Consider the following 57,671-nt stretch of genomic DNA (forward strand, 5'->3'; position numbering starts at 1 on the left):
TCTGCATTGCGGTGGCGACGGCGATGGTGGGACCGATTTCCTTTCTGGGACTGATCATTGCCAATCTGTCCCGGCAGCTTCTGCACACATACCGGCATTCGCAGCTGATTCTCGGCTCGGCGCTTTTTGGCATGATTGTGCTGATCGGCGGGCAGTGCATCGTGGAGCGGGTGTATGTGTATTCCGTTCCCATCAGCGTGTTTATTTCCGTGGGCGGCGGCATTTATTTCCTTTATCTGCTGCTGAAGAACAGGAGGTTCTGAAGAATGATTATTGATAAACTGACAAAGAAATACGACGGAAAGGAAGTCGTGCAGGGGGTAAGCTTCGAGATTCCCAAAGGGAAGGTGCTGTCCCTGATTGGTCCGAACGGCGCCGGAAAATCGACGGTGATGGGCGTGATTTCGCGTCTGATTGCGCGGGACGGCGGCGAGGTGGAATTTGAGGGCGCCGACATTTCTAAATGGAAGAGTAAGGAGCTGGCAAAGCGGCTGGCGATTCTTACGCAGAGCAACAATATCCAGATGAAGCTTACAGTGGAGGAGCTGGTGGCGTTCGGGCGCTTCCCCTACTGCGGAGGGCGGCTTACGCCGGAGGATGAGCGTATTGTCGACCAGGCGATCCGCTATATGGAGCTGGATAGCTTCCGCGACCGGTTTATCGACGAGCTCTCCGGCGGGCAGAGACAGCGCGCTTACATTGCGATGGTCATTGCCCAGGATACGGAGTATGTGCTTCTGGACGAGCCGACGAATAATCTGGACATTTACCACGCCACCAATATGATGAAAATTGTCCGTCGCCTTTGCGATGAGCTGGGCAAGACGGTGATTTTAGTGCTGCATGAAATTAATTACGCGGCATTTTATTCAGACTACATCTGTGCATTTAAAGATGGAAAAATCGCAAAATTCGGGACGGTGCAGGAGGTGATGACGAAAGAGACCTTATCCCGTATCTACGATGTAGACTTTGAAATCATGGAGATTGAGGGAAAGCCTCTTTCCATTTACTATTAAAATTTAAGGAGGAGCAAAACGATATGAAAAAAGCAGTTTCGATTCTTATGACAGCAATGATGGCATTTGGTGCGGCGGCGTGCTGCCAGGCGGCGGACGCTTCGGCGGAGACCGTGGAGATTACCTGCCTTAACGGAGCAGGTGAAAAAACAGAGATGGCGGTTCCCTATGACCCGGAGCGCATCGCGATTCTGGATATGGCGGCGCTGGATATCCTGGATAACCTGGACCTGGGAGACCGCGTGGTCGGCTCTGCCTCCACCTCTCTGGATTATCTGCAGAGCTATATGGAAAACGAAGAAATCGTAAATCTCGGCACGATTAAAGAGGCGGACCTGGAAGCGGTCATGGCGTGCGAGCCGGATATCATTTTCATCGGCGGACGTCTGTCGGCAAGCTACGATGCACTCAGTGAGATTGCCCCGGTCGTTTATCTGTCTACCGACACAGAAATTGGACTTCTGGAGAGCACCCGTCAGAATGCGCAGACCATCGCCTCCATCTTCGGAAAGGAAGCTGAGATAGAAGAAAAATTTGCCGGATTTGACGAGCGCATTGCTACGCTGCATGAATTTGCGGAAGGAAAGACCGCGGTAATCGGTATGTGCACCAGCGGCAGCTTTAATGTAATCGGCAACGGCGGACGCTGCTCTCTTATCGGCGTGGAGGTCGGCTTTGAGAACCTTTGCGCTGACGTTGCGGAATCCAGCGGCGGCGGACGCGGCGGCAACGGCGGACAGGGCGGCGGCAGAGAAAATGCCGGTGCGCAGGAAGGTGCAGCGGAAGCAGCAGGCGAGGCACAGGAAGGTACAACGGAAGCAGCGACAGAGGTGCAGGAGAATGCAACCGAAGCGGAAACAGAGGCACAGGAAGGCACAACCGAAGCGGTTACAGAGGCGGCTGCCCAGGGAAATGGCGGCGCAGCGGAATCCGCGCACGGAAATGAGGCGTCCTTCGAGCTGATCGTATCGCTGAATCCGGATTACATCTTCGTAATGGACCGCGATGCGGCTATCGGCACAAACGGCGCGCAGCTCGCACAGGAAATCATGGAAAATGAGCTGGTAATGGGCACAGACGCATACAAAAACGGCAATCTTGTCATTCTGGAGCACCCGGCAGTGTGGTACACCGCAGAGGGCGGCGTGACAGCATTCGATGTTATGCTTTCTGACCTGGAGAGCGCGCTGCTGAACTAAGGCGCGGACAGCAGAAGGCAGATGCACCCGGTGATGATACCAGAACATCTGCAGCATGGGGCAGATACCCTGACTATCCTGTCAGAACGCTTACAGCACAGGGCAGATGCCCGGTTATAATATGAGAACAGACACAGCCAACCCGGATGATTCACGTCGTCCGGGCTGGCTCTTTTGTTGCCATGCATTTGAAAGAGGCTGCCAGTGACAGCTCCTGTCTGTGACCTCTGTCTAAACGCCATATGTTAAATATCAGAAATATCTGCTTACATGCTTTAAAGGACTGGCTTCCCGTCGAAGGCATGACACATTTGTTTCTGATATTTGTTGCATGACCGAGAATATTATAAATAGTAAGAGATATTATAAAAATATTTTTAAATATTGACATGTAAAAAATGATATGCTATAATGATTTCACATTTCAGAAAATCTGGCGTCTCGCCAAAATTTCAGTAATGAATACAACAGGAAATGCGGCGGGTACCAGGAATGTCTGGTTGTGATGCATCCGGACCCTCCGCGCACCGGAATGGAGGATTATGAAAAACGAGCTGGCAAGAACATTGTTTCTTGCGGGATCCAAAGTGCAGTATGATGCACAGTGCAAGAAGGTATTGAGCCATAAAATAATTCTGGCATGGATTTTAAAGTATACGATGGAAGAATTCCGGGAATATTCCGTAGAGAAAATTGTCGGTTGTATTGAAGCGGAGCCGGAGATTTCTTCGGTGCGGGTAAATCCGGGAGGCAGTGCGGCGGAGCGGATTTCGGGAAGCAAAAATGAGAGTAAAGAACCGGAAGAGGGTGAGGTTTATTATGATATCCGTTTCTTTGTGTATGTACCGGAGAAACGAAAAAGGCTACGCATGCTTATCAATGTAGAGGCGCAGAGGTCATTTTACTGCGGCTATGAAATTGTAACACGGGGGATTTTTTATGCGTCGCGTATGATTTCTGAACAGCTTGGTACGGAATTTTCCATACCGAATTATAATGGGATAAAAAAAGTCTGCTCTATCTGGCTCTGTATGAACGCGCCCCGCTATATTGGAAATGCGCTGACGGAGTATTCTATTGCGAAGCGGGATGTGGCGGGCTGGCAGCCGGATAAGCCGGGCGCCTATTCCAAAATAACGTTCTGTACTGTGACACTGAATGAAAAACTGAAGACAGACAGTGTATTTCTGGAAATGCTGAATGTCCTGCTGTCCGGGAAGAAATCCTATAAAGAAAAAGAGCGTCTGCTGCGAGAAAAATTTCATATAAAAATGGACGCAGATATGAGAAGGGAGATAAATCTGATGTGTAATCTTTCGGAAGCTGTATATGAAAATGGCAGAAAAAGCGGAATGAAGCGCGGGATACGGCGTGGCAGACAGGAGGAGAAAAGAAGAATGGCGCGGGCCATGCTGGAGGGAAGATATCCGGAGGAGGAGATTCTCAGACTTGTTGAAATGACGTCCGGGGAGCTGGAAAGTGTGAAACGGGAGATGAAAACGACCTGAGGGAGATATGTCTGCGTGACTGATTTTTACACTTTTAAAAGGTCGGTTGCATAGGGTACACGTTTAGTACCGACCGGAGATAAGCGGAGAGAAAATTCCCGCAGTTCTGCTGCGGTACAGGTCTGATATCACGCAGCTTATTGCGGGGAATAGTATTTGATTACAGTTTTGCCAGTGCCCGCTCTCCGTAGCGGAAAGCGAAGGCGCGCAGTCCGAAGGCAAGTATGCCAAGGACTATGATTCCTGCGGCGAGGATTCCGTAGACGGGAATCCGCAGCAGATAAAGCCCGATGCAGCCAAGTCCGAGCAGCAGGCAGACCAAAAATGAGCCGAGCATGGTGAGCATGGCGATGAAATTCTGTTTGACGGCGGCCTGCTCGCTGGTCCAGGAGAGCTTTGGCTTCCAGAGATCGCCGAGCAACTGGAAATAGCTGACGGTAAATACCGTAAAAACATTGATGGCAAGCGCCGGGAGGAGCAGCCACACCGGGGTCTTTAAGATTGCCGCCCCTGCAAATACAAGCAAAAACGTGTAGGGCAGCGTAGCCGCGAAGCTGAGGCTGACGGCGCAGAGCATTTTTCCCTGGAGCTGCTTTTTATAGGGAACCGGGATGTATTTCATTTCGATAAAATTGCTTCCCTCGCGGGAAATGCAGGTGGCAGCCGACAGATTCATTGTGCAGAACAGCGTCGTGAGGGCGAAAACAGTTAGCATAAGCACACCGGAGAGCTGGTCTGTGCCGAACATCTGAAAAAGCTGCGACACCTGAGGCAGGAACTTCTGCAGCTCTTCCATGTTCCCAAGCAGGGGAACGATGAGCGCTACCAGAAGGATGACCGGCACAAGAAAGGCGGAAAGCACACAGTTCAGAAAATACACGGGCGTGCGCACCAGCAGCTTCCACTCCCGGAGCGCGCAGCTCTTTACAATGCCCGAAGTCTTCAGCGCGCGCATCTCCTCTGCAGCGGAGAGCTTTTCGCGTTTCTGGGAAACTTCGTTCATGCCGGATACCGCTTTCAGATAAAACCGGTTTCCTGCCAGCAGGAAAACAAGGATTGCCGCCGCGGCAGTCAGCACGTAGAGAAGCAGCATTGCCGGGTCTGTGCTTTTCAGTGCCCTTCCGGCAAGCAGCAGATTCGGGAAGATGTATTCCGCCTGGATGAGCAGTTGCTTATTTCCGGTGATAATGGCGGCGATATCCAGACTGCCCAGCGTCTCGCCAAAGTAACTGAAGAGAAGTCCTGCGCCGCTGGCGAGCAGGATAATCAGGATGGAAAAAAGCGTTGTGACTGCCTCTTTGCGGCGCAGCTTTGTGGTGAGCGGCAGAATCAGAACGCCGAGGAGGCATCCGTAAATCACCGGCAGTATGGGGAGTGCGAGCAGCACGAGCGCAGCAAAAAGAAAATATGCAATGCCGTGATGCGCCGCCGTTCCGATTCCGGCAAGCATGGGGATTCCGACAGCCGCGGTGGTGATATATTCGTACAGCAGCACCGTACAGAGCTTTGCCCCCGCAATCTGCCACGGGGAAAGCGGCATCGGCAGAAGATATTCAATATCCTTTGCCAGAAATAAAACGGACATCGCAAAGGGCAGCGACAAGATCAGCGTGGTAAGGGAGAGCAGCAGGAGCGTGATGTCATAGGCAAGGTACTCCAGGCGCAGCGGAGACAGCGTCTGATACATGGCTCTGCCAAACTGGTAAAGCAGAACCAGCAGCGGCACGATGCAGACGGCAATCAGCAGATAGAGCGCCCACTGTCCGATTATCTGCCGCTTCTTTTTTCCTGCGGGCAGCATACTGCCCATTCCGCATTTTAACAGGATTTTTGTGAGTAATAATTCTTTACGCATGACTGGTCATCTCCAGGAAAATATTTTCCAGCGACATTTCGCCGGAATAACGGGCGCGGAGCTGTTCCAGCGTGCCCCGGAACACGATGCGTCCGTGATTGATAATCGCCACATAATCGCAGAGCCGTTCGGCGATTTCCAGAATATGCGTGGAGAAAAGCACAGAATTTCCGGCAGCAGCGTGCTCGCGCATCATTTCCTTCAGCGCGAAGGAAGAGCCTGGGTCAAGTCCTGTCAGCGGCTCATCCAGAATCCAGACGGACGGGTTGTGCAGAAGCGCGCCGATGACCATCAGCTTCTGGCGCATACCGTGCGAGTAGCTCATAATCCGGCTGGAGAGGGCGTCCGTGAGACCGAAGCGGCTGGCGAACATATCAATCCGCTCTCTGCGCTGCGCCTCCGGAACCTCATAGACATCCGCGCAGAAGCGCAGATACTCGATGCCCTTCAGCCGGAGAAACTTATCCGGCGAATCCGAGACGAAGCCGAACTGTTTTTTTGCCGCGATCGGATCCTTCACGATATCGTGTCCGTTAATTTCAATGCTTCCATCATCCGGCGTCACAATGCCGGTGATCATTTTCAATGTGGTCGATTTTCCGGCGCCGTTCGGTCCGATAAAGCCGGTAATCTTGCCGTCCGGGACCTCCCATGTCTGGGAGTCCACGGCTTTTATGTTGCTGTTTCCGTAGGTCTTGGAAACGTTTGTAAGAGTAATCATGATGAATCTCCTTGTGAGTAAGTATGATCAGCTGCGCAGTGCCTCACTTCCGCGGGCAATGAGCCGGGTTCCATGCGATGCGATGCGCTGTGCTGTGAAGTGCTGCGCTCTGTGTAGGTTTCTGTAAAGCAGCGTCAGTCCTTTACGCGCACCGCGGTTCCGTAGGCGGTCACCTCGGCGGCGCCCTGCATAACGGAGGAGGAAGCGTAGCGGATGTTGATGACGGCGTCGGCTCCCATGCCCTCCGCGTCCTCCACCATCCGTTTCATGGCGATTTTCCGCGCTCCGTCCAGCATTTCTGTGTAGCTTTCAATTTCGCCGCCGACGATGGTTTTCATGCCCGCCATAAAATCCTTCCCAAGGTGTTTGGACATGACGACGCTTCCTTTTGCAATGCCGAGCGCCTCGGCGATTTCCTTTCCGGGAATATAATCAATATTTAGAAGCAGCATCCTCTTCTCCTCCTTTAATCTGTTTGATGCGCTGCCAGAGCGCCAGCAGTATGCCGATGACAATGGCGAGCAGCAATGCCGTCACTGCCGCGATCAGCAAAAATTCGCCTGTGGACAAATGTTCCCTCATGGATTCTGCGATCATGGCAAACAGAATGATTCCGATAAAGAGAACAACAATAACGGAAGCAGCCACGGGCGCGATGTAAGCTTTACGGTGATCATGCTTTTTGACATCCATAAAGACAGCCCCCTCCTTTTCCATATGTTTCATTTTTTCCAGATACAGATCGGCGTCCAGCGTATCAAGCGTCTCGCCGTGCTCCTGCATTTCCCGGCAGAGACACTGCGCTTTTTCCAGGGACGCCTGCTCGCGCTCCAGCACGATGATCTGACGGCGCGCACCGTCCTCCATGGTGAGCGCGCCTGCCTGCAGCCGCCGTATTTCCTCGATAGGAAACGACAGGCTCCTTAGCAGCCTGATCTTTTTCAGTGTTTCCACATCCTTCTGTGTATAATCGCGGTAGCCGTTTTCGCTGCGCTTCGGGGACAGCAGCCCTTCATGCTCATAAAAACGGATGTTCTTTTTGGTGATTCCCACCAGTTCCTCTACCTGCTGAATCTTCAAATCCCCACCTCCTGTTCAAATCCTACACCTTCCACAAGGGGGAAAGTCAATACAAAGTATATATTATTTTTAAAAAAAAGGAAAGATGCTTTTCAGAAGGGCAGCGTCTATGGTAGAATATTTGTAACTATTCAGTAATACGGTAAATGCCGGAAGCGGATGCGTCATGCTTGCATGTAAGCAGACGTTTCTGGTACTTGCCGCATGGCTGAGTAGTCACAAATATTTAAAGGGCTCGTCCCATGGTTTTGAAATGAAGGAGAAGGAAAATGATTTTCGATACACATGCACATTATGATGACGAGGCGTTTGATATTGACCGGGAGACGCTGCTGGAAGGTTTGCCGGGGCAGGGCATCGGGGCGGTGGTGAACGTGGGCGCGAGTATGCGCGGAGCGGAGGAATCCTGGCGTCTGATGCAGAAATACGATTTTGTATACGGGGCGATCGGTATTCATCCGGATCACGCGGGCGAGATGGATGAGGAAAAAATGCAGCGCCTGCGTGAGATGCTGGCGCATCCGAAGGCGGTGGCGGTCGGCGAGATCGGACTTGATTATTACTGGGATAAGGAATCACACGAGATACAGAAAAAATGGTTCGCCGCGCAGATGGAGCTTGCGCTGGAAATGGAGAAGCCGATCATCGTACACAGCCGCGATGCGGCAAAGGATACCTTCGACTGCATGAAAGAGGTGCACGCCGCAAAGCCCGGTTTTGCGGGAGGCGTGATCCACTGCTATTCCGGTTCGGTGGAGATGGCGCGCGAGTATGTAAAGCTGGGATATTACATCGGTATCGGCGGCGTCGTGACCTTTAAAAACGCCAGGGTGCTCAAAGAGGTGGCGGCGGACATTCCGCTGGAGCGGATCGTGACGGAGACAGACTGCCCGTATCTGGCGCCGGTTCCGTACCGCGGCAAGCGCAACTGCTCGCTGTACATCCCTTATGTAATAGAAGAAATTGCCCAAATAAAGGGCGTGACGCCAGCGGAGGTCGAGCAGGCGACCTGGGAAAATGCGCAAAAATTATACCGGCTGTAAAGGAGCATTATGGAAAAACTTTCAAATCCTCAGAAAACGATTGAGGTCATTCAGAAATATGAATTTGCCTTTCAGAAAAAATTCGGACAGAATTTTCTGATCGACGGGCATGTATTAAATAAAATCATTGCGGCTGCCGATATCACGAAGGAGGATTTCGTGCTGGAAATCGGACCGGGCATCGGCACGATGACGCAGTATCTCTCCGAGGCAGCGGGAAAGGTACTTGCCGTGGAGATCGACAAAATGCTGATCCCAATCCTGCAGGACACGCTTGCCGGGTACGGGAATGTGGAAATTTTAAACGAGGATATTCTGAAGGTGGATATTGCGGCGCTTGTGGAGGAAAAGAACGGCGGGAAGCCGATCAAGGTGGTGGCAAACCTTCCTTATTATATTACGACGCCGATCATCATGGGGCTTTTGGAGCAGCACGTGCCGGTGAAGAGCATCACGGTGATGGTGCAGAAGGAGGTGGCGCAGCGGATGCAGGCGCAGCCGGGCAGCAAGGACTACGGGGCGCTGTCGCTGGCGGTGCAGTATTACTGCGATCCGTACATTGCGGCGAATGTGCCGCCGAACTGCTTTATTCCGCGCCCGAAGGTGGGAAGCGCGGTCATCCGGCTGACGACGCATGAAGAGCCGCCGGTAAAAACGGCGCACGAGAAGCTGATGTTCCGGATCATCCGGGCGTCGTTCAACCAGAGAAGAAAGACGCTGGCGAACGGGCTTAGTAACGCGCCGGAGCTGGATTTTACCAAAGAAGAGATTGCGGCGGCGATCGCGGCGCTTGGCGTGCCGGCGGGGGTGCGCGGCGAGACGCTGACGCTGGGGCAGTTTGCGCGGCTCGCGGATATTCTGGGCGGAGTATAAATGCATCCTGAAATGCCAGGAAAGCTCACGACCATGTGAGGATTTTGGACAGCATGAAGAGGCAGAAAGGAATTGTAGAATATGCGGCTGGATGACCGGCGTCGGGGACGGAGAGAGGAAAGAGAAGATGATACGGATTGCGATTGTGGAGGACAATAAAACATGCAGGCAGGAGCTGACAGCTTATATCCGGAAATTTGAACAGGAGAGCGGTGAGGCGATCCAGCTCACCTGCTTTGAGGACGGGGAGGATATCGTGACGAACTACCAGGCAGTTTACGATATTATCCTGATGGATATTGAGATGCGATTTATGGACGGTATGACGGCTTCGGAGCGGATCCGCGAGCTTGACGAGGAGGTTGCGATTATATTTATCACAAATATGCCGCAGTATGCGATCCGCGGGTATGCGGTGAACGCGCTGGACTATGTTTTAAAGCCGGTTTCTTATTTTGCCTTTTCACAGCGCCTGGATCGGGCGGTGAGCCGTCTGCGGAAAAAGGAGAAGCATTATCTGGTGATCCGCTTAAAGGGCGGCTCCAAGCGGATCGCAACGGAGGATATCTACTATATAGAAAGCCAGGGGCATTCGCTGATCGTCCACGCGAAGGATGGCACGCATGAGACGTCCGGCACCATGAAGGAGATGGGCGAAAAGCTGGAGCCGTTCCACTTCTGCCAGTGCAATAAGGGGTATCTTGTGAACCTGGAGCATGTGGACAGCATTCAGAACGGATGCGTAATGGTAGGGGGCGATGCGCTTGCAGTCAGCCGTCCGCGCAAGAAAATTTTCCAGGAGACGCTTGCCGCCTATATGAATGAGGTGCTGCTATGATATTCGAACCGGTAATCCCGAATGTTCCGCGCTATTATACCGCAATTGCAGAGTGGATAGCGTGTCTTGTCTATGTTCTGATCCTGAAAAAGCGTTATTCCGCGGCAGGCACAGCAGGAATCCTTGTCGGAGGGCTGGCGGTTCAGATGCTGATACAGCTTGCTGACGGGATGCTGCCGGAAATCCTCTGGGTACCGGGGATGCTTGTGGCGGTGGCATCGATGGGCGGTCTGATCATGCTCTGCTGTGAAATGTCGCTGAAAAATGCGATGTACAATTCGGTGCGCGCTTTCCTGCTCGCGGAGCTTGCGGCATCCCTGGAGTGGCAGCTTTATTTTTATATGGTACACGGCAGACCGAACGACGTATTTTATGTGCGCCTGCTCTATGTCACTGTGATCTATGGAATTGTTTTCTACATTGCCTACAGGCTGGAGCGGCGGGCGCTTGTGGACGGCGATATGCTGCAGGTTTCCACGCGCGAGCTGCTATCAGCCGCGATGATCGGCGCGCTTGCGTTTTTTATGAGTAACCTAAGCTTTTTGTACGAAAACACCCCGTTCAGCAGCAGTATCGAGACGGAGATTTTTAATATCCGCACCTGGGTGGATCTGGCGGGCTTTTTTATTTTGTACGCCTACCATGCGCTTCTGAACGAATTTCATCTGCGCTATGAGCGCGACACCATGGAGGATATGCTGCAGAACCAGCTCATGCAGTACAAGATGTCCAGAGAGAGCATTGACCTTGTAAACCGCAAATATCACGATCTGAAGCATCAGATCGCCGTGCTGCGCGCGGAGAGCAATGCGGACAGGCGCAACGCCTACCTGGACGAGATGGAGAGCGAGATCCGGGTGTACGAGGCGCAGAACAAAACCGGGAACGATATCCTGGATACTGTGCTCACCTCAAAAAGCCTTTATTGTGACAAGCATAAGATCGGTATCACCTGCGTGGCGGACGGGCATCTTCTGGATTTTATGGACGTGATGGATATCTGCACTATTTTCGGAAACGCACTTGACAATGCGATTGAGTGTGAATTAAAGATTCCGGATAAGGAAAAGCGCCTGATCCACCTTTCGGTGGCGGCGAAGAAGCAGTTCCTCACAATCAGCATTGAAAATTACTGTGAGGAGGAAGCGGTGTTTAAGGACGGGCTGCCGCTGACATCAAAAAAGGATCATGCGTATCACGGCTTCGGCGTGAAGAGCATCCAGCACAGCGCGCAGAAATATGGCGGTTCCCTGACGGTGAGCCAGGAAAAAAACTGGTTCCGGCTGATGATCCTGATTCCGCTCCCCTAAAACGAAAAACCGGCACAATGTATAAAAATGAAAAATAGAAATTGTACAATTCGTACAAAGTAAAACCTGCAGCACAGAATAAGGCTGACAATTTGCGCAAGAAAAAGAACAGTTTGTGAAAAGAGTGTGTCCTAAAATAAAATCTGTGGTATATTTTTCACATATTCGGCAGCGTGCGGGAGAAGGTGCAAGGGTTTCCGCAATGCCGGACCGGAAGGGAGAGGAGTAGCTCACCGCTCCGTTCCGAGGAAGAGAAAAAGGAGGATAAAGGTTTTGAAGAGAAAGAAAGTGTTATCATTGCTGCTGGCTTCGACCATGGCTCTGAGTCTTACCGCTTGCGGAGATTCCAGTTCCAAGAAGACGGAGACAACTGCGACAACCGAGGCGGCAGAGGAAACAGAGGCTGCTGCGGCAGAGGAGACTGAGGCAGCGGAAGAAACCGAGGCGGCTGAGACCGAGGCGGAAGAAACAGAAGCTGCTGAGACCGAGGCGGAAGAAACAGAAGCTGCTGAGACCGAGGCAGTAGAAGAAACCGAGGCAGAGACTGCGGCGGCAGACCCGTACAAGACAGCGGATGCAGCGGCAGACCCGTACAAGACAGCAGATGCAGCGGCAGACCCGTACAAGAATGCGGACGCAGCGGCAGCAGACCCGTATAAGAATGCGGACGCAGCGGCAGCAGACCCATACAAGAACGCAGATGCAGCGGCAGCAGACCCGTATAAGAATGCGGACGCAGCAGCGGCAGACCCGTATAAGAACGCGGATGCAGCAGCAGACCCGTATAAGAATGCAGACGCAGCAGCAGACCCGTACAAGAATGCGGACGCAGCAGCAGATCCGTACAAGAACGCGGACGCAGCAGCGGACCCGTACAAGAACGCAGACGCAGCAGCAGACCCGTACAAGAATGCAGATGCAGCAGCAGACCCGTATAAGAATGCAGATGCAGCAGCAGATCCGTATAAGAATGCCGGTGCAGCGGCTGAGGAAACAGAAGCTGAGACGGAGGCTGTAACTGAGGCGGAAGCAGAAACAGAAGCTGAGACGGAAGCAGAAACAGAAGCGGTTACGGAAGCAGCGACCGAGGCTGAAACGGAAGCGGAAGCTTACGTGCCGGTTCCGGGTGACGATGCAAAATATACCGTTACCGTAACGGATGATAACTGGATCAAGATCGAGAATGAAGATGGCGAGACTCTGGGACTTTCCTCTAATTCCGGCGTTAAGATCATCGAAGAAGACGGCTACGCATTCAAGGACCTCGACCAGGACGGCGAGCTGGACGTATATGAGGACTGGAGAAAGACCAGCGAAGAGCGTTCGGAAGATCTGGTAAGCCAGATGGAAGGCTCCGAGATGGCGGCAATGCTCACACACGGCGGCTGGGGCGATTTCACCACTGAACCGCTTACCGATGAAGACGGCTCCGCAACCTATTTAAGACAGGGCGGACGCGGCGGCGTTACCAGAAACATTTCCCAGGGCGGCGGCGCACATGCAAAATGGACCAACGAAATCCAGGCAGTTGCTGAGAGCTGCTTATACGGTATCCCGGCTATGATCTCTATCGACCCGGCAAATATTTCCGGTCTGATCGAGACGGTTTCCCTGGCATCTACCATGGATCCGGAGCTGGCGGCTGAGATCGGTGAGGAAACCTCGAAGCAGTACCGTGCGGCAGGTGTTACCGCGCTCCTTGGACCGCAGGTAGATATCGCATCTCCGGTTATGGATCGCGCAGGCGGAACCTACGGTGAGGATCCGCAGCTTACACTGGATATCGCAACCGCTTATGTAAATGCGATGCAGTCCACTTATGATGAAAACGGCGAAGACCTTGGATGGGGCGACGAGTCCGTATATTGCTTCACGAAGCACTACGGCGGCGCAGGCTCTACCGAGGGCGGACGCAACGACCACAGCAATGCAGGACGTTATGCTACGTTCCCGGGCAACAACCTGCAGGCACACCTGATCACCTACTTTGACGGCGTATTCAACCTGCCGGGACTGACAGGCGCATCGGGTATCATGACAGAATATGCGATCAACGTAGATGCAGACGGCAACCCGTATGGCGGCGAGTGGGCAGGCGCTTACAATCCGTTTATGTACGGCCTTCTGGAGGAGGCTGGCTACGACAGCCTGAAGATCACTGACTGGGGCGTATATCAGTTCGCAGGCGTATGGGGTGCAGAATCCCTGGAAGAGCCGGATCGCATCGCTACAAGCTGGGAGAGAGGTGCAAACCTGCTCGGCGGTTACAGCAATGTTGAGAATGCTGTAGCAGCTTACAACATCCTGGTAGAGCGCGACGGACAGGAAAAGGCAGATGAGATCGTTGGACATGCGGCTTACAACTACATTATCGTAATGATGAACCTTGGCATGTTCGACCAGCCGTACAGCGATTCCGCATACGCAGATTCTATCGTTTACAGTGATTCCGCAAACGAGTACGGTCTGGAAACACAGAGACAGTCTGTAGTTATGATCAAGAACGACGGCGTGATCAGCGAGAAGGAAGCTTCCGAAGAAAAACCGACCGTATACGTACCGTATGTATACAACACAGGCTTCAGCGCAACCTGGATGACAGGTATCAGCCAGGGTACACCGTCCTGGACACCGGGTATGGACCTTGAAGTTCTCGGCAAGTATTTCAACATCGTAACCGATACACTGGGCGATCCGACCGGCGAGGCGGATGCAAACGGCAACGCGACCTACACGAAGGATGACCTTACACGTGCAACTGAGGAAGAAATTGCAGCGTGCGACTATATCCTGGTTGGCATGAGCAATGCATACAGCGTTTCCTACAATGCGCTTATGACAGGTGCATTCGGCGGCGCACCGGCTCCGGAAGGAACGGAAGATGAATGGTATCCGGCATCCCTGCAGTACGCAGAGTACACGGCTGACACCGCACGCGAGGTTTCCATCTCCGGTAAGATCCTGGAAGACGGCACGAAGGAAAACCGTTCCTACAAGGGCAATACCGCTCCGGCAGCAGCAAACTACGGCGATCTGGAAGCACTCCAGTATGCGGATTCTGTTGCAGGCGACATTCCGGTGATCGTTTCCATGAAGATGGAACGCGGCATGGTTTGGGATGAGGTAGAGCCGCTGGCAGACGCTATCCTGGTATGCTACAACAAGCAGTACAATGACGTTGTTGCTGAGATCATCCTTGGCCAGACAGAGCCGAACGGTCTTCTGGTATTCCAGCAGCCGGCTTCCATGGAAGTAGTAGAGGCACAGCTTGAGGACGTTCCGCGCGACATGGAATGCTACGTAGACGCAGCAGGCAACACCTATGATTTCGCATTTGGTATGAACTGGGCAGGCGTGATCAGCGACGAGCGCACAGAGAAATACTCTGCAGAACCGCTGACAACCATCCAGAGCCTTGATTTTGCGGCATATGAGGCAGCTTATGCAGGTGAGGGCGCAGTGGAAGCAGATGCGGAAGAGGCAACAGAAGCAGAAACTGACACGGTAACAGAAGAAGAAACAGAAGCGGAAACGGAAGCAGTAACAGATGCGGAAACAGAAACAGAAGCAGTAACAGACGCGGAAGAAGAAACGGAAGCGGAAACAGACGCAGAAACAGAAACCGAGACAGAAACAGAAGCGGAGACTGACGCGGAAACAGAAACGGAAACCGAGACAGAAGCATAGTTTATAGCTCAGGTTTTATCAGACTGCGGGGCTGGATGAGCTCAGCCCTGCAGTGCTCTTCCTTTAGAGTCCGGCAGGGGATTATCCTCTGCCGGATTTTCTTGCCATGCATACGACAAAAACGTCCGGTGGACGTTTTTAGTCTGGCGGGACCGCACGGTATTTCCCCATGCGGTATCTGCCGATACTCAGTCTTTACATTTCTGCCCTACAAACAGACAGCGGTCAGTGAATTACCTCATAGCGTAATCTGAGATAGGAATTTTTCAGAACGACACATTCCTGCAATTTCAGCACGCATAATTTTGATAATTCGTTTTCCGACAGTAAGGATTTCCCGTCGATTAAAGTGGCGGTATCTTTCCCGCCGACTAATACAGGCGCTACAACAATATCAACAAGATCTATCAGCTTTTCACGAAGAAACAGTCCGTTTAGTGTACCACCGGTCTGTATCGTTATCCTTTCACAGCCATAGTCTGCTTTGAGCCTGGCAAGAGCGTCCTCTGGCGATAATTCATTTTGGTATATGATATGAAGATTATCCTCTTCCATTTCAAATGCCGGATGATTTTTGTTGGATGTAATCAGAACGAACTGCTTTGATAAAGCACAAAAATAGCGGATACCGTGTTCCGTTAAATGTTTATTATCAATGACAGCAAAGGAGACAGGCGTTTTATCTGGCATATCCGCTGCGTTGACACCGATTTTCGCCTGCACTCTTCCAGAATTAAGTGACCATAAATCTGTTGTCTGCTCTATTTCATAATATTGATGTAACCCTTCTTTCACTCCTGTAATTTTAGGAAAGTCCTTATCCACATCTAAATTATCTGACGCACCAGTGCTGATTTTACCATCAACAGACATTAGCATAAACAATGTTGTAATTGGTCTGTCCATTTTATTCCTCCATCTTTCGATTAATTCATATGCACATTATATCATGGTATGTGTCATCTGCCAATGATACTTAGTTGCTGTAAGCAGCAAATCTCTGGAGCTGTCTGCAAAGTTGCTATCTATGCATCGTGCACAAAACCGACCTGGTAAATTTGTGCAAAATAGACATATGAGGACAGGAAATAAAAAAAGCATAGGACAATTTATGAAGGAAAATCTGCAATTTGTGCAAATAACGCACCATAAATCAAGATGTATGCTATAATTTTTTTACCAAAATCACCAAGGCGCTGCCGGGGCGCCTGCGTGAAAACCAAAAGGAGGAGAAAAGATGGTAAACTTATTGGCAAATCTCCTGGGTCCGATTTTCGGCAGCCTGGGAGTCAGTGAGGCAGACCTGCTCGCCTACCTCACACAGTTACAGGGGTACGTGTACTTTATCCTTGCCGCTCTGGTTGTACTGATTGTAGTATTAATCCTTGCATCCAAAGCAAAAAAGGGCTTCAAACACGTAATCCGCTGGGAAGCGGTGATGGCATTTTTCGCCGCACTGCTCATTACGGTCAATGTAATTTGTTACGGACCGATGTACACAAACGTTTCCGGTTTTCTGAATGCATCAAAGGCAGATCTCACGGAAGAAACGATTGCTCAGAGTAAAGACATGATCAAGAGGATCGGCGAAGAGGGCACCGTTCTCTTAAAGAACAACGGGCTGCTTCCGTTATCTTCCGATGTCAACAGCCTGAACGTATTTGGATGGGATTCCACCAACCCGCTGTTTGGCGGAACAGGCTCCGGTTCCTCGGATGCATCCACCGCAGTCGGTATTCTGCAGTCTCTGCAGGACGCAGGCTATGCGACAAACGAAACGCTTACAAAGCTCTACACGGATTATCGCGACACCCGTCCGACAATTGCGATGTCCTCTCAGGACTGGACGCTGCCGGAACCGACGGTGGACGCTTATACAGATGATATCATGACAGAGGCAAAGGAATTCTCCGATACGGCCGTAATCGTTATCGGACGTTCCGGCGGTGAGGGCGCAGACCTTCCGATGGACATGAACGCTATCATCCACAGCACCTACAACCCGGGTCTTGAGGTTTCTGTTGCTCCGGCAAACTGGTGCTACATGAACGCTTACTACACAAACAACGGCTCCTACGACGACTTCGAGCCGGGCGAATCCTACCTGGAGCTTTCCGTAACCGAGGAACAGCTTGTTGAAAAGGTTTGCTCCGAGTTTGACAACGTTATCGTGATCATCAATGCAAACAACACCATGGAGCTTGGCTGGGTAGACGAGTATGAGCAGATCGGCGCCGTTCTTCTGGCTCCGGGCGCAGGCAACACCGGCTTCGCAGCGCTTGGCGAGATCATCAACGGTTCCGTAAACCCGTCCGGTAAGACGGCGGATACCTTTGTAAAGGATCTGATGCAGGCGCCGTATATCAACAATATCGGCAACATGAGCTACAGCAACGTGGAGGATCTGAAGCAGCAGATCGCTGCGGCGGACGCTTCCTACGAAGGAAATATCGCATTTGCAAACTATGTAGAGGGTATCTATGTCGGATACAAGTTCTACGAGACGGCAGCAGAAGAAGGCTTCTTAAAATATGAGGACTATGTGCAGTATCCGTTCGGCTATGGCTTAAGCTTCACCACCTTTGAGAAGACCATCGAAAACTTTGCGGACAATGGCGACAGCATCTCCTTTGATGTAGTTGTAACCAACACCGGCGACGTTGCAGGCAAAGATGTTGCAGAAATCTACTTCACACCGCCTTACACGAACGGCGGTATTGAAAAGGCTTCCGTAAACCTTGTTCAGTTTGAAAAGACCGGCGTGCTTGAACCGGGCGCATCCGAGACGCTCTCCTTTGAGATCGCGAAGGAAGATCTTGCTTCCTACGATTCCGAAGGCATCAAGATCCAGGGCGGCGGCTACATCCTGGAAGAGGGCGATTATGTGATTTCTGTTCGCTCTGATTCACACACCGTAGATGCAGAGGAGACCTTCACGGTTGACGCTGACATCGACTACAGCACAGAAGGACGCGCAAGCGATGCTGTTGCAGCAACCAATCAGTTTGAGGATTACTCCCGCGGCGATTTCGTACAGCTCTCCCGTGCAGACAAATTTGCAAACTACGACGAGGCTTGCGGGCCGCTTAAGGAAGAACAGTTTGTGATGTCCGATGAGACTCGTGCGGCTGTAGAAGAAAGCGCATTCGGCACCTATGATCCGACAAAGTATGACAACGCAGACGATGCGATGCCGACACTTGGCGCAGACAACGGTCTGACACTGTTCGACCTCAAGGGCGCTCCGTATGACGACGCAAAATGGGATCAGCTTCTCGACCAGCTCACCTTCGAGGATATGGCGACGATGATCAACGTAGGTGGATGGCAGACAGTTGCAATTGATTCCGTTGGCAAGGTGGCAACCTCCGACTGTGACGGTCCGGCAGGTCTTAGCAACTTTATTACCGGTTCCTATGGTACCGCTTATCCGTCCGAGGTTCTGCTTGCGCAGACCTGGAACAAGCAGCTTGCTTATGAAGTGGGACAGGCTATGGGACAGGAATATGCAGACGCAAACAACTATGGCTGGTATGGTCCGGCTATGAACACACACCGCTCCGCATTTGCAGGACGTAACTTCGAATATTATTCCGAGGATGGCGTGCTTGCAGGATATCTGGCGGCGAACCAGGTAAACGGTGCGGCGGAAAAGGGCGTATACGCTTACATCAAGCACTTTGCAGTAAATGATCAGGAAACGAACCGCTGCTCCTTCCTGCTGACCTATGCATCCGAGCAGGCGATCCGTGAAATCTATCTGAAACCGTTTGAGCTTTGCGTGAAGGGCTTCACTGGCACAACGCAGGCGTGCATGTCCTCCTTCAACTGGATCGGAACGATTCCGAGCTGTGCGAATGGCTATCTGCTCAACAACGTTCTTCGCGGTGAGTGGGGCTTTGAGGGCATGGTGATCACAGACTACGACGGTTCCTACGGCTACATGATTTCTGACCACTGTGTACGCAACGGCAACGATCTGATGCTTGGCTTTGCAAGCGCAGCGTCCAACCAGTTCACAGACGAGAGCGCAACGGCAACCCTTGCAATGCGCGAGTCCTGTAAGAACATCATGTACACGATCGTAAACAGCGGCTACTATGCAGGCGACACCAACCCGGTAGGCGGCATGACAAATATGGACAAGCTGTTTATGACGGTTGATATTGCAGGCGGCGTGATCATCGTCGGCATCGCAGTACTTGTACTGGTTCGTTATCTGTTAAAGAAAAAGAAAAAAGCGTCTGTTGAGTAAAACAGATGCGGACAGCAAAAAATAAGGCATGAAACCAGGGAAAGGGATCGCAGTCCCGGCTGCATCCCTTTCCAAAAAAAGAAAAGAAGGTGAAGAGTTGGATATCAAAAAAATGGTCCAGGATATGACTCTGGAGGAAAAATGCTATCTGCTTTCCGGTAAGGATTTCTGGCAGACCAGGAGTGTGAACCGCGTGGGACTTCCGTCGATCTTTCTTGCGGACGGACCTCACGGCGTGCGTAAGCAGGCGGGAGCTGCAGACCAGCTTGGCTTAAATGCCAGCGTTCCGGCAACCTGTTACCCGACGGCGGCGACGATGGCAAACAGCTGGGACGAGAATCTCGCGGAGGAGATGGCGCGCTCACTTGGAGAGGAAGCGCTTTCCCAGGAAGTAAACGTACTGCTCGGACCGGGCCTCAACATTAAGAGAAGCCCTCTGTGCGGACGTAACTTTGAATATTTTTCGGAAGACCCGTATCTGGCAGGGAAGATGGCGGCGGCATATGTGAGAGGCATTCAGTCTCACGGCAGTTCTGCGTGTCCGAAGCACTTTGCGGCAAACAGCCAGGAGCTTCGCCGTATGGCAAGCGATTCGATCGTGGATGAACGGACCCTGCGCGAAATTTATCTGACCGGTTTTGAAATTGCGGTGAAGGAAGCGCACCCGAAGGCGATCATGTCGTCTTACAATCGGATCAACGGGGAATATGCAAACGAAAATAAACACCTCCTGCGCGATATTCTTGTCGATGAGTGGGGATTTGACGGATTTGTAGTGTCTGACTGGGGCGGCTCAAACGACCATGTAAAGGGCGTGGCGAACGGTTCGCATCTGGAAATGCCGACCACCGGCGGCGATAGCGATGAAGAGCTGATCGCGGCGGTAAAGAGCGGCAAGATATCGGAAGCCGCGGTAAACGAGCGGGTAGAAGAGATCGTTAAGGTGATCATGCAGCTTGCACCCGCGACGCAGGCGGCAAAGGGAAAGATATTTGATGTGGAAGCACATCACATGATGGCGCAGAAAGCGGCGGAGGGCAGCATTGTCCTTCTGAAAAATAAAAACAATACGCTGCCGCTCGCAAAAGGCGCGAAGGTAGCGGTGATCGGAGATTTCGCGCAGAAGCCGCGCTACCAGGGCGCAGGCTCCTCGGTAGTAAACCCGACGAAGCTTGACAGCACCCTGGATGTGATAAAGGACTTTGATCTGAACATGACAGGCTTTGCTGCAGGTTACGTGCGCACCGGAGAGGCAAACGATGTGATGAAGCAGGAGGCGGTGCGCCTGGCGAAGGAGTCGGAAAACGTACTGCTCTACATCGGCCTGGACGAGGTGAGCGAGGCGGAGGGACTCGACCGCGCGCATATGCGTCTGCCGAAGAACCAGGAGGAGCTTTTAAAAGCGCTCCTGAAGGTAAATAAGAACATTATCGTTGTGCTCAGCGGCGGTTCTCCGATCGAGATACCGTGGGCGGACGAGGTTCCGGCGATCATTCACGGATATCTTTCCGGACAGGCGGGGGCGGCGGCGATGCTCAAAGCAATCACCGGACAGATCAATCCGAGCGGAAAGCTGGCGGAGACATATCCGTTTAAATACGAGGATACTCCGGCGTATAACTACTTCCCGAGCAAGGAAAGAAGCAGCGAGTACCGCGAGGGGCTGTATGTCGGCTACCGCTATTATGCAACGACCGGCGTGAAGGTGCGCTATCCGTTTGGCTTCGGTCTTTCCTACACCACGTTTGCATACTCGGGCATCACGGCAACGGATAAGGGCGTTACCTTTACGGTGAAGAACACCGGCGGAAGAGACGGCGCGGAGGTCGCACAGGTTTACGTGGCAGCGAAGGGCGGCAGAGTGTTCCGTCCGGCGCTGGAGCTGAAGGGCTTTGCGAAGGTATTCTTAAAAGCGGGCGAGAGCAAGACCGTGACCGTGCCGCTGGATGACAAGGCATTCCGCTACTTCAATGTAGAGACCAATAAATGGGAGATAGAGGGCGGTGAGTACGAGATCCTTGTCGGAGCCTCCAGCGAGGACATCCGCCTGCGCGAAACGGTTTCCGTGCAGGGCACAAAGGCGCAGAGTCCGTATGACAAGGCAAAGCTTGCCGATTACTACAGCGGAAATGTGCTGAATGTATCGGATGAAGAATACGAAGCGCTGCTTGGCTATCCGATCCCGGACGGCAAATGGAGAACGGATGGTCTGCTGGATGTGAACGACGCGATCTGCCAGATGTACTACGCAAAGAGCGCTCCGGCAAGACTTGTCTGGAAGATCATGACCAACATGAAAAATAAGAGCGAGGCGAAGGGCAAACCGGATCTCAATATCCTGTTCATCTACAACATGCCGTTCCGCGGTATCGGCAAGATGGCAGGCGGAATGGTCAGCCAGGAGATGGTCGGCGGCATCATGCAGATCGTCAACGGACATTTCTTCAAGGGGCTTGGCAAGGTGATCGGGGGATTCTTCCGCCAGCGCAAGGTAATGAAAAAAGCGAACAAGATGGAATAGAGTGATGTCAGCAGCGGAGTGATCCGCTGGCAGCACAAAAACAATATATAAGGAGAGGGTAAACATATGAATGCTTTAAAATCATGGTGGGGAAATTTTGCCGACAGGCATCCGTCAGCAGCAAAGTGGGTGCGCGAGGGCGGTCTCTTCCTCATCTTCAGTAACCTGGTAACTGTTGTCCAGTATATCATCTACGCCTTCCTGCCGAATCTGCTCGGTCTGGAACTTGCGGGTACAGCATGGAGCTGGCCGGCAATCCCGGTGAGCCTGTTTGGAATCGACTTCACCTGGAACGCGCTCGGCTACGACGTTTTGTACAATGAAGCAGGACAGGTCATCATTGGCGGCGGTCTCGGCTACTTTATCGCCATGCTGGTTGGTTCCTTCCTCGCGCAGTGCATCAACTTCCCGCTGCAGAGAAATATCACCTTCCGCAGCCATGGCAACATTCCCTGGCAGATCATGTGGTACGTGATCGCGTGGGTGGTGATCACGATCGTGGTAAACTCCATCAACTGCGTGTGGGTAGCGGTTGCAAGCCAGCTCCTTCCGGGATGGTTGTACAACATCGGCACCACGGTACTGATGGGCGGTATATCCATGGTGATATTCTTCTTCGTATTCAAAATCATATTCCCGGAGGGGGAAGCAAAGAAATAATGCTGTCCGGTCCGGAATGCCATAGCGGCATCCGGTGCCTCCATATGACCGGGGCGTTACAAAAACAGATATTATAAAAGACAGATGCTATAAAAGGGAAACACTTCATAAAGAAGCTGTTTCCTTTTTTCGAAAGCGACTTTTGATTGATACGGCAGCCTTTTTCTGCTATACTTTGTAGCAGGGAAAGGCTGCCACTTTTTCCTTACAATCGGGATTTATAGGAATGGAGGACATATATAACCATGGATAATTGGATAGAACTATTGTTTAATGGTGGTGGAATTGCAACCGGTGTAATTGCAGGTTTTGTTGCTGCATTGGTTCAATTTTTGATTTCTCATTTGGATCATTCCTTTATAATTAAAACTAAAAAAGCGGAGCAAACTCATGAGTTTATTGAATGGCAGAGGGATGAAATTGGAAAATTGATAAGAGAAGTTAGTGTGATAAGAGTTCCTGCAATCACAGAAGCAAATGAAGATATTATTGAAAATGCATATCATCTAATAATTGCGGATTTCGAAAGGGCAAAGCCGTTATTGTACAAAAAAATGATCCTATTATAATCAAACATTATTTTAACACCCTTATTAAACGTTACAATCAGATGCAAGATATTAAATTAGGACATGAAAAAGAATTAAAACTCGAGGATTCAAAGAGGGTTCTTATAGGCGAAATCAAAGAATGTAAACAAAGACTATTAAACGTGTTACAGGATAAAGAAAAAGAGATTATGTCAAAAATGATATAGTGTGCAGAGATTCAAATTTGTAGAATTAAGAAAATCGGAATTGATCAAGCGAGGGATGCTTTTTGTCCAGCAGAAAAGAAGATGGGTAAATGAAGAATCAGGATTGGAGGAATCGAGCGCATGAAGAAGATTTTAGGAATTATATTAACAGTGATAGGGATTGTGATGGCAGTAGTATCCCTAATTTTTAAAATAAAAGGGAAAATGTCAGTGTCTATCATTGGTGGATCAGATGGTCCGACTTCAGTATTTGTTGCTGGTATAGTCGGAAGTCCTCTGGTAATTATAGGAATTGTTGCGGGTATTGCAGTGCTTGCAGTCGGCATTTTTATGGTTGCGAGAAAAAAATAAATTCCGGTTTGAAAAGAGCAAGAATATGCGGCTGATTGCGCTTCTTCGGGCTGTTTCATCTGCATTGGATTTTGGGATTATGACAGGGTGAATGTAAAGGTTGATTCGCAGTGGCGTGACCTGTGGAGGAATATTTATTCATCCGTGCTGCAGGGGGATCAACAGAATAAGGAACATTGAAATTCTGTTACTTTGGATGGGACTATTTCGGATGAGAAATCAAAAGGACGATTGCAGAAAGCTATGATGTGATTGTCGGGAAAACAGAATAAAGGCTTAAGTTTTATGGAGGCAGCCAATGAACAGGAATATAAATATCATAACAGATTTGAATGGAAATAAAATTGCCTTGATTAATGATATTATTTTTAAAGGAAAGAAAGCAATCAACTGGGATGATGTAAAGGCTTACCTGGAATCCTATGTAGGAGAGTTTTATGAGATCGCTGATACGAAGGACATTGTTTATATTGGGCAGGACCTGCCGGATGAGTATACAGGTTCCAGATATACTTATTCGTTAAAGGGGGCGAATGCAAAAGCAAAGGTGAATGCTTCACAGGGGATACCGGAAATGCTGGAAATAGCAGTTGGTAAGCACTTTCGGGAAAACTCCGGGGAAAAGCATTTAAGAAATGCAGCAAATGGATGGTACAGGTATGACTCCCGTTTTGCGCTTCCTGTTTATGATGAATCGGGAGAGGTGGAGCGGTATAATATTTTTCATGCGTCTATGCTGATACGCCACGCGAATGATGGAAAAATGTATTTATATGATGTTTTAGACATAAAAAAAGAAACGAGCAACCCGTTCAAATCATAAAATTCTACTTGGCAAAAACCCATTTCTTAAAATCAGTATAGAATATGCCTGGGCATTTGTCAAGAAAATTTTTCTTGCAAAATACGGGCTTTAAACACTTTTAAATCTTAAAAAAATTTTGTAAATAAATATTAAGAAGGAGGCTGGACAATGAAGAAAGAGCATTTTACGTATCATTCTAACGACCATGTGACAGAGATTCACGCCATCCGCTGGATTCCGGAGGGAAAGGTGCGCGCGGTGCTGCAGATCTCGCACGGCATGGTGGAGTTTATTGACCGCTACGATGAGTTCGCGGGATATCTGGCGGAGCGCGGCATTCTGGTGACGGGCAACGACCATCTTGGACACGGAAAATCCGTGCAGTCGGAGGAGCATTACGGATATTTCGCCAAAGAAGACGGCAACAAAACGCTTCTGAAGGATATTCACAGGCTGCGCAGGATCACGCAGCAGAAATACCCGGAGGTTCCGTATTTTCTGCTGGGACACAGTATGGGTTCTTTTCTGGTAAGGCAGTACCTCTGCATTTACGGAGAAGGGCTTGCGGGCGCGGTGATTATGGGTACGGGTTATCAGCCGCGCATTGCCACGCAGTTCGGAATGGTGCTCACCACGGCGATGGCAAAGGTTCTCGGCTGGAATTACCGCAGTTTTCTGGTGGATGCAATGGCGTTCGGCGGCTACAACCGGAAATTTGGAAAGTTAAGCGGCAAGGCATGGCTGAGCCGGAACGAGGAAAACGTGAATACATATATGAAGGAAAAGCTCTGCAACTTCCGCTTCACCTTAAACGGATATTACAATTTGTTTTACAGCATTTATACACTGAGCTTTGAAAATTTCCTCAACGGGATGCCGCGCGATCTTCCGGTGCTGTTTGTCTCCGGCGACGATGATCCGGTCGGTCAGTTCGGCAAGGGCGTGACAAAAGTATACAGGCAGTTCCTGCGCATGGGCATGACAAAGGTGAAGTGCAGGCTTTACCCGCAGGACCGCCATGAAATTTTAAACGAAGTGGACAGAGAGGATGTCTACGGGGACATCTATTACTGGATGACGGAAATCTTTGTATCCGGGGAATAGCAGAGATATGTGATGGCAGCAAAAAAAGAGCAGCAGGACAATTTGCAAACTTGTCCCGCTGCTCTTTTTTGTGCATTATGAACAAAAGAGAAAAAAGAGTAAAAGAAAATAGCATGAATTTGCTAGGAATATCAAAAATTTCCTGTACCAAATAGTATATTTTTTCGATATACTTAAATTATCAAATAGAACGGTTCTATAAAAAATGAAGAGGGAAGGAAAAAAGATGAAAAAGAAATTATTATCTGTAGTTTTAGGAGCAGCTATGGTTCTTTCTATGGGAACGCTTGCAGCAGCAGAGGATGCACCGGTTACACTGGTATACGCAGAGGTTAACCCGCTGGATACGATCGTAGGTCAGACGGCAACTGCATTCAAAGAGAAGGTAGAAGAGCTTTCCGGTGGTTCCATCACCATTGACATTCAGGCAAGCGGCGTGCTTGGTTCTGAGAACGATGTACTTGACACCATGCTTGGCGGCGGCGGAACAATTGATATGTCCCGTATCTCCGCATTTGCTCTGACAAGCTACGGCGGACAGAAATCCATGCTTCTGTCTCTCCCGTATACCTTCGTAAGCCGCGAACATTTCTGGAACTTTGCGACTTCTGATCTTGCACAGGAATTCCTCATGGAGCCGCAGGAGAACGGCAGCGGCGTGAGAGGTCTGTTCTACGGCGAGGAAGGCTTCCGTCATTTCTTCACGACGAAGGAAATCTCCGGCATCGAAGATCTGGCAGGCATGAAGCTGCGTGTGTCCAACGACCCGGTTATGAACGGTCTGGTAGAAGGTCTTGGCGCTTCTCCGACAGTTGTATCCTTCGGCGAGCTGTACTCCGCACTGCAGACAGGCGTTGTTGACGGCGCTGAGCAGCCGATCGCAAACTATAAGTCCAATGCATTCCCGGAGGTTGCTCCGAACCTGATCCTTGACGGACATACGCTGGGCGCTATCCAGGTTATCATTACTGACGCTGCATGGGACAAACTGAGCGAGAATCAGCAGAACATTATCATGGAAGCCGGCGAATATGCCTCCAACTTCAACCGTGAGCTTTCCGCAGGCGAGGAAGAGAAGGTTCTTGAGCAGCTCAAGGCAGACGGCGTAAACGTAATCGAAGTGGAAGATCTGACTCCGTGGCAGGCAGCGGTTGCTGACGTTATTTCCGAAAATACCAAGGGTATGGAAGACCTGTATCAGCAGATCGTAGATATGCAGTAAGCTCTGAACGGCAAGAGATATCACGTAAAATATCCGCCTGGCGTGTTGCCTCGCGGAATGGAGGGCGCGGCGGAAATGTCCGCTGCGCCTTTCTTGATGGAAAGAAAAGAGAGATAAGGATAAGAGGGAGGTTATTATGACCGGCTTTTTTGAAAAAATTGATAAGTTCAAACCGGTATATGACGTCATTTATAAAGTAGACTTATTCATCTGTAAGCTTCTTCTGATCGCCGACATTCTGATTACCAGTATGGCGGTATTGGGACGTTATATACCATTTATCCCGGACCCGGCATGGAGCGAGGAAGTCGTGCTTACGCTGATGTCGTATATGGCGGTTCTTTCGGCGGCGCTGGCGATCCGCAAGGGAAGCCACATCCGCATGACGGCGTTCGACCGTTATCTTCCGAAGAAGCTGCTCGTGCTTCTGGATCTGCTGGCGGATGCGCTGGTATTTGTGCTGGCGATCGTTATGCTCACGGTGGGCTGGCAGTATGCGTCCACGCTTGGCGCCAAGGGTACCTATGTAAGTATGCCGTGGCTGTCGCGTTTCTGGATGTATGCACCGATTCCGCTTGCGGGGTTGTTTATGATTATCTTTGAGATCGAGGCAATTTACAATCACATTAAGCGCCTTGTTCTGGGAGAGGAGGCGCAGGTATGACCGTTAATTCAGCGGCAATCGCAGTATTGCTGATAAGCTTTCTTGTTATGATTTTGTTAAGATTCCCGATTGCGTATGCAGTTGCGTTATCTTCGATGTTCTGTCTGCTTTTCCAGGGGCTTCCGCTCACCACGATCTGTCAGCAGATGGTAAAAGGTATCAGTTCCTTCAGTCTGATGGCGGTGCCGTTCTTTATCACAATGGGCTGCCTGATGGGCAGCGGCGGTATCTCGCAAAAACTGATCGACCTGGCGAACGCCTGCGTTGGCTGGATGACGGGCGGCATGGCGATGGTAAACATCGTTGCTTCCTATTTCTTCGGAGGTATTTCCGGTTCTGCATCCGCAGACACTGCTTCTCTGGGAAGTATCCTGATCCCGATGATGGTTGACCAGGGATACGACGGAGATTTTTCGACGGCTGTTACCATTACCTCATCCTGTGAGGGACTTCTGGTTCCGCCGAGCCACAACATGGTCATTTATGCGATGTCGGCGGGCGGCATCTCCGTAGGAAGTCTCTTCCTTGCCGGATACATACCGGGAGCGCTCCTGGCGCTTTCGCTGATGGTAGGCTCCTACATTATCTCGAAAAAGAGACATTACCCGAAGGGGGAAAAATTCAGCATCAGGAATCTGCTGAAGCAGTTGTCCGTATCCTTCTGGGCGCTGGCAGCTGTTGTCATCGTGGTGGTCGGCGTTGTATTTGGATGGTTTACCGCGACAGAGTCTGCGGCGATCGCAGTTATTTACAGCCTGATCGTCAGCGTGTATGTTTATAAGGGACTGACCTGGAAGGGCGTGTGGCACGTTCTGGAGCAGTGTGTGGATACGCTGTCCATCGTGCTGATCCTGATCGCAACCTCCAGTATTTTCGGATACTGCCTGACCACGCTGCATGTGCCGGATATTGCGGCAACAGCGATCACCGGCATTACGGATAATCCGATCATTCTGGCGCTGCTGCTGAATCTGATCCTGCTGTTCCTCGGATGCATTATGGACATGGCGCCGATCATTCTGATCGCGACACCGATCCTGCTTCCGATCGCAACCTCGATCGGCATCAACCCGATCCAGTTTGGTATCATGATGATCTTAAACTGTGGCATCGGTCTGCTGACGCCGCCGGTAGGAGCTGTGCTGTTCATTGGTTCCGCTGTGGCAAAGCTGAAAATGGAGCAGGTGGTAAAGGCGACGCTTCCGTTCTACCTTTGCATGATCGTTGTACTGCTGCTGATCACCTTTATTCCGCAGATCAGTATGTTCCTTCCGAACCTGCTTATGTAGTAAGGAGAGCTTATGAGATACAAATTCAAATGTGACATTACGGCGATGGACTGCTTCCGGCTTTCCATGTACCGCATTTATCACTCCATGGTCGGAGTGTGCAGCATAATATTTGCAGTCTCTTTTCTGGCGATGACGATTCATTTCTGGGGAGAGAATGTACTGGTAAATGCGGCGATGGCACTTGGATGCCTGCTTGTTCCGGTGATACAGCCTGCAGGTACGTATCTGCGCGCGAGAAAACAGGCGGCGCAGCTTCCAAAGAATATGGAGCTGTGGTTTGGAGATGCGGGCATCTACGTGCAGGCGGATGGAAAGACGGCAAACGTTGACTGGAAAAAAATCAGTCGGGCGGTGAAAGAGCCGAATATGATAATTATTCTGGAGAGCAGCGGCAGAGGATATATGATTTCAGACCGCGTGCTCGGGGCGGAAAAAGAAGAATTTTTTACATATTTGAAATCCCGTATCTCATGATACGAAAAAAGCATGTTGCCGGAAGCCGGGAGGCACGCCGGAGCATGCAATAGATGAGCGATGCGTTTTTTGCGCACCGCTCATTTGTGCAAAAATCCGGTGGCGGCTGCCGCCCTGGAATACGTACTGCAGGAAAACGGGCGTGCAGCTACAAAAATGGAAAGGACGGGAAGCATGTGCGGAAAAAAATAGAGCAGGCATGGAACTCGCAGACGATCCGGCACAAGATTCTCCTTTTTACAGGCGGAGTGCTCCTGATCATTGTGCTTTCCTGTATTCTGGATGCCTGGATCGTGCGCTTTTCCATGGTCGATTTTCACCGGATCCTGGAAATGAACGCGCAGAACGGTGAGCTGGTGAGGGTAATTGAGCGGGAAAATGCTGCTTTTGAGGCTTACGTCAAAAATGCGGATGAGGAAAAGCAGGAAACGCTTAAGCAGGCAATGGAAGCAACAAGGGAAACGGTGGAACAGTATTCCGTCGAGGATCGTATGCTCGGAGTCAGGATCTATGCGCAGATCTGGTCGATCCGAAATATTTATGAGGTGTACCAGGAAAGCAGAGATGCGGTGCTTGCGATGGACAGCGATGATCCCCGGTATATTGAAAGCCTATATGAGGTATATGATATGCAGTCGTATCTGTTTGACTATGCGCAGACGCTGCTGATCGAGAGCGCGGAAGCGGGAAATGCCGTATACCGCGAGACTTATCCGCTGGTACTGTGGGTGACAGCGCTGGTAATTTTGCTGATTCTGTTGTCTTTCTTTGCTGTACTCTGGCTTTCCCAAACCATGTACCGCTCGATCGTTTATCCGGTAATTGCGCTGGCGGAGGCGTCGCGCAAAATTGCCGCAAATGAATTTTTTATCGAGGACGTGCAGGTGGAAAACCAGGATGAACTCGGAGAGCTGGTTGCGGCGTTCAACAAAATGAAGTATGCCACGGCGCGTTATATCCAGACGCAGGAGGAAAACCGCATTGCCCTTGGAAAGCTTCACGAAAAGGAGCTTGAGCAGATGGAACTGGAACGCCGTCTGGAGAATGCCAGGATGGAGGTGCTGATCAACCAGATTAATCCACATTTCCTGTTTAACACATTAAATGTGATCGGCGGGATGGCGAATCTGGAGGAGGCGGAGATTACTGAGAAGATGATCAAGGCACTCAGCGACATTTTCCGTTACAATCTGAAAAATGACGAGCAGAGGGTTTCGCTTGCCAGAGAGATCAAGGTTACGCAGGATTATATGTATCTGCAGCATATGCGGTTTGGCGCGCGGATTTCCTATCGGATCGACTGCCGGGTGGACACGCAGAAATATCAGATTCCGACTTTTACTTTTCAGCCGCTCGTGGAGAATGCGATCATTCACGGCCTGGCCCCGAAAGTGGAGGGCGGAAAGATAAAGATCAGCGTATGGGAGAAGGGCGGCAGTCTGCTGATCATTGTGGCGGATAACGGTGTTGGAATGCCGGAGGAGACGCGGGACCGTCTGCGTGCGGAAATTCTGCAGAACAGCAAAAAAGAGATGGGGATAGGCTTTACCAACGTATCCCGGCGCATTCTGGCGATGTATTCGGAGGCAAGGGTGGGGCTTTTCAGTAGAGAAAAAAGAGGGACGATCGTAAAGATAGAAATTCCAATAGGAGGTGAGTGAGGATGCTTCGGGTACTGGTTGCGGACGACGAACCGATTGAGCGAATGGTAGTGACCAAGAAGATCCAGAAAAATTTTGACGGGCAGCTTGAGGCAGTGCAGGCGGAGAACGGGGAGGAGGCTGTGCGGCGCTTTTTTTCGGAAGGGTGCAGCATCGCGATCCTTGACATTAATATGCCCGGCATGAGCGGTCTGGAAGCGGCGGCGAAGATCAGGGAAAAGGATAACGTGAGCAGCATTATTTTTCTGACAGCTTATGATGAATTCAGCTATGCGAAAAAGGCATTTTCGGTGCGTGCGCTTGATTATCTGTTGAAGCCCGGTTCTGATGAGGAGCTGATCGCTGTTCTGGAGGAGGCGATCCGGCTGGAGGAAAAGGCACAGAAGAAGACGCTTGTGCGGAAGGAAAATCGTCATATGGAGAGCGCGGAGGAGGAGAAAAACACTGACAATGCACGGATGCGCGCGGTGGCGGTAGCGATTGGCGATTATCTGAAGCAGCATTATATGGAGGATATCGCCCTGCAGGATATCGCGGGCGCTATGGGATATTCCGATGCGTATTTTTCCAAAATCTTCAAGCAGTGTTTTGATAAGAATTTTACAGTATACCTCACGGAGCTTCGTGTGGAGCTTGCAAAGAAGATGCTGCCGGACCTTGCGGTAAATATAAAAGAAATCGGCACGCGGGTGGGTTTCCACGATTCTAATTACTTTACCAGAGTCTTTAAGCGAACGACGGGGATGACGCCGAGCGAGTACCGCAATTATGCGATAGAAGAGAGTGAAAAGGTATGAGCAGAAGAAAAGGGTGGCTGATCGGCGGAGCAGTGTTTTTGTGTGTTCTGATGGGGACGGTTCTGTGGCAGATCGGCAGGACGGGCGAAACGGTTCCGGAATATGTGCTGAATTATGCAGAAAACCAGACGGCGGACTATCCGACGACACTGGGAGCTTACCGGTTCGCGGAGCTGGTGGAGAGGCAGACAAACGGCAGGATCAAGGTCATCGTGCAGCCGGAGGCGGAGCTTGGCGCGGAGAAAGAGGTCCTGCGGCAGATGAAGTATGGTGGGATTGATTTTGCCAGGATCTCGCTCTCGCAGCTTGCAGAGCTTATCCCGGAGATGAATGCGCTGCAGATGCCGTACCTCTATCGGGATTCCACACATATGTGGGAGGTGCTCAGCGGTGAGATCGGCGACTATTTCCTGGAGAAGGCGGGTGAGGTCGGTCTGGTAGGGCTTAGCTGGTACGATGCGGGCGTGCGCAATTTCTATACGTCGCAAAAACAGATCACATGCCTGGAGGATCTGCAGGGAATGACGATCCGCGTGCAGGAATCGGATATGATGGCGGATATGGTGGAGGCACTCGGTGCCACCGCTGTTCAGATTGCCTACAGCGAGGTGTATTCGAGCATTCAGCTGGGCGAGGTCGACGGAGCGGAAAACAACTGGCCGTCCTACAAGGCGATGAACCACGACGAGGTGGCAAAGTATTATACTGTGGATGAGCACACGCGCGTGCCGGAGATGCAGCTTGTGTCTGCACACACGTGGGAGAAGCTTTCAGAGGAGGATCAGGAGATTATTCTGGAGTGCGCCAAGGAATCCGCCCGTCTGGAACGCAGGCTGTGGAAGCTGCAGGAAAAGCAGTCGCAGGAAAAGGCAGTGAAAAACGGCACGGTTGTGATCGAGATCTCGGATGAAGAAAAAGAGCGCTTCCGCGCGGCGGTGGAACCGGTTTATCAGAAATACTGCGGGGAGTATATGGATATTATTGAGAGGATACGGGAGCTGTAAACGGACTTTGCGATTAAAGCTCCCGTTAATCTTTGGCAGCAAGAAAGGTTTTCGGGAAATTACTGGTCGTCATCAGAAACACCATCGTTATCGTTATCCGTCGGTGTTTCCGAAAGCTCTTCCGCGGCATTGTCCGCCGCACGGAATTCCGCAATTTTTTCTTCCATAGTCGGCACCGTGAATTCTTCGTCCGGGGCAGGCGTCTCTTCCTCTTCATCCTTCGGAATATACTTATCAAAAATGCGCACCAGGAACCAGGAGTTTGCCAGGGCGATGGTGGCGAATCCCAATAAAATCCAGAACAGAAGTCCATAGGAGATCGTCCAGTTGTTGAAGAATGTAATAAGCACGGCTGCGACCGTGATCACCAGCATGATGACCGTCTGCGGCAGATGGCGGATGGACATCAGAAGTGCATTTTTGGTGGTATTTTTGATAGTATTGTAAAACTTCGACTGCAGCGGGAACAGGTATGTCAATATCATTGCCAGAAACAGCGCCACGACTGTCAGACCGATCAGCATTGCCTGTCTGATGGTTCCGTCCATCACATTTACAATGCGGTAATCAAAGAAAAGCAGGACAAGCAGCACGAGGGCGATCAGCCACATGATAGTGGACTGCTTGAAATTTTCTTTGAACGACTTAAAGTAACTGCGCACAATGTAAGATTCTTCATTGCGGATCATCTTCAGCGTTACGTAATAGAGAGCTGTCCAGGCGGCACCGATCGTAACGATGGGGATGCAGGTTATCAGAAAAATAATATTTAAAATCATCAAATCTGCAATCCGGGATAAAACCTGGAAAAATCCATTGTCCATGTTAAAAAAACGACTCATGTTATCACCTCGGGATATTATTTTAGATATAAATAATAGTATATCGAATTTTGACAAAAAGTGCAATCCCAAAGAAAATTCAATTTACAGATTCACATATAATTTGATGCGTGACAAATAATATAATTGAATAATAAACGGAAATGTGATATGATAAAAAAGACAACTGTGTTGCGGGGTGGGTTGACCTTCATTCTACATAGGATGGAGGTGATGCGGATGAACAATCGTAATTTTGATTTCCAGGATCTCATGGCGTTTGGAATGTTCATTTTGGCGTTGCTGACATTTATTTTTTTAAATTTAAAGTAATGTACCTGGGCAGAAAAAACCACCCCTAAACTTTGACCGAGCGGATGGAGTGGGATTTTCTGCTTTTATTTATTCTGCTAAAGGTCAACCCACCCTGTGGGCGGTTGTTCTTTTCTATTTGACTATAACATATTTTTTTATCAGATACAAGTTTTTGTGACACTTTTCCCACGATTTTACGAATATTATTATAGAAGCACGAAAGGAGGACGGTATGGAGGATATTGAGATTATTGATCTTTTCTTTTGCAGGGATGAAAATGCGATTAAGGAGCTGAGTGCGAAGTATCACGCCTATTGCCACAGGATCGCCCTGAATTTTGTGGGCAGTATCGAGGATGCGGAGGAGTGTGTAAATGACACCTGGCTGGCGGCGTGGTCGTATATGCCGCCGAAGCGCCCGGCGAACCTGCCTGCGTTTGTGGGCAGGATCACGCGGGGCTTTGCGATCGACTGTCTGCGGAAGAAATACGCAGCAAAGAGGGCGGATCTGCATCTGGTACATATTGAGCAGGAAACCGGTGTACTGAACAGCCTGCTCTCGGATCCGCTGGAGGAGGAGATTACCGCAAGAGAGCTGACGCATGTGATCAACAATTTTCTGCGCAGTCTGCCGGAGGCGGACCGGGATATTTTCCTGAGGCGATATTGGTATCTGGATCGGGAAAAGGAGATCGCGGCGCGCCACGGCAGGACAGTGAACGGGATCAAGGCGAGCCTGTATCGGAGCAGAAAGAAGCTGTACAAGCGCCTGCAGGCGGAGAAATGGATTTCAGGGAAGAAAGGAGAACACTATGAGTCAGAAGCATTTTGAATTACTGGAAGCGCTGCAGTGCGCGGACGATGTTTTTGTTGACGCAGCGGGAAAGGATTGGGAACAGAAAAAAAGACCGTATTTCCGGCGGGCAGGGATACGCGCGGCATGTATGCTGCTGATAGCGGCGGCAGGACTTGGCGGTGTTTTTCACAAACAAGTGGCGGAGGCGATCAGCAGCTTTACCACCCGGCTTGCAGAATGGATGGGAAATGACAACGATCTGCGGCAGTACACGGAAGTGGTTGATGAAACGCAGACGAAGGACGGCGTCAGCATGACCCTGAAGGAGGTATTGATCGATGCCAGCAATATCAGGGCGGCCGTGGAGGTCTCGTGGGAGGATGGAATCGTGACGGGACATCCGTGGCTGTACTACGGTGCGATTTACATAAATGGAGAATATGTCGATACACTGATGCTGAAAAATTATGAGACGGGGGAAGAGGGGCAGTATGTATTGCTTGCGCCTTACGAGGAGGGGGCGATCCCCCAGGAAATCAATGATGTCACTCTGATGATTCGTTTTGTGCAGTCTCAGGAGGACGGAACGGTTGACGGGCTTGCTGATTTTACATTTGCATTTGAGACGACTAAGGAAAGCATTATGGAGCAGACTGCGACGCTTTCGATCAACCGGACGCTCAAAACGGAGGATCTTATATTCCATGTGCAGGATATGACCTACACGGATGCCTCGGCGCGTATCCGTGTGCAGATGGAGGGTGATCCGCGGACCTTCTGCGGTGAGGGCGATGATCAGTACACGGAAATCAACTATTTTCTCTGCCTGACAGACGAACAGGAAAACTGGCTGGAATTTGATGCGGTCGATTATGATGAGGAAACCGGGATGCTGGTGCTCGATATGGATTGCGGCACACCGGCAGTGGATACAGCGTCTTATTTTGATATAGAGCTGTGCAGACGTTACCCGATAGAGGTTTCTGAAGTCGGGGAGGAACCGTCGGCAGAGGCGCTTCAGGAGCAATATCCGGGCGGGTTGCCAGGATACCTGGATAAGGTGCGTCTGGAATTGAAATAGATATTTTTTGCCGGACACATAAAAACACCTTTCAAAAAAAAGAATTGCATTTTAAAAAAAAATGATTATAATAGCGGAAGAGAGGTGTGTTTATGAAAAGTCTGGTAGTAAGAAAATGGGTGTGCCGTCTGCTTGTGCTGATCCTGACGTTATCCGGCATGTACATGGAAGGAGTAAACGCTGATTTTTCAAATACATGCATGGAGGAGGAGATATGCCGTCAGCATATCCGCCGGGAAGAGCGTATGCTGGTTGACTGGGGAATCTGCACAGAGGAGCAGATGGGAAACGAGATGCCCGATGCCTGTGTACAGCGGGCGGCACGCAGTCGAAAGCTCATAGAGAGCAGGGATATCCTGGATCTGGTACAGGAATATCCGGGCTGTGCGCTGACGCTGTTTGAGCGGCACTGTGCCGAGCATATGCAGAAAAATTCCGGAAGGAGCATTGCTGTCTGCTATGCGCACCGGCAGGACGGAAAAAAGAATAACCTCAGTGTTTTCGGAAAGGAGAACGGGAACGTTTTCATAAAAGAAATCAACTGAGGAGGAAAAATTTATGGTAGCACAGATTGTAGCTGTTGTAATTTTTATTGCAATGTTTGCGCTGATCGTATCCGAAAAGATTGAACGTCATCTGGCGTCCCTGGGATGCGGGCTGCTGATGCTGATCCTGGTATTCGGCTTCTGCATGCACAGCGGTTCGGCGGTGATCGATACGCTGAATGTTGGCAGTATTTTCACGCCGGGCTTCTGGTACTCGGCGGGCGAGGCTTCCGAGAGCTCGGCAGGCATCAACTGGGAGACGATCTTCTTCATCGCCGGTATGATGGTGATGGTGGAGGGAATGGGAAGAGCGGGCTTTTTCCGCTGGCTCTGCCTGTGCATTGCAAGACTTGTAAAATATAAAGCGGTGCGCATCTTCGTCACCTTTATGATGATGTCGTTTGTGCTGGCAATGTTTATCGACAGCATCACGGTAATTCTGTTCCTTGCGGCGGTTACGGTGGAGCTTGCGCGGCTTCTGGAGTTTAATCCGGTTCCGGTGATCTTAGCGGAGGTGTTCTGCGCGAACCTGGGTGGATCGGCAACCATGTGCGGAGATCCGCCTAACATCATTATCGGTACGTCTCTTGGATATACCTTTGGTGATTTTGTGACAAACACCGGTCTGATCGCACTGATCTGCCTGGTATTTGTTATCATTTATTTTTACATATGCTTCCACAAGGAGCTGAGCGGCGGGCAGGCAGCGGTGCAGGCGGCTTCTCTGAATCCGAAGGATGCGATTGAAAACAAAAAGGATTTTACCATTAGCTGCATTATTTTCGCGGTTACGGTGGTTCTGCTGGTAACGCATGCGCAGACGGGGCTGACCGTTTCTACTATCGGCACGGTGATCGGCATCGTCACGCTGATCGCGGCGGGAAGAGATGCGATCGTGCTGATCAAAAAGGTGGATTATAAAACGCTGTTGTTCTTCATCGGACTGTTCGTGGTAGTTGGCGGTCTGGAGCAGACGGGCATTCTGGAAGTAATCGCCGGATTTATTGCCGATATCAGCGAGGGCAACGCGATGCTGATGATCGCGATCGTACTGTGGATCTCCGCGATTGCCAGCGCGTTTGTGGATAATATCCCGTTTGCGGCGACCATGATCCCGATCATCAAGAGTCTGGCGGCGTCGCAGGGCGTGGCTCTTCCGGTGCTGGCGTGGACGCTGGCGATCGGAACCGATATCGGAGGCAGTGCGACACCGATCGGAGCTTCCGCAAATGTAGTCGGCATCTCTGTGGCAGCGAAAAACGGTCACATGATCGGATGGGGCAAATATTGCCGGTATATGGCGCCCGCCACGATCCTTGTGGTGCTGATTTCGATGGCATGCATTTATCTGCGTTATTTTTAGGAGGTGAAGAGCATGGATAAACAATTGATCATTTCCGTTGGACGTGAATTTGGCAGCGGCGGTCATGTGATCGCCGAGGATCTGGCGCGCAGGTTTGCGCTGCCGCTTTATGACTACAATCTTCTGGAGCACATTGCGGAGGAAAAGGACATTGCGCACGAGGAACTGAAGAAATACGACGAAAAGCCGAAATCGCGGCTGTTTTCGCGGACCGTGCGCGGTCATTCCAACTCCATCCAGGAGCACGTGGCGCAGATGCAGTTTGATTATCTGCGGCAGATGGCGCAGGAGGGAAGATCCTTTGTGGTTGTCGGGCGCTGCGCGGAGGAAATTTTAAAAGGAAATCCCGGTCTGGTGACGATCTTCGTTCTGGGCGATAAGCAGTGCAAGGTAAAGCGCGTCATGGAAAAATACGGGCTTTCCGAGAAGGAAGCGCTGCAGATGTGTAAAAAAGAGGACTGGGAGCGGAAGTATTATCACAATTATTTCTGCACGGGACAGTGGGGCGATTCCAGAAATTATGACCTGTCTGTCAACAGCAGCCGTCTTGGTCTGGAAAAAACAGCCGATATGCTGGAAAAATTTATTCGAACAAAGCTGCAATTATAGAAGAAATGTGATATAATACAAAAGAACGAGCCGTAGCGGGAGAGCCGCGACGGACAAGCCAGGAAACGGCGCCTCGCGGCGCCGTTTTTGTTTCCGGAATCCAGAGATTTTCGGGACAAAGACGTCCGCGGGGAGAGTTAAGACAACAGGGGGAAGAAGCTTATGGGTGAACAATTAATTATTTCTGTGGGGCGTGAGTTTGGCAGCGGCGGACATGTGATCGCCGAGGCGCTCGCAGAGCGCTTCGGGCTGCCGCTTTACGACCACAATCTTCTGGATGAGATCGCAGAGGGCAAAAATGTAGACGGGCAAAGCCTGAAAATGTACGATGAGAAGCACAAAATCAAACTGTTTTCCAGAAAGGTGCGCGGACATTCTACCTCTATGGAGGACCATGTGGCGGACATGCAGTTCGAATATTTACAGAAGCTTGCCGGGGAGGGAAAATCTTTTGTGGTTGTCGGGCGCTGCGCGGAGACGAAGCTGAAATCGTTTCCGGGACTGGTCTCCATTTTCGTCCTGGGAGACGAGGAGTGCAAGACGAAGCGCGTCATGGAGCGGTATCATCTGGGAAGAGATGCTGCGCGGCAGAAGATGAAAAAGGCGGACTGGTATCGCAAGCGCTATCATAATTATCACTGTGCGGGCAAGTGGGGCGATTCCAGAAACTACGATTTTTCCATCAACAGCAGCAGGCTTGGCATCGAAAAGACGATCGATTTTCTGGAAGAATACATAAAAGAGCGACAGACCTCTTGACTTTAAAGGATTCTTACGGTATTATAGTTGCGAATATTTTACATGCTACGACGAAGACAGTACATCTGCCGCGAACGCCACAGCGAGCCGGGGAGGGTGTAAGCCCGGCGCAAGTAACACAGATGGAAGATCGCTTCTGAGCAGCGGGGTCGAAAGCGCCGGCGGCGCAAGTAGATTCCGACGGTTTTCCGCCGTTAAAGGGAACACATATAGTAGTATGTTGTAACAGGTGGTATAGCGAGACCCTCGTCCTTTTACGGACGGGGGTTTTATTTTCTCGCGAGCGACCGAAGAAACGTAGACCTGCCGCGCAGATGGATGCGCTCGTTTTGCAGATGTATGACGGGAAAGGAAGGAGAGCAATTATGTACGACAAAGTCTCAACAAACTTAAATTTTGTGGAGCGCGAGAAGGATGTGGAAAAATTCTGGAAAGAGAACCACATCTTCGAAAAAAGTATGGAAAACCGCAAGGAAGGGCCGACGTATACCTTTTACGACGGACCGCCCACGGCGAACGGAAAGCCGCACATTGGTCATGTGCTGACGCGTGTTATCAAGGATATGATCCCGCGTTACCGTACCATGAAGGGTTACATGGTTCCGCGAAAAGCAGGCTGGGATACGCACGGTCTGCCGGTCGAGCTGGAGGTGGAAAGGCAGCTCGGTCTTGACGGAAAGGAGCAGATCGAGGAGTACGGTCTGGTGCCGTTTATCGACAAATGTAAGGAAAGCGTCTGGAAATATAAGGGTATGTGGGAGGATTTCTCCGGCACCGTTGGTTTCTGGGCGGATATGGAGCATCCGTATGTCACATATCACGACGACTACATCGAATCCGAATGGTGGGCGCTGAAGCAGATCTGGGATAAGGGACTTCTGTACAAGGGCTTTAAGATCGTGCCGTACTGCCCGCGCTGCGGCACCCCGCTGTCTGCGCAGGAGGTGGCGCAGGGCTATAAGACCGTTAAGGAACGCTCCGCGGTTGTCCGCTTTAAGGTGAAGGACGAGGACGCCTACATTCTGGCATGGACCACGACGCCGTGGACGCTGCCGTCCAATGTGGCACTCTGTGTAAACCCGAATGAATCCTACGTAAAAGTAAAGGCAGCTGACGACCGCGTATACTATATGGCGGAGGCACTGCTGGATACTGTGCTTGGAAAGCTTGGCAGCGAAGAGACGACGGCTTATGAAGTACTGGAAACTTATACCGGAAAAGATCTGGAATACAAGGAATATGAGCCGCTCTATGAATGCGCGGATATTCTGGCGAAAAAACAGCATAAAAAGGCACATTTTGTAACCTGTGATACGTATGTTACACTGACGGACGGTACCGGCGTGGTTCATATCGCTCCGGCTTTCGGTGAGGACGACTCCAGGGTGGGACGTCTGTACGATCTGCCGTTTGTACAGATGGTAAACGGCAAGGGTGAAATGACCGAGGAAACACCGTTTGCAGGTCTGTTTGTAAAAAAAGCGGACCCGGAGGTATTAAAAGACCTCGACGCAAGAGGACTTCTTTTTGACGCGCCGAAATTTGAGCATGAATATCCGCACTGCTGGCGATGCGACACGCCGCTGATCTACTACGCGCGTGAATCCTGGTTCATCAAAATGACTGCGGTAAAAGACGATCTGATCCGCAACAACAAGACGATCAACTGGATCCCGGAGGGGATCGGCAGCGGACGCTTTGGCGCATGGCTGGAGAACGTGCAGGACTGGGGCATTTCCAGAAACCGTTACTGGGGCACGCCGCTGAATATCTGGGAGTGCGAGTGCGGATGCCAGCATTCTATCGGCAGCCGTCAGGAGCTGTTTGAGATGAGCGGCAATGAGGCGGCAAAGACCGTCGAGCTGCACCGCCCGTATATCGACGAGATCACGATCACCTGCCCGGAGTGCGGCGGGACGATGCACCGCGTGCCGGAGGTAATCGACTGCTGGTTCGATTCCGGTGCGATGCCGTTTGCGCAGCATCACTATCCGTTTGAAAATAAAGAAGTGTTTGAACAGCAGTTCCCGGCGCAGTTTATCTCCGAGGCAGTCGACCAGACACGTGGATGGTTCTACTCCCTGCTGGCGGAGTCGACGCTGCTCTTCAACAAGGCGGCGTATGAGAACGTCATCGTGCTCGGACATGTGCAGGATGAGAACGGACAGAAGATGAGCAAATCCAAGGGAAATGCCGTCGACCCGTTTGAGGCGCTGGAAACCTACGGCGCAGATGCGATCCGCTGGTATTTCTATATTAACAGCGCGCCGTGGCTGCCGAACCGTTTCCATGGAAAAGCCGTGCAGGAGGGACAGCGCAAGTTTATGGGAACCCTCTGGAACACCTATGCGTTCTTCGTGCTGTATGCGAACATTGACAATTTTGACGCGACGCAATATACGCTGGAATACGATAAGCTGCCGGTTATGGATAAATGGCTACTGTCGAAGATGAACACCATGATCAAAACGGTGGACGATAATCTTGCGAATTACCGCATCCCGGAGACGGCGAGAGCGCTGCAGGAGTTTGTGGACGACATGAGCAACTGGTACGTGCGCCGCAGCCGCGAGCGCTTCTGGGCGAAGGGCATGGAGCAGGACAAGATCAACGCTTACATGACGCTGTACACCGCGCTGGTGAACGTGGCGAAGGCGGCGGCTCCGATGATCCCGTTTATGACCGAGGATATCTACCGTAATCTGGTATGCAGCATCGACAAGAGCGCTCCGGAGAGCGTGCATCTGTGCGATTTCCCGACCGTGGACGAGGCGCATATCGACAAAGAGCTGGAAGCAAATATGGACGAGGTCCTGAAGATCGTCGTGATGGGACGCGCGGCAAGAAACGCGGCAAACATCAAGAACCGTCAGCCGATCGCAAATATGATGGTGAAGGCGCCGAAGGAGCTGGATTCCTACTTTACGGAAATCATCCGCGACGAGCTGAATACCAAGAACGTCACTTTTACAGAGGATGCGGGAAGCTATGTTTCTTACAATTTCAAGCCGCAGCTCAAGACCGTTGGACCGAAATACGGCAAGCTGCTCGGCGGCATCCGCCAGGCGCTGGGTGGTCTGGACGGACGTGCGGCGATGGCGGAATTAAAGCAGGAGGGCGCACTTCATCTTGACATTAACGGGCAGTCTGTTGTATTATTAGAGGACGACTTGCTTATCGAGACAGCTCAGACAGAGGGCTATGAGACGGAGCAGGACGGCGATATCACGGTTGTTCTGGATACGACGCTCACGCCGGAGCTGATTGAGGAGGGCTTCGTCAGAGAGCTTGTCAGCAAGATCCAGACCATGCGAAAGGAAGCCGGTTTTGAGGTCACGGACAGAATCGTCATTTACGCGATGGGCAATGAAAAGATCGAGAGTATCCTGAAAGCCCACACAGAAGAGATCCGCTCGGAAGTACTGGCAGACGACATTGTATACAACACCACGAAGGGTTACGAAAAAGAGTGGAGCATCAACGGCGAAAAAGTAACCATGGCAGTTGAAAAACAGTAACGGTTAGCAGACGGAAGGAGAAACAATGAGCAAAAAGTTTAATAAGAAAGAGTTCATTAACGATGTGAAGGCAAATGTAAGAACGCTTTACCGCAAAAATCTGGATGAGGCTACCCAGCAGCAGATTTTCCAGGCAGTGTCCTACACGGTAAAGGATACCATTATCGACAACTGGCTCGCGACACAGGAGCAGTATGAGAAGGACGATCCGAAGTACGTATACTACATGTCCATGGAATTCCTTATGGGACGTGCGCTCGGAAACAACCTCATCAATCTGACAGAGTATGAGGATGTAAAAGAGGCGCTGGCGGAGATCGGCTTCGACCTCAACGTGATCGAGGACCAGGAGCCGGATGCGGCGCTTGGAAACGGCGGTCTTGGACGTCTGGCGGCATGCTTCCTGGATTCCCTGGCAACCCTTGGCTACCCGGCATACGGCTGCGGCATCCGCTACCGTTATGGTATGTTCAAACAGAAAATCGAGGACGGCTATCAGGTAGAGGTGCCGGATAACTGGTTAAAGGACGGCAACCCGTTTGAGCTGCGCCGCCCGGAATATGCAAAGGAAGTAAAATTCGGCGGCTATGTGCGCGTTGTATACGATGAGAAAACCGGACGCAACCACTTCGTGCAGGAGGGCTATCAGTCTGTGCGCGCGGTGCCGTATGATTTCCCGATCGTCGGCTACAATAACCGCGTTGTAAATACCCTGCGCATCTGGGATGCGGAGGCGGTCAGCGAGTTCCAGCTCGATTCCTTCGACAAGGGCGATTACCGCAAGGCGGTAGAGCAGGAAAACCTTGCCCGCAACATCGTAGAGGTTCTTTATCCGAATGATAACCACTATGCAGGAAAAGAGCTGCGTCTGAAACAGCAGTATTTCTTCATTTCCGCGAGTGTGCAGGCGGCAATCAGCAAATATAAGAAGAAACACAGCGACATCCGCAAATTCTACGAGAAGGCGACCTTCCAGCTCAACGATACGCACCCGACGGTGGCAGTCGCAGAGCTGATGCGTATCCTGCTCGATGAAGAGGGACTTACCTGGGAAGAGGCGTGGGACGTTACCACAAAGACCTGCGCTTACACGAACCACACGATTATGGCTGAGGCTCTGGAAAAATGGCCGATCGAGCTGTTCTCCCGTCTGCTTCCGCGTATCTACCAGATCATCGAGGAGATCAACCGCCGCTTCGTAGCGGAGATCGAGGCGAGATATCCGGGCAACTTTGAGAAGGTGCGCAAGATGGCGATCATCTTCGACGGACAGGTGAAGATGGCGCATCTGGCGATCGCGGCGGGCTACTCCGTAAACGGCGTTGCAGAGCTGCACACAGAAATCCTGAAAAAGCAGGAGCTTCGTGATTTCTATGAGATGATGCCGGAGAAATTCAACAACAAGACAAACGGTATCACACAGAGACGTTTTCTGCTCCACGGAAATCCGCTGCTGGCAGCATGGGTGACCGATCACATCGGCGACGAGTGGATCACAGACCTTCCGCAGATCGCGAAGCTGAAGGTATATGCGGACGACAGAAAGGCGCAGCAGGAGTTCATGAACATCAAGTATCAGAACAAGGTGCGTCTGGCAAAATATATTCTGGAGCACAATGGCGTAGAGGTAGATCCGCGCTCCATCTTTGACGTACAGGTTAAGAGACTGCATGAGTACAAGAGACAGCTTTTGAACATTCTGCATGTAATGTATCTGTACAACCAGATCAAGGATCACCCGGAGATGGATTTCTATCCGAGAACCTTTATCTTTGGCGCAAAGGCGGCTGCAGGCTATCGCCGTGCGAAGCTCACGATCAAGCTGATCAATGCAGTGGCAGACGTGGTAAATAACGACGCGTCTATCAAGAATAAACTGAAAGTGGTATTTATTGAGGACTACCGTGTATCCAATGCGGAGCTGATCTTCGCGGCTGCCGATGTTTCCGAGCAGATCTCCACCGCTTCCAAGGAGGCGTCCGGTACCGGAAACATGAAGTTCATGCTGAACGGCGCTCCGACGCTGGGCACCATGGACGGCGCAAATGTGGAGATCGTGAAGGAAGTCGGCGAAGAGAATGCCTTTATCTTCGGTCTTTCTGCTGATGAAGTCATCAACTACGAGAATAATGGCGGCTACTATCCGGAAAACATCTTCAACAGCGATCAGGATATCCGCCGCGTGCTGATGCAGCTCATTAACGGAGAGTTTGCTCCGAACGATCCGGAAATGTTCCGCGATATCTACGATTCTCTGCTTAACACCAAGAGCAGCGACCGCGCAGATACCTATTTCATTCTGGCAGATTTCAAGGCTTACGCAGAAGCGCAGAAACGCGTGGAGGAAGCGTATCGCGATGAATCCCGCTGGGCGAAGATGGCAATGCTTAACACCGCATGCAGCGGTAAGTTTACTTCGGACAGAACCATCCAGCAGTATGTGGATGAGATCTGGCATCTGAAGAAAGAGGTAATTGAGGCGAAATAAAAAGAAATAATATTCAGAAGTGTCCCCGTCGGTCAGGAGAGGAATGCCTGCCCGACAGGGACATTTTTTCGCGTTATGGCAAATTACTGGTAAAGAAAATCTGTTGTGCTTGCCTAAGTGTCAGGAAAATGGTATACTGTTTGCAGAAGAAGTTTGATTGGATGCGAATGAAATATGAATACCATGATTGTGGATATGAGAGCGGGGATTGATGAGGCGGCGATGGCACAGGCGGGAGAGATCCTGCAGGCGGGCGGCCTGGTCGCGTTCCCGACGGAAACGGTGTACGGGCTGGGGGCGAACGCGCTGGACGAGACGGCTTCTGAGAAGATTTACCGCGCGAAGGGGCGTCCTTCGGATAATCCTCTGATCGTACACATAGCGAAGCTGCAGGATCTGTATCGGATCGCGGCGAAGGTGCCGAAAAAAGCGGAAGCCCTGGCGGAAAAATTCTGGCCGGGACCGCTGACGATGATCTTTCAAAAGAAGGATTGTGTGCCGCTGAAGACGACCGGCGGACTTTACACGGTGGCGGTGCGGATGCCGGATCATCCGGTCGCATTGGCGCTGATCAGGGCGGGCGGCGGCTATGTCGCAGCGCCGAGTGCGAACACCTCGGGCAGACCCAGCCCCACGACGGCCGCGCATGTTGCCGAGGACATGACGGGAAAAATTGAGATGATCATTGACGGCGGCAGTGTCGGTATCGGGGTGGAATCAACGATCGTTGATATGAGCGGTGATGTGCCGATGATATTAAGACCGGGTTACATCAATCGTGAGATGCTGGAAGCGGTGATCGGAGAGGTTGGCATCGATCCGGCGATCACCGGAGCGGACACGACGGCACGTCCGAAGGCGCCGGGGATGAAATACCGTCACTATGCGCCGAAGGCGGATATGCTGATCGTCGAGGGCGCGGAAGAGAAGGTAATTTCCAGTATTAATACCATGATAGAAAAAGAACTGCAGGAAGGCAGGGTGCCGGGGATCATCGCCACCGAGGAGACGAAGGATCGCTATGTGGGCGGCATCATTAAGGTGATCGGCAGCAGGGCGGATGAGCTGAGTATTTCCAGACATTTGTTTGCCGTCCTGCGCGAGTTTGACGAGCAGAGGGTCAGCCGGATTTTTTCGGAGGCGTTTGACACGCCGGTCATGGGACAGGCAATCATGAACCGCCTGCTGAAAGCGGCTGGACACCAGGTGCTGGAGGTATAGTTTTAAAGGTCAGGGAGAGAACTATGAAAAAGTATGACAAGCTTACATTTGTCAGCCGCAGCGACACCTGCCGCGCTCCGATGGCGGAGGCGCTGATGCAGGACAAGCTGCTGCTGGAGGATATTCTGGTGGATACGCGCGGCATGATCGTGCTTTTTCCGGAGCCGGTAAATCCAAAGGCTATGGAGATTATCAGCCAGAACAGGCTGCCGCTGGAGGGGCACGAGGCAGTGCAGCTTACAAAGGACGATTTCGATGAACGCACGCTGATGCTTACCATGGAAGAAGCGCAGAAGGCTAAAATTCTGGACGAATACCCGGACGCAGCGAAAAATGTGTACACTCTGTCGGAATACTGCGGCAGGTCGGGGGACGTGGAGAGTCCGCTTGGAAAGGATGTGCCGGCTTATGGCGCGTGTTTCCTGGTTTTAAAGGATCTGATAGAAAGACTTGCGGAAATTCTGAAGGAGGAAGAAAAATAATGATAGCGGTAGCATGTGATCATGGCGGATATACGCTGAAAAAGGAGATTTTAAAGCATTTGGAAAAGCGCGGACTTGCATATAAGGATTTTGGCTGCGACAGCGAGGCGGCGGTGGATTATCCGATCTATGCGCGCAGGGTGACGGATGCGATTACCGGCGGAGAGTGTGAGCGCGGCATTCTGATCTGCGGAACCGGCATTGGCATTTCCATCGCGGCGAATAAGGTGAAGGGCATTCGCGCGGCGCTTTGCACGGATTGCTTCACCGCGGAGGCGACGCGCCTTCATAATGACGCGAATATTCTGGCGCTCGGTGGCAGAGTAGTGGGGCCGGGACTGGCACTGAAAATTGTCGATACATTTCTTGATACTCCGTTTTCGCAGGAGGAGCGTCACAAAAAGAGAATTTCTATGATCGAGGAATAGACAGGAGGAGACAGATATGGCAAAGGTATGTGTGATGGATCATCCGCTGATACAGCATAAGATCGGGGTGATCCGCAGGAAAGAAACAGGATCGAAGGATTTCCGCCAGATCATCGGGGAGATCGCTATGCTGATGTGTTATGAGGCGACCCGCGATTTAAAGCTGCAGGATGTGAAGATCGAGACGCCCATTTGTGAGACGACGGTGAAGGAGCTTGCCGGAAAGAAGCTGGCGGTCATCCCGATCCTGCGCGCCGGTATCGGCATGGTGGAGGGAATGCTGGCGATGATCCCGGCGGCAAAGGTAGGACATATCGGTCTTTACCGCGATCCGGAAACCTTAAAGCCAGTGGAGTATTACTGCAAGCTGCCCGGAGACTGCGCAGAGCGCGAGGTATTTGTGGTAGACCCGATGCTGGCGACCGGCGGCTCGGCGGTTGCCGCTATCCAGATGCTGAAGGACAAGGGCGTGAAAAACATTCATTTTATGTGCATTATTGCCGCGCCGGAGGGAATCGAGGCGATGCAGAAGGCGCATCCGGATGTAGACGTCTACATCGGCGCAAAGGACGATCATCTCAATGACCACGGCTATATCGTGCCGGGACTTGGAGATGCCGGAGACCGTATTTTCGGAACGAAGTAGCTCTGCGGCATACAAAAAGCTGCCGGGCTGACCAGATAAATTGGGGAGGAGATCAAAATGCCGAAGCGCACAGACTATATTTCCTGGGATGAGTATTTTATGGGAGTTGCCCTGCTTTCCGGTATGCGCTCCAAGGATCCCAACACGCAGGTGGGAGCCTGCATTGTCAGCAAGGAAAACAAGATTTTGTCGATGGGGTACAACGGCCTTCCGATCGGCTGCTCGGATGATGATTTCCCGTGGGAGCGCGAGGGAGACGAGCTGAACACAAAGTATCTCTACACGACGCACAGCGAGCTGAACGCGATCTTAAACTACCGCGGAGGCAGTCTGGATGGCGCGACGCTTTATGTGACGTTGTTCCCGTGCAATGAGTGCGCGAAGGCGATCATCCAGGCGGGTATCAAACAGATCGTATATGACTGTGATAAATACGCAGACACGCCTTCCGTGCTGGCATCCAAGCGGATGCTGACGACAGCGGGCGTGAAGCTGCGCAAGTATGAGCGGACCGGGCGCAAGATCTCCCTGGAGTTATAAGAGGAGACGCATCCTGATGCGGACCGGACGCAGGGGCTATGCCGGAAAGTATTCAGGAAAACCGATCGTTCGGGCAAAACTGATCAACATATTGGAGCAGCTTACGAAAACTGCCGCTGTAGATGGTCTGCAGCAGCCAGTCGAGCTGTCTTAACGCGATTAAAAGCTGTTCTTCCGAGATCAGCTTTTTTTCTGCTGCCAGCGCAAGCTCGTCGAGGTCGACGACCTTCACGGTCCCGTCGGGGTACACCAGCACGTCCGCCAGAAGATCTGTCATCACATAAGTGTCTGTATCCCGGTCGTAAGTATAGGTGATGATGTCGCAGTACCAGCAGATCAGCTCGCCTGCGTGGTTGTAAAATTTGCTGATCTTGATACCCCTGTCAAGGAAAAAGGCGGACAGACCGTGGCTTAATTCCTTTTTCGGACGGAGAGTGTTCCATTTGGTGACGATCAGATTTCCCTGGGCGTGGAGGATCTCATCATTTTTCAGCAGAATGCATTCATCGGGAATCAATCTTTTTCGGTACAGAACTGGCTTTTGCATAGGAGTCTCCCTTCTTTGCAGTGTGGGAAGGGGCGCAGTATGACTGGATGCATCACAAAACGCTCCGTCGGATCGATTAAGTGGTTTTATTATAGTGTAAAAATGGGATTCATGCAAGAAGCCTGGCTGTTTTTTCTGCAAAAATATCAATGCAGTGTTGAAAAAGTGAGGGAAATGCACTAAAATAAAGAAAGTGACGCGCCCGGGCGGGTTTTGCGGCGTCTGCGGCGCTGTGAATATTAGATATTGAGGAGAGAAATTATGGCGAAAGACAAGAAATTAGTGGAAGCGATCACCTCGATGGAGGAGGACTTCGCGCAGTGGTACACCGACGTCGTGAAAAAGGCGGAGCTGACCGATTACACCAGCGTGAAAGGCTGCATGGTGATCAAGCCGGCTGGCTACGCGATCTGGGAAAATATACAGCATGAGTTGGACAGGCGTTTCAAGGAAACCGGAGTGGAGAATGTATATCTGCCGATGCTGATCCCGGAAAGTCTGCTCCAGAAGGAAAAGGATCATGTGGAAGGTTTTGCGCCGGAGGTGGCGTGGGTAACGCACGGCGGACTGGAGCCGCTGCAGGAGAGAATGTGCGTGCGTCCGACCTCCGAGACGCTGTTCTGCGATTTCTATGCGAACGACGTACACTCCTACCGCGATCTGCCGAAGGTATACAACCAGTGGTGCTCGGTTATGCGCTGGGAGAAAACGACCCGTCCGTTCCTTCGTTCCCGCGAGTTTCTGTGGCAGGAGGGACACACCGCGCACGCGACTGCTGAGGAAGCGGAGGAGCGCACCATCCAGATGCTGAACGTTTACGCTGATTTCTGTGAGGAGTTTCTTGCGATCCCGGTGATCAAGGGCCGCAAGACCGATAAAGAAAAATTTGCCGGAGCGGAGGCGACCTACACCATCGAATCGTTGATGCACGACGGCAAGGCGCTGCAGTCCGGCACCAGCCACAATTTCGGCGACGGCTTTGCAAAGGCTTTCGGCATCCAGTATGCGGATAAAGACAACACTTTAAAATATGTACATCAGACCTCCTGGGGCATGACCACCCGTATGATCGGCGCGATCATCATGGTTCACGGTGATAACAGCGGTCTGGTGCTGCCGCCGCGCGTAGCGCCCACACAGGTGATGGTGATCCCCATCCAGATGCAGAAGGACGGCGTGCTCAATAAGGCAAACGAAGTAAAAGAGATGCTTGCAAAAGCAGGTCTGCGCGTGAAGCTGGACGATTCTGAGAAGAGCCCGGGCTGGAAATTCTCCGAGCAGGAGATGCGCGGCATTCCGGTGCGTATCGAGCTTGGACCGAAGGATATCGAGGCAGGACAGGCTGTCATCGTGCGCCGCGACACGCGCGAAAAGCTGGTGACGCCGCTTGAAGAGCTTGCACAGAAGACGGCGGAAGTGCTGGAGACTATGCAGAAGGATATGCTGGAGCGCGCACGCGCACACCGCGATGCACACACCTACACAGCGACGAAGCTTGACGAATTCAAGGATATCGCAGAAAACAAGCCGGGCTTTATCAAAGCAATGTGGTGCGGCTGCCAGGAGTGCGAGGACGCTCTCAAAGAGGAGGCGGGCGTTACCTCCCGCTGTATCCCGTTTGAGCAGGAGCAGATTGCGGATACCTGTATTTACTGCGGAAAACCGGCGACAAAGATGGTTTACTGGGGAAAAGCGTACTAGAAATGACAACATTTGCGAAAAAATATAAGAGGGCGCTTATCGGCTCGCTGCTGTTTTCCTTCGTGTGCTTTGGGTTTATGCTGACGCACTTTACCCTCTGCATCGACGACGAAACATGGATTCTGGCCTCGGAGCCGAGCGCACTCTGGATCCTTCAGGGAAGATTTGCAATCTGGCTGTTTGATCTGATCTTCACGAGCAACGGCAATTTTGCGCCGTTTCTCTGGGATTTTCTGGCGATCGTCGGCTGGAATATATCCGGCATGATTTTTGCATATGCGCTTCTGGAAAAGCCAAAGGAGTGGCAGGTGTTTTTCTTCTGCGCGTATTATTCCTCCTTGCCCTTTGTGGTGGGAGAAATTATGGCATTCTCCATGTTTGATCTGCAGGTGAGCGCCGCGATGATAGCGACGGCAGTAAGCTTTGTGCTCAGCCGGCGCTTCCTGAAGCAGCGCAGAAAAAAGGACGCAGTCTGCGCGATGCTCTGCCTGCTTTACGGCGTAGCTACCTTCCAGGCGATGATCTGCGTGTATGTGACAGCAGTGGCGGCGGAATGCCTTTTGCATTATCTTTCTGTGTGCCGCAGCCTGGGGAAGGGCGCTTTGTACGCAGAAAGACAGGCTTTGCAGGACGAAACGAAAATGGGACCAGGCGATCAGGCGAAGCGCGCGGAAAACAGCGCTCAGTGCAGTCTGAAATGTACGATTCTTACCTGTGCGGCGATCTGTGCGATGGCAGTCGCAGTTTATTATATAATAAATGTGATCCTGGGGCGTCTGGTCGGTTCCGCCGGCTATCTCGGCGATAATTACAATGGCTGGGCAAGCGGAGACTGGAAGCTTGCAGCGGCGATGGCGGTCGCTAATATCGGACGGGTTTCTTTTGCGATCCCCTTCCAGGGAGAGTACATCTACGGGGGAAGCGTGATCCGCGTGCTCTCCATTCTTTTTGTGATCTGCGCGGTGTACCTGTTTGTGCGGCAGAAGGGATGGAAGAAAAAAGCCGGTATCCTGTTCTATACGGTCGCGCTCTGCGTGGCTCCGTTTGTGCTGTATCTGGCGCTGGCGACCTACAAAACGCATGGAAGGATGCTGCTTGCGCTTCCGCTTACGGGCGCGGTGCAGATGTATGTTATCACGCAGACCATCACAAAGCCGTTGCTGAAGAAGGCGATGGTGGTCCTTGGAAGCTATCTGTTATTTTTGAACGCCCGTAATATGAATCTGATCTATTATTACAGCAGCATTGCGTACGAAAAGGACTGCACGACGGCAGGTCAGATCATGTACGACATCCAGGCGGCAGGGATGGATTATCACGAAAAGCCGGTCGCGTTTATCGGTATGGTCGCGCAGGATGAACTGCCGGTCCTGGAATCCTGCACGCTCGGCGGCTCCTTCTTTGCCTGGGACGACGGAAATAATTCCAGAATGTGCGATTTTCTGCAGACCAGAGGCTATGCGGTGCAGCAGGCGGACGGGCAGCAGATAGCAGCGGCGCTGGAGCAGACCAAAACCATGAACACCTGGCCGCAGGAGGGCAGCATCGCGGAGCTGAAAGACGTGATCGTAGTGTACCTGTCCGAGCCGACCGAAAAATGGTATGCGGTGAACGTGGGCGCGTAGAGGAACGTATGACTTTCGACGCCCTGGCATCGGAAATCTTGATGCCTGCGGATTTCTCCGTGCTGCGCACTCCCGAAATCCTGGAAACATTCGAAATTCGCACATTTTTCTGCGAAAAATGGCTACTTTCTCATGTTTCGCGGGCGTCAAAGTCATCCTTTCCCATGCAAGCATGGAACGTATGACTTTCGACGCCCTGGCATCAAGAAAATAAATGGTTTTAATGCTTTATATCCATGATAAGGAAGCGAAAAAAACATTGACAAATAAGGCGTTGCGGGGTTATCATTAATTTCAAATTTATAAAGGAGGAAAAGAATTATGAAAAAATTTAACAAAGCAGTCAGCGTTGTTATGGCGGCGGCTATGGTTGCAGGCGTTCTGGCAGTGCCGGCAGCAGCAGAAGAAGGTACCTTCAAGATTGGCGTAATCGGACCGATGACAGGCGACTATGCACAGTACGGCACGAATGTATACAATGCAGCAAAAATTGCGATCGATGAAGTAAACGCAAACGGCGGCTTCAACGGCTATCAGGTTGAGCTTCTGGACGCAGGCGACGACCAGGGCGATGCTGAGAAGGCGATCAACGCATACAACGACCTTCTGGACAAGGGTATGCAGATGCTCTGCGGTACCGTTACCTCCGGTGCCTGCATCGCAGTAGGCGGTGAGGCAGCAGAGAGCACCTTCCTGTTCACACCGTCCGGAAGCGCGGTAGATTGTATCACAGCAGGCTCCAACGAGTTCCGTATGTGCTTCACAGACCCGATGCAGGGTTCCAAATCCGCTCAGTACATCTCTGAGAACGGACTTGCTACCAAGATCGCGATCCTGTACGATTCTTCCACAGACTACAACGTAGGTATCCACGATGCATTCGTAGAGGCAGCTCCGGGATATGGTCTGGAGGTTGTTGCAGATGAAGCATACACCACAGACAGCAACACAGACTTCTCCGTACAGCTTTCCAAGATCAAAGAGAGCGGCGCAGAGCTTCTGTTCCTGCCGAACTACTATTCTGACTGTGCGCTGATCCTGCAGCAGGCGGCAGACGCTCAGCTGGATGTGAAATTCTTTGGCGTAGACGGTATGGACGGTATCCTTTCCGTAGAAAACTTTGATACCTCTCTGGCAGAGGGCGTTATGCTCCTTACTCCGTTCTCCGCAACCGCAGAGGATGAGGCGACTGTAAACTTCGTAACCGCATACGGCGAAGCAAACAACGGCGAGACGCCGAACCAGTTTGCAGCAGACGCTTACGATGTAATTTACGCTATGCAGGCAGCAGCAAACGATGCAGGCATCACACCGGATATGTCCAACGAGGACATCAGCGCGGCAATGTCCGCTTCCATGCTGAACATTGAGATCGACGGTCTTACAGGTGCAGCAAAATGGACCGAAGAGGGCGAATGCGATAAGGAGCCGAAGGCTGTTGTGATCAAAGACGGTGTTTATGAAATGATGCAGTAATATTTTCCGCAGTGTTTTGATGCGAAAGACACTTCCCCGATAACAGGGGGATTGCCGTTTAAGAAACGGGGGACGGTACCTGTGAGGAAGGCGCCGTCTCTCTGTTTTTATATAACAGGAACGGATGTGTAGCTGTCCTTTCCTGTTATGTAAAAACAAAGGACCACTGAGAAAACACACAGAATATTTATGAGGTGTACTATGAGTTTTATTTCCTATTTAAAAGACGGCATTAGCCTTGGCAGTATCTATGCGATCATCGCCCTTGGATATACCATGGTGTACGGCATTGCGAAGATGTTGAACTTCGCTCATGGAGACGTCATTATGGTCGGCGCCTTTGTAATCCTCACGGCGATCACAAAAGCCGGGCTGTCTCCGCTGCTGTCTGTTCTTCTGGCTGTTGTATTGTGTACGGTTCTTGGCGTCGTTATTGAGATGGTCGCCTATCGCCCGCTCAGAAAAGCGTCGTCCAATCTGGCAGTGCTGATCACGGCAATCGGTGTCAGCTATCTGCTGCAGAATCTGGCGCTGCTGATCTTCGGCGCAGATGCAAAGAGCTTCGTGACCGTGATCAACGTGCCGACGCTGGTACTGTTTGACGGACAGCTTACCATCAAGGGTATTACCATTGTGACGATCGCCGCATGTATCATTATCATGTGCGGTCTGACCTTCTTTGTAAACAAGACGAAGCCGGGGCGCGCGATGCAGGCGGTTTCAGAGGACCGCGACGCGGCGCAGCTTATGGGCGTGAATGTAAATTCCACCATTTCCCTCACTTTCGCGATCGGTTCCGGGCTTGCTGCGATCGCCGGACTGCTTCTCTGCTCGGCATACCCCACGCTGACGCCGTACACCGGCGCGATGCCGGGCATCAAGGCATTTGTTGCGGCAGTATTCGGCGGCATCGGCTCGATTCCGGGCGCGATGATCGGCGGCATTCTGCTTGGCGTTATTGAGATTTTCGGAAAAGCCTACATTTCTTCCCAGGTAGCGGACGCGATCGTGTTTGCGGTGCTGATCATCGTGCTTCTGGTAAAGCCCACCGGACTGTTTGGCAAGAATGTACAGGAGAAAGTGTAGGTGGCGGATATGAAAAAAGGTATGAGTAAGACATCAAAAAATAATTATATCACGTACGCGATGGTGATCGTTATTTTCATCGTTGTGCAGACACTTTCCGCGACGGGCAACCTGTCCAGGCTGCTCACGGGACTTCTGGTGCCGCTCTGCGTCTATACGATCGCGGCGCTCTCCTTGAACCTGGTCGTTGGATTTTCGGGAGAGCTGAGTCTGGGACACGCCGGATTCATGTGCGTCGGCGCTTATTCCAGCGCGCTGTTTTCCAATGTGTTTGCGGACACGATCCCGTCTGTGCCAAGATTGATCCTCGCAATTCTGATCGGCGCGGCAGTGGCGGCAGTCTTCGGCGTGCTGATCGGCATCCCGGTTCTGAGACTTCGCGGCGATTATCTTGCGATCGTTACGCTGGCATTCGGCGAGATCATTAAGAACCTTATCAACGTGCTGTATGTGGGCGTGGATGAAAACGGACTTCATGTGGCGGCAAGCTCGGCAGGGCTTAAAATGGCTGCAGGCGGCAAACAGATCATGAAGGGCGCGCTCGGTATTTCGGGCACGGCTGCCTTATATAAGGATATCAAGGATTATTTCTTTATCATAGGCGTGATTCTGATTCTGATCACTCTGTTTATTGTGCAGAATCTGGTAAATTCCAGAAGTGGGCGCGCGATCATGTCCACCAGGGACAACCGTATTGCGGCGGAATCCGTGGGCATCAGTGTGACAAAATATAAGCTGATGGCGTTTACGATTTCTGCGGCGCTTGCCGGGGTAGCCGGAGTGCTTTATGCCCACAATCTTTCCATGCTGAAGGTATCCACCTTCGACTATAACCTGTCGATCCTGATCCTGGTATACGTGGTGCTCGGCGGCATCGGAAATCTGCGCGGTTCCATTATTGCGACGATCATCCTGTATGCGCTTCCGGAGCTGCTGCGCGGATTCTCCACCTACCGTATGCTGATCTACGCAATTGTGCTGATCGCGATGATGCTGTTTAACTGGGCGCCTGCGGCGCGCAATTGGAGAAGCCGTATGCTGGAGAAGCTGAAGGGCGGCAGAAAGAAAAAGGAGGCGGCTTAACATGGCAATGCTTGAAGTAAACAATTTGTCCATTCAGTTTGGCGGTCTCCGTGCAGTGGATGGTTTTCATGTTTCGATAGAAAAAGGGCGTCTGTACGGTCTTATCGGACCGAACGGCGCCGGAAAAACGACGATCTTTAATCTGCTGACGGGTGTATATAAGCCGACCGAGGGTATGATCCGCCTGGACGGGGAGGATATTACCGGAAAGAGCACCATTGAGATCAACAAGGCCGGGATTGCAAGAACCTTCCAGAATATCCGTCTGTTCGGCGCGATGTCGGTGCTTGACAATGTAAAGGTTGGTCTGCACAACGATCATAAATATTCGACGCTTGCGGGAATCCTGCGTCTGCCTTCTTATTTTAAGCAGGAAAAGGAAATGAATGAAAAGGCGATGGAGCTTCTGCGGGTGTTCGGGCTGGACGGCGAGGCGGAGTATCTGGCGTCCAACCTTCCCTACGGCAAACAGCGCAAGCTGGAGATCGCGCGCGCGATGGCGACGAACCCGAAGCTTTTGCTGCTCGACGAGCCGGCGGCGGGCATGAACCCCAACGAGACGGCGGAGCTGATGAAGACGATTCACTTTGTACGCGATAATTTTGACATGACGATCCTTCTGATCGAGCACGACATGAAGCTGGTTTCCGGTATCTGTGAGGAACTGACGGTGCTGAATTTCGGACAGGTACTCTGCCAGGGCAAGACAGCGGAGGTGCTGAGCGATCCGCAGGTTATCACGGCATATCTTGGAGAATAGGAGGGAAATGAGACATGGCAATGCTTGAGATCAAGGATCTGGAAGTATTTTACGGCGTGATTCAGGCCATCAAGGGAATTTCCTTCGAGGTAAACGAGGGCGAGGTCGTTGCGCTGATTGGCGCAAACGGCGCCGGCAAGACGACGACCCTGCAGACAATTACCGGTCTTCTGAGTCCGAAAAAGGGAAGCATTTTATTTGAAGGACAGGAGCTCACCAAAGTTCCGGCGCATAAGATCGTCAGCCTGGGAATGGCGCATGTACCGGAGGGACGCCGCGTGTTTGCGCAGTTTACGGTGTATCAGAACCTGCTGATGGGCGCCTATACCAGAAAAGATAAAAATGAGATCGAGGCAAGTCTGGCGGAGGTCTACAAACGCTTCCCGCGTCTTGAGGAGCGCAAAAACCAGATTGCCGGAACGCTCTCCGGCGGCGAGCAGCAGATGCTTGCCATGGGACGTGCGCTGATGTCCAAGCCGCGCATCATTCTGATGGATGAACCCTCGATGGGACTTTCGCCTATCCTGGTAAATGAAATCTTCGACATCATCCAGAGCGTGAGCGCCAGCGGCACGACCGTACTCCTGGTAGAGCAGAATGCGAAAAAAGCGCTCTCTATTGCGGATCGCGCTTACGTGCTCGAAACCGGAAAGATCGTGCAGTCGGGCAAGGCGGAGACGCTGCTCAACGATGATTCCATTAAGAAGGCATACCTTGGAGAATAAAGAAGCAGTTTATAGCTGTAAGTGCCAGAAGGCATTTGCAGCTATTTTGTTTTGCTGCATATAGTCCGGAAGCATCCGGTGTGGGAGACATATCCTGCGCCGGATGCTTTTTTGGTGCCATGCATCCGAAGGGAGCTGCCGGCGGCGGGTCCTGTAGGTTGCCATGCATCCGAAGGGAGCTGCCGGCGGCGAGTCTTGTAGGTTGCCATGCATCCGAAGGGAGCTGCCGGTGGCAGGTCCTGTAGGTGGAGCAGATTGTGTCGTGGTCAGACGGATATGGCTTGCAAAGTTTTTTTCATCTGGGGCATACTATGAGGAACACCGGCGGGCAGTGCGCCGGAAAGCTTCAGAAGAAA

At 51.5% G+C, this 57,671-nt stretch carries 50 protein-coding genes (1 of these 50 running past the window's edge); 43 read left to right on the top strand and 7 right to left on the bottom strand.

The annotated features are described in order from the left end of the window. The 4 genes from ACLU9Q_RS05015 to ACLU9Q_RS05030 form a co-directional block, all read left to right on the top strand. Positions 1-263: the end of an iron chelate uptake ABC transporter family permease subunit gene (locus ACLU9Q_RS05015; RefSeq protein WP_296834360.1), read on the top strand. Its footprint begins 712 nt before the window's first position; 263 of the gene's 975 nt are visible here — the last part of the coding sequence; its start codon lies off the left edge, out of view; the stop codon is at positions 261-263. Between the two features lie 3 nt (positions 264-266). Further along, complete coding sequence (locus ACLU9Q_RS05020) at positions 267-1,019, top strand: ABC transporter ATP-binding protein (RefSeq protein WP_006863606.1); 753 nt, start codon at positions 267-269, stop codon at positions 1,017-1,019. 23 nt (positions 1,020-1,042) lie between these two features. Continuing rightward, positions 1,043-2,218, top strand: coding sequence for a siderophore ABC transporter substrate-binding protein (locus ACLU9Q_RS05025; RefSeq protein WP_302225731.1), 1,176 nt, complete (start codon positions 1,043-1,045; stop codon positions 2,216-2,218). Between the two features lie 542 nt (positions 2,219-2,760). Beyond that, positions 2,761-3,726, top strand: a complete 966-nt coding sequence (locus tag ACLU9Q_RS05030; protein WP_296840459.1) for a hypothetical protein — start codon at positions 2,761-2,763, stop codon at positions 3,724-3,726. Positions 3,727-3,886: 160 nt separating this feature from the next. Here ACLU9Q_RS05030 and ACLU9Q_RS05035 read toward each other — a convergent pair whose 3' ends face one another. The 4 genes from ACLU9Q_RS05035 to ACLU9Q_RS05050 form a co-directional block, all read right to left on the bottom strand. Further along, complete coding sequence (locus tag ACLU9Q_RS05035; RefSeq protein ID WP_296840462.1) at positions 3,887-5,581, bottom strand: putative ABC transporter permease subunit; 1,695 nt, start codon at positions 5,579-5,581, stop codon at positions 3,887-3,889. Then, positions 5,574-6,302 (bottom strand): ABC transporter ATP-binding protein, encoded by a 729-nt coding sequence (locus ACLU9Q_RS05040; RefSeq protein WP_296840465.1) that lies wholly within the window; start codon positions 6,300-6,302, stop codon positions 5,574-5,576. Before ACLU9Q_RS05040 ends, ACLU9Q_RS05035 begins: the two co-directional genes overlap by 8 nt. A gap of 134 nt (positions 6,303-6,436) precedes the next feature. Further along, positions 6,437-6,754 carry a YbjQ family protein gene (locus ACLU9Q_RS05045; protein WP_006863613.1) on the bottom strand — a complete coding sequence of 106 codons (318 nt, stop codon included), beginning with the start codon at positions 6,752-6,754 and terminating at the stop codon, positions 6,437-6,439. Further along, positions 6,735-7,382: a MerR family transcriptional regulator gene (locus ACLU9Q_RS05050; RefSeq protein ID WP_296840471.1), complete on the bottom strand. Its 648-nt coding sequence runs from the start codon at positions 7,380-7,382 to the stop codon at positions 6,735-6,737. Before ACLU9Q_RS05050 ends, ACLU9Q_RS05045 begins: the two co-directional genes overlap by 20 nt. 269 nt (positions 7,383-7,651) lie before the next feature. On the opposite strand from ACLU9Q_RS05050, the gene ACLU9Q_RS05055 reads away from it, so the two are divergent. The 5 genes from ACLU9Q_RS05055 to ACLU9Q_RS05075 all read left to right on the top strand — a co-directional run bounded on the left by ACLU9Q_RS05055 (position 7,652) and on the right by ACLU9Q_RS05075 (position 15,133). Next, positions 7,652-8,425 (top strand): TatD family hydrolase, encoded by a 774-nt coding sequence (locus tag ACLU9Q_RS05055; RefSeq protein WP_296840474.1) that lies wholly within the window; start codon positions 7,652-7,654, stop codon positions 8,423-8,425. Between the two features lie 9 nt (positions 8,426-8,434). Further along, the gene (rsmA, locus tag ACLU9Q_RS05060) at positions 8,435-9,298 is read left to right on the top strand and encodes a 16S rRNA (adenine(1518)-N(6)/adenine(1519)-N(6))-dimethyltransferase RsmA (protein WP_298514032.1); all 864 of its coding nucleotides are present in this window, start codon (positions 8,435-8,437) and stop codon (positions 9,296-9,298) included. Between the two features lie 127 nt (positions 9,299-9,425). Then, positions 9,426-10,136: a LytR/AlgR family response regulator transcription factor gene (locus ACLU9Q_RS05065; RefSeq protein ID WP_296835200.1), complete on the top strand. Its 711-nt coding sequence runs from the start codon at positions 9,426-9,428 to the stop codon at positions 10,134-10,136. Then, on the top strand, positions 10,133-11,446 hold the full coding sequence (locus tag ACLU9Q_RS05070) for an ATP-binding protein (protein WP_296835198.1): 1,314 nt from the start codon (positions 10,133-10,135) through the stop codon (positions 11,444-11,446). Before ACLU9Q_RS05065 ends, ACLU9Q_RS05070 begins: the two co-directional genes overlap by 4 nt. Before the next feature lie 273 nt (positions 11,447-11,719). Then, positions 11,720-15,133: a glycoside hydrolase family 3 N-terminal domain-containing protein gene (locus tag ACLU9Q_RS05075; protein ID WP_296908321.1), complete on the top strand. Its 3,414-nt coding sequence runs from the start codon at positions 11,720-11,722 to the stop codon at positions 15,131-15,133. Positions 15,134-15,358: 225 nt separating this feature from the next. On the opposite strand, the gene ACLU9Q_RS05080 is transcribed toward ACLU9Q_RS05075, so the two are convergent. Further along, positions 15,359-16,039, bottom strand: coding sequence for a dihydrofolate reductase family protein (locus tag ACLU9Q_RS05080; RefSeq protein WP_296835195.1), 681 nt, complete (start codon positions 16,037-16,039; stop codon positions 15,359-15,361). A 331-nt stretch (positions 16,040-16,370) separates the two neighbouring features. Here ACLU9Q_RS05080 and ACLU9Q_RS05085 point away from each other — a divergent pair, with 331 nt between their 5' ends. The 14 genes from ACLU9Q_RS05085 to ACLU9Q_RS05150 all read left to right on the top strand — a co-directional run bounded on the left by ACLU9Q_RS05085 (position 16,371) and on the right by ACLU9Q_RS05150 (position 32,700). After that, positions 16,371-19,388 (top strand): beta-glucosidase, encoded by a 3,018-nt coding sequence (locus ACLU9Q_RS05085; RefSeq protein ID WP_296835193.1) that lies wholly within the window; start codon positions 16,371-16,373, stop codon positions 19,386-19,388. Between the two features lie 112 nt (positions 19,389-19,500). Further along, positions 19,501-21,909: a glycoside hydrolase family 3 C-terminal domain-containing protein gene (locus tag ACLU9Q_RS05090; RefSeq protein WP_296835202.1), complete on the top strand. Its 2,409-nt coding sequence runs from the start codon at positions 19,501-19,503 to the stop codon at positions 21,907-21,909. A 66-nt stretch (positions 21,910-21,975) separates the two neighbouring features. Further along, positions 21,976-22,569, top strand: a complete 594-nt coding sequence (locus ACLU9Q_RS05095) for a hypothetical protein (protein WP_296835191.1) — start codon at positions 21,976-21,978, stop codon at positions 22,567-22,569. Between the two features lie 245 nt (positions 22,570-22,814). Then, positions 22,815-23,138: a hypothetical protein gene (locus ACLU9Q_RS05100; RefSeq protein WP_296835189.1), complete on the top strand. Its 324-nt coding sequence runs from the start codon at positions 22,815-22,817 to the stop codon at positions 23,136-23,138. Positions 23,139-23,446: 308 nt separating this feature from the next. After that, on the top strand, positions 23,447-23,677 hold the full coding sequence (locus tag ACLU9Q_RS05105; protein WP_296835187.1) for an oxaloacetate decarboxylase: 231 nt from the start codon (positions 23,447-23,449) through the stop codon (positions 23,675-23,677). Between the two features lie 298 nt (positions 23,678-23,975). After that, a complete protein-coding gene (locus tag ACLU9Q_RS05110) occupies positions 23,976-24,500 on the top strand; it encodes a hypothetical protein (RefSeq protein WP_296835185.1) in 525 nt (174 codons plus the stop codon). Positions 24,501-24,650: 150 nt separating this feature from the next. After that, complete coding sequence (locus tag ACLU9Q_RS05115) at positions 24,651-25,586, top strand: alpha/beta hydrolase (protein WP_296835183.1); 936 nt, start codon at positions 24,651-24,653, stop codon at positions 25,584-25,586. Positions 25,587-25,812: 226 nt separating this feature from the next. Next, a complete protein-coding gene (locus ACLU9Q_RS05120) occupies positions 25,813-26,808 on the top strand; it encodes a TRAP transporter substrate-binding protein (RefSeq protein WP_296835180.1) in 996 nt (331 codons plus the stop codon). Between the two features lie 136 nt (positions 26,809-26,944). Beyond that, positions 26,945-27,472, top strand: a complete 528-nt coding sequence (locus ACLU9Q_RS05125) for a TRAP transporter small permease (RefSeq protein WP_296835178.1) — start codon at positions 26,945-26,947, stop codon at positions 27,470-27,472. Next, positions 27,469-28,761, top strand: a complete 1,293-nt coding sequence (locus ACLU9Q_RS05130; RefSeq protein ID WP_296835175.1) for a TRAP transporter large permease — start codon at positions 27,469-27,471, stop codon at positions 28,759-28,761. Before ACLU9Q_RS05125 ends, ACLU9Q_RS05130 begins: the two co-directional genes overlap by 4 nt. Before the next feature lie 12 nt (positions 28,762-28,773). Continuing rightward, positions 28,774-29,238 carry a YcxB family protein gene (locus ACLU9Q_RS05135; protein WP_296835173.1) on the top strand — a complete coding sequence of 155 codons (465 nt, stop codon included), beginning with the start codon at positions 28,774-28,776 and terminating at the stop codon, positions 29,236-29,238. Between the two features lie 53 nt (positions 29,239-29,291). After that, positions 29,292-30,899, top strand: a complete 1,608-nt coding sequence (locus tag ACLU9Q_RS05140) for a sensor histidine kinase (protein WP_296835170.1) — start codon at positions 29,292-29,294, stop codon at positions 30,897-30,899. Positions 30,900-30,901: 2 nt separating this feature from the next. After that, entirely contained in the window at positions 30,902-31,696 is a 795-nt protein-coding gene (locus ACLU9Q_RS05145) for a response regulator transcription factor (protein ID WP_296835167.1), read from the top strand. 50 nt (positions 31,697-31,746) lie between these two features. Beyond that, a complete protein-coding gene (locus tag ACLU9Q_RS05150; RefSeq protein WP_412624715.1) occupies positions 31,747-32,700 on the top strand; it encodes a TRAP transporter substrate-binding protein in 954 nt (317 codons plus the stop codon). A gap of 59 nt (positions 32,701-32,759) precedes the next feature. Here the strand turns inward: ACLU9Q_RS05150 and ACLU9Q_RS05155 are convergent, their stop codons facing one another. Continuing rightward, positions 32,760-33,542, bottom strand: coding sequence for a YesL family protein (locus tag ACLU9Q_RS05155; protein ID WP_296835163.1), 783 nt, complete (start codon positions 33,540-33,542; stop codon positions 32,760-32,762). Between the two features lie 526 nt (positions 33,543-34,068). Between ACLU9Q_RS05155 and ACLU9Q_RS05160 the strand changes: the two genes are divergently transcribed. The 13 genes from ACLU9Q_RS05160 to ACLU9Q_RS05220 all read left to right on the top strand — a co-directional run bounded on the left by ACLU9Q_RS05160 (position 34,069) and on the right by ACLU9Q_RS05220 (position 48,312). Further along, positions 34,069-34,668, top strand: a complete 600-nt coding sequence (locus ACLU9Q_RS05160) for an RNA polymerase sigma factor (RefSeq protein ID WP_296835161.1) — start codon at positions 34,069-34,071, stop codon at positions 34,666-34,668. Beyond that, positions 34,649-35,713 carry a DUF4179 domain-containing protein gene (locus ACLU9Q_RS05165; RefSeq protein ID WP_296908327.1) on the top strand — a complete coding sequence of 355 codons (1,065 nt, stop codon included), beginning with the start codon at positions 34,649-34,651 and terminating at the stop codon, positions 35,711-35,713. The genes ACLU9Q_RS05160 and ACLU9Q_RS05165 overlap by 20 nt, the downstream gene beginning before the upstream one ends. Before the next feature lie 92 nt (positions 35,714-35,805). Then, positions 35,806-36,258, top strand: coding sequence for a hypothetical protein (locus tag ACLU9Q_RS05170; protein ID WP_296841371.1), 453 nt, complete (start codon positions 35,806-35,808; stop codon positions 36,256-36,258). A gap of 13 nt (positions 36,259-36,271) precedes the next feature. Continuing rightward, positions 36,272-37,621, top strand: coding sequence for an SLC13 family permease (locus ACLU9Q_RS05175; RefSeq protein WP_298515708.1), 1,350 nt, complete (start codon positions 36,272-36,274; stop codon positions 37,619-37,621). A gap of 12 nt (positions 37,622-37,633) precedes the next feature. Next, complete coding sequence (locus ACLU9Q_RS05180) at positions 37,634-38,230, top strand: AAA family ATPase (RefSeq protein WP_298515705.1); 597 nt, start codon at positions 37,634-37,636, stop codon at positions 38,228-38,230. A gap of 162 nt (positions 38,231-38,392) precedes the next feature. Beyond that, positions 38,393-38,989, top strand: coding sequence for an AAA family ATPase (locus ACLU9Q_RS05185; protein WP_298512468.1), 597 nt, complete (start codon positions 38,393-38,395; stop codon positions 38,987-38,989). Between the two features lie 365 nt (positions 38,990-39,354). Continuing rightward, positions 39,355-42,507: an isoleucine--tRNA ligase gene (gene ileS, locus ACLU9Q_RS05190; protein ID WP_298512465.1), complete on the top strand. Its 3,153-nt coding sequence runs from the start codon at positions 39,355-39,357 to the stop codon at positions 42,505-42,507. 25 nt (positions 42,508-42,532) lie between these two features. Then, positions 42,533-44,995 (top strand): glycogen/starch/alpha-glucan phosphorylase, encoded by a 2,463-nt coding sequence (locus ACLU9Q_RS05195; protein WP_302225750.1) that lies wholly within the window; start codon positions 42,533-42,535, stop codon positions 44,993-44,995. Positions 44,996-45,169: 174 nt separating this feature from the next. Beyond that, positions 45,170-46,216 (top strand): L-threonylcarbamoyladenylate synthase, encoded by a 1,047-nt coding sequence (locus tag ACLU9Q_RS05200; RefSeq protein WP_302225751.1) that lies wholly within the window; start codon positions 45,170-45,172, stop codon positions 46,214-46,216. 23 nt (positions 46,217-46,239) lie between these two features. After that, a complete protein-coding gene (locus ACLU9Q_RS05205) occupies positions 46,240-46,698 on the top strand; it encodes a phosphotyrosine protein phosphatase (RefSeq protein ID WP_296835525.1) in 459 nt (152 codons plus the stop codon). After that, the gene (gene rpiB, locus ACLU9Q_RS05210; protein ID WP_302225753.1) at positions 46,698-47,126 is read left to right on the top strand and encodes a ribose 5-phosphate isomerase B; all 429 of its coding nucleotides are present in this window, start codon (positions 46,698-46,700) and stop codon (positions 47,124-47,126) included. Before ACLU9Q_RS05205 ends, rpiB begins: the two co-directional genes overlap by 1 nt. 16 nt (positions 47,127-47,142) lie before the next feature. Next, complete coding sequence (upp, locus tag ACLU9Q_RS05215; RefSeq protein ID WP_302225754.1) at positions 47,143-47,772, top strand: uracil phosphoribosyltransferase; 630 nt, start codon at positions 47,143-47,145, stop codon at positions 47,770-47,772. Between the two features lie 57 nt (positions 47,773-47,829). Beyond that, positions 47,830-48,312 (top strand): deoxycytidylate deaminase, encoded by a 483-nt coding sequence (locus ACLU9Q_RS05220; RefSeq protein WP_302592217.1) that lies wholly within the window; start codon positions 47,830-47,832, stop codon positions 48,310-48,312. A 52-nt stretch (positions 48,313-48,364) separates the two neighbouring features. Here ACLU9Q_RS05220 and ACLU9Q_RS05225 read toward each other — a convergent pair whose 3' ends face one another. Beyond that, positions 48,365-48,859, bottom strand: a complete 495-nt coding sequence (locus ACLU9Q_RS05225) for a DUF402 domain-containing protein (protein ID WP_302225756.1) — start codon at positions 48,857-48,859, stop codon at positions 48,365-48,367. A 261-nt stretch (positions 48,860-49,120) separates the two neighbouring features. On the opposite strand from ACLU9Q_RS05225, the gene proS reads away from it, so the two are divergent. The 7 genes from proS (at position 49,121) to ACLU9Q_RS05260 (ending at position 57,315) form a co-directional block, all read left to right on the top strand. Beyond that, on the top strand, positions 49,121-50,560 hold the full coding sequence (proS, locus tag ACLU9Q_RS05230) for a proline--tRNA ligase (protein ID WP_302225757.1): 1,440 nt from the start codon (positions 49,121-49,123) through the stop codon (positions 50,558-50,560). A gap of 2 nt (positions 50,561-50,562) precedes the next feature. Further along, entirely contained in the window at positions 50,563-52,185 is a 1,623-nt protein-coding gene (locus ACLU9Q_RS05235) for a glucosyltransferase domain-containing protein (protein ID WP_296835512.1), read from the top strand. 321 nt (positions 52,186-52,506) lie between these two features. After that, complete coding sequence (locus ACLU9Q_RS05240) at positions 52,507-53,661, top strand: ABC transporter substrate-binding protein (RefSeq protein WP_296835510.1); 1,155 nt, start codon at positions 52,507-52,509, stop codon at positions 53,659-53,661. Positions 53,662-53,862: 201 nt separating this feature from the next. Beyond that, on the top strand, positions 53,863-54,747 hold the full coding sequence (locus ACLU9Q_RS05245) for a branched-chain amino acid ABC transporter permease (RefSeq protein WP_296835508.1): 885 nt from the start codon (positions 53,863-53,865) through the stop codon (positions 54,745-54,747). Positions 54,748-54,756: 9 nt separating this feature from the next. Then, positions 54,757-55,830 carry a branched-chain amino acid ABC transporter permease gene (locus ACLU9Q_RS05250; RefSeq protein WP_296908352.1) on the top strand — a complete coding sequence of 358 codons (1,074 nt, stop codon included), beginning with the start codon at positions 54,757-54,759 and terminating at the stop codon, positions 55,828-55,830. 1 nt (position 55,831) lies between these two features. After that, on the top strand, positions 55,832-56,590 hold the full coding sequence (locus tag ACLU9Q_RS05255; protein ID WP_296835504.1) for an ABC transporter ATP-binding protein: 759 nt from the start codon (positions 55,832-55,834) through the stop codon (positions 56,588-56,590). A 14-nt stretch (positions 56,591-56,604) separates the two neighbouring features. Beyond that, a complete protein-coding gene (locus tag ACLU9Q_RS05260) occupies positions 56,605-57,315 on the top strand; it encodes an ABC transporter ATP-binding protein (protein WP_296835502.1) in 711 nt (236 codons plus the stop codon). Positions 57,316-57,671: the final 356 nt, after the last annotated feature.

The sequence above is a fragment of the Marvinbryantia sp. genome, from assembly GCF_047017445.1.
Taxonomy (GTDB): Bacteria; Bacillota; Clostridia; order Lachnospirales; family Lachnospiraceae; genus Marvinbryantia.

Excerpts from the sequence above, each read along its gene's own strand:
- ACLU9Q_RS05020 (WP_006863606.1), top strand. The coding sequence starts at position 267 with ATGATTATTGATAAACTGACAAAGAAATACGACGGAAAGGAAGTCGTG.
- ACLU9Q_RS05025 (WP_302225731.1), top strand. The coding sequence starts at position 1,043 with ATGAAAAAAGCAGTTTCGATTCTTATGACAGCAATGATGGCATTTGGT.
- ACLU9Q_RS05030 (WP_296840459.1), top strand. The coding sequence starts at position 2,761 with ATGAAAAACGAGCTGGCAAGAACATTGTTTCTTGCGGGATCCAAAGTG.
- ACLU9Q_RS05035 (WP_296840462.1), bottom strand. The coding sequence starts at position 5,581 with ATGCGTAAAGAATTATTACTCACAAAAATCCTGTTAAAATGCGGAATG.
- ACLU9Q_RS05040 (WP_296840465.1), bottom strand. The coding sequence starts at position 6,302 with ATGATTACTCTTACAAACGTTTCCAAGACCTACGGAAACAGCAACATA.
- ACLU9Q_RS05045 (WP_006863613.1), bottom strand. The coding sequence starts at position 6,754 with ATGCTGCTTCTAAATATTGATTATATTCCCGGAAAGGAAATCGCCGAG.
- ACLU9Q_RS05055 (WP_296840474.1), top strand. The coding sequence starts at position 7,652 with ATGATTTTCGATACACATGCACATTATGATGACGAGGCGTTTGATATT.
- rsmA (WP_298514032.1), top strand. The coding sequence starts at position 8,435 with ATGGAAAAACTTTCAAATCCTCAGAAAACGATTGAGGTCATTCAGAAA.
- ACLU9Q_RS05065 (WP_296835200.1), top strand. The coding sequence starts at position 9,426 with ATGATACGGATTGCGATTGTGGAGGACAATAAAACATGCAGGCAGGAG.
- ACLU9Q_RS05070 (WP_296835198.1), top strand. The coding sequence starts at position 10,133 with ATGATATTCGAACCGGTAATCCCGAATGTTCCGCGCTATTATACCGCA.
- ACLU9Q_RS05080 (WP_296835195.1), bottom strand. The coding sequence starts at position 16,039 with ATGGACAGACCAATTACAACATTGTTTATGCTAATGTCTGTTGATGGT.
- ACLU9Q_RS05085 (WP_296835193.1), top strand. The coding sequence starts at position 16,371 with ATGGTAAACTTATTGGCAAATCTCCTGGGTCCGATTTTCGGCAGCCTG.
- ACLU9Q_RS05090 (WP_296835202.1), top strand. The coding sequence starts at position 19,501 with ATGGTCCAGGATATGACTCTGGAGGAAAAATGCTATCTGCTTTCCGGT.
- ACLU9Q_RS05095 (WP_296835191.1), top strand. The coding sequence starts at position 21,976 with ATGAATGCTTTAAAATCATGGTGGGGAAATTTTGCCGACAGGCATCCG.
- ACLU9Q_RS05100 (WP_296835189.1), top strand. The coding sequence starts at position 22,815 with ATGGATAATTGGATAGAACTATTGTTTAATGGTGGTGGAATTGCAACC.
- ACLU9Q_RS05105 (WP_296835187.1), top strand. The coding sequence starts at position 23,447 with ATGAAGAAGATTTTAGGAATTATATTAACAGTGATAGGGATTGTGATG.
- ACLU9Q_RS05110 (WP_296835185.1), top strand. The coding sequence starts at position 23,976 with ATGAACAGGAATATAAATATCATAACAGATTTGAATGGAAATAAAATT.
- ACLU9Q_RS05115 (WP_296835183.1), top strand. The coding sequence starts at position 24,651 with ATGAAGAAAGAGCATTTTACGTATCATTCTAACGACCATGTGACAGAG.
- ACLU9Q_RS05120 (WP_296835180.1), top strand. The coding sequence starts at position 25,813 with ATGAAAAAGAAATTATTATCTGTAGTTTTAGGAGCAGCTATGGTTCTT.
- ACLU9Q_RS05125 (WP_296835178.1), top strand. The coding sequence starts at position 26,945 with ATGACCGGCTTTTTTGAAAAAATTGATAAGTTCAAACCGGTATATGAC.
- ACLU9Q_RS05130 (WP_296835175.1), top strand. The coding sequence starts at position 27,469 with ATGACCGTTAATTCAGCGGCAATCGCAGTATTGCTGATAAGCTTTCTT.
- ACLU9Q_RS05135 (WP_296835173.1), top strand. The coding sequence starts at position 28,774 with ATGAGATACAAATTCAAATGTGACATTACGGCGATGGACTGCTTCCGG.
- ACLU9Q_RS05140 (WP_296835170.1), top strand. The coding sequence starts at position 29,292 with ATGAGCGATGCGTTTTTTGCGCACCGCTCATTTGTGCAAAAATCCGGT.
- ACLU9Q_RS05145 (WP_296835167.1), top strand. The coding sequence starts at position 30,902 with ATGCTTCGGGTACTGGTTGCGGACGACGAACCGATTGAGCGAATGGTA.
- ACLU9Q_RS05150 (WP_412624715.1), top strand. The coding sequence starts at position 31,747 with ATGGGGACGGTTCTGTGGCAGATCGGCAGGACGGGCGAAACGGTTCCG.
- ACLU9Q_RS05155 (WP_296835163.1), bottom strand. The coding sequence starts at position 33,542 with ATGAGTCGTTTTTTTAACATGGACAATGGATTTTTCCAGGTTTTATCC.
- ACLU9Q_RS05160 (WP_296835161.1), top strand. The coding sequence starts at position 34,069 with ATGGAGGATATTGAGATTATTGATCTTTTCTTTTGCAGGGATGAAAAT.
- ACLU9Q_RS05165 (WP_296908327.1), top strand. The coding sequence starts at position 34,649 with ATGAGTCAGAAGCATTTTGAATTACTGGAAGCGCTGCAGTGCGCGGAC.
- ACLU9Q_RS05170 (WP_296841371.1), top strand. The coding sequence starts at position 35,806 with ATGAAAAGTCTGGTAGTAAGAAAATGGGTGTGCCGTCTGCTTGTGCTG.
- ACLU9Q_RS05175 (WP_298515708.1), top strand. The coding sequence starts at position 36,272 with ATGGTAGCACAGATTGTAGCTGTTGTAATTTTTATTGCAATGTTTGCG.
- ACLU9Q_RS05180 (WP_298515705.1), top strand. The coding sequence starts at position 37,634 with ATGGATAAACAATTGATCATTTCCGTTGGACGTGAATTTGGCAGCGGC.
- ACLU9Q_RS05185 (WP_298512468.1), top strand. The coding sequence starts at position 38,393 with ATGGGTGAACAATTAATTATTTCTGTGGGGCGTGAGTTTGGCAGCGGC.
- ileS (WP_298512465.1), top strand. The coding sequence starts at position 39,355 with ATGTACGACAAAGTCTCAACAAACTTAAATTTTGTGGAGCGCGAGAAG.
- ACLU9Q_RS05195 (WP_302225750.1), top strand. The coding sequence starts at position 42,533 with ATGAGCAAAAAGTTTAATAAGAAAGAGTTCATTAACGATGTGAAGGCA.
- ACLU9Q_RS05200 (WP_302225751.1), top strand. The coding sequence starts at position 45,170 with ATGAATACCATGATTGTGGATATGAGAGCGGGGATTGATGAGGCGGCG.
- ACLU9Q_RS05205 (WP_296835525.1), top strand. The coding sequence starts at position 46,240 with ATGAAAAAGTATGACAAGCTTACATTTGTCAGCCGCAGCGACACCTGC.
- rpiB (WP_302225753.1), top strand. The coding sequence starts at position 46,698 with ATGATAGCGGTAGCATGTGATCATGGCGGATATACGCTGAAAAAGGAG.
- upp (WP_302225754.1), top strand. The coding sequence starts at position 47,143 with ATGGCAAAGGTATGTGTGATGGATCATCCGCTGATACAGCATAAGATC.
- ACLU9Q_RS05220 (WP_302592217.1), top strand. The coding sequence starts at position 47,830 with ATGCCGAAGCGCACAGACTATATTTCCTGGGATGAGTATTTTATGGGA.
- ACLU9Q_RS05225 (WP_302225756.1), bottom strand. The coding sequence starts at position 48,859 with ATGCAAAAGCCAGTTCTGTACCGAAAAAGATTGATTCCCGATGAATGC.
- proS (WP_302225757.1), top strand. The coding sequence starts at position 49,121 with ATGGCGAAAGACAAGAAATTAGTGGAAGCGATCACCTCGATGGAGGAG.
- ACLU9Q_RS05235 (WP_296835512.1), top strand. The coding sequence starts at position 50,563 with ATGACAACATTTGCGAAAAAATATAAGAGGGCGCTTATCGGCTCGCTG.
- ACLU9Q_RS05240 (WP_296835510.1), top strand. The coding sequence starts at position 52,507 with ATGAAAAAATTTAACAAAGCAGTCAGCGTTGTTATGGCGGCGGCTATG.
- ACLU9Q_RS05245 (WP_296835508.1), top strand. The coding sequence starts at position 53,863 with ATGAGTTTTATTTCCTATTTAAAAGACGGCATTAGCCTTGGCAGTATC.
- ACLU9Q_RS05250 (WP_296908352.1), top strand. The coding sequence starts at position 54,757 with ATGAAAAAAGGTATGAGTAAGACATCAAAAAATAATTATATCACGTAC.
- ACLU9Q_RS05255 (WP_296835504.1), top strand. The coding sequence starts at position 55,832 with ATGGCAATGCTTGAAGTAAACAATTTGTCCATTCAGTTTGGCGGTCTC.
- ACLU9Q_RS05260 (WP_296835502.1), top strand. The coding sequence starts at position 56,605 with ATGGCAATGCTTGAGATCAAGGATCTGGAAGTATTTTACGGCGTGATT.